Annotated in this window: 48 protein-coding genes and 1 pseudogene (1 of these 49 only partly in view); 30 read left to right on the top strand and 19 right to left on the bottom strand. The window is 68.2% G+C overall.

Annotated elements, in window-relative coordinates:
• The first annotated feature begins 223 nt into the window (after positions 1 to 223).
• Positions 224 to 835 (top strand): maleylpyruvate isomerase family mycothiol-dependent enzyme, encoded by a 612-nt coding sequence (locus tag HGB39_RS10835; protein WP_005565301.1) that lies wholly within the window; start codon positions 224 to 226, stop codon positions 833 to 835.
• Positions 836 to 841: 6 nt separating this feature from the next.
• Here the strand turns inward: HGB39_RS10835 and HGB39_RS10830 are convergent, their stop codons facing one another.
• Together HGB39_RS10830 and HGB39_RS10825 are read right to left on the bottom strand one after the other, a co-directional pair.
• Positions 842 to 1,252: a hypothetical protein gene (locus tag HGB39_RS10830; protein ID WP_043789032.1), complete on the bottom strand. Its 411-nt coding sequence runs from the start codon at positions 1,250 to 1,252 to the stop codon at positions 842 to 844.
• Between the two features lie 33 nt (positions 1,253 to 1,285).
• Positions 1,286 to 2,128 carry an SDR family NAD(P)-dependent oxidoreductase gene (locus HGB39_RS10825; protein WP_242322739.1) on the bottom strand — a complete coding sequence of 281 codons (843 nt, stop codon included), beginning with the start codon at positions 2,126 to 2,128 and terminating at the stop codon, positions 1,286 to 1,288.
• A gap of 355 nt (positions 2,129 to 2,483) precedes the next feature.
• On the opposite strand from HGB39_RS10825, the gene HGB39_RS10820 reads away from it, so the two are divergent.
• Complete coding sequence (locus tag HGB39_RS10820; RefSeq protein WP_005565290.1) at positions 2,484 to 4,280, top strand: zinc ribbon domain-containing protein; 1,797 nt, start codon at positions 2,484 to 2,486, stop codon at positions 4,278 to 4,280.
• Positions 4,281 to 4,333: 53 nt separating this feature from the next.
• On the opposite strand, the gene HGB39_RS10815 is transcribed toward HGB39_RS10820, so the two are convergent.
• Both HGB39_RS10815 and HGB39_RS10810 read right to left on the bottom strand, forming a co-directional pair.
• Positions 4,334 to 5,125: an SDR family NAD(P)-dependent oxidoreductase gene (locus tag HGB39_RS10815; protein WP_005565289.1), complete on the bottom strand. Its 792-nt coding sequence runs from the start codon at positions 5,123 to 5,125 to the stop codon at positions 4,334 to 4,336.
• Between the two features lie 35 nt (positions 5,126 to 5,160).
• Positions 5,161 to 5,937: an SDR family oxidoreductase gene (locus HGB39_RS10810; protein WP_005565287.1), complete on the bottom strand. Its 777-nt coding sequence runs from the start codon at positions 5,935 to 5,937 to the stop codon at positions 5,161 to 5,163.
• Positions 5,938 to 6,163: 226 nt separating this feature from the next.
• On the opposite strand from HGB39_RS10810, the gene HGB39_RS10805 reads away from it, so the two are divergent.
• The gene (locus tag HGB39_RS10805) at positions 6,164 to 7,081 is read left to right on the top strand and encodes a tyrosine-protein phosphatase (protein ID WP_005565285.1); all 918 of its coding nucleotides are present in this window, start codon (positions 6,164 to 6,166) and stop codon (positions 7,079 to 7,081) included.
• A gap of 2 nt (positions 7,082 to 7,083) precedes the next feature.
• Here HGB39_RS10805 and HGB39_RS10800 read toward each other — a convergent pair whose 3' ends face one another.
• Positions 7,084 to 8,031, bottom strand: coding sequence for an aldo/keto reductase (locus HGB39_RS10800; protein ID WP_005565283.1), 948 nt, complete (start codon positions 8,029 to 8,031; stop codon positions 7,084 to 7,086).
• A 224-nt stretch (positions 8,032 to 8,255) separates the two neighbouring features.
• Between HGB39_RS10800 and HGB39_RS10795 the strand changes: the two genes are divergently transcribed.
• The 5 genes from HGB39_RS10795 (at position 8,256) to HGB39_RS10775 (ending at position 15,332) form a co-directional block, all read left to right on the top strand.
• Entirely contained in the window at positions 8,256 to 9,758 is a 1,503-nt protein-coding gene (locus HGB39_RS10795) for an aldehyde dehydrogenase family protein (protein WP_005565281.1), read from the top strand.
• Positions 9,759 to 9,785: 27 nt separating this feature from the next.
• Positions 9,786 to 11,345, top strand: a complete 1,560-nt coding sequence (locus HGB39_RS10790; protein ID WP_052023959.1) for an APC family permease — start codon at positions 9,786 to 9,788, stop codon at positions 11,343 to 11,345.
• Positions 11,342 to 12,898 (top strand): GMC family oxidoreductase, encoded by a 1,557-nt coding sequence (locus tag HGB39_RS10785; RefSeq protein WP_064080178.1) that lies wholly within the window; start codon positions 11,342 to 11,344, stop codon positions 12,896 to 12,898. The genes HGB39_RS10790 and HGB39_RS10785 overlap by 4 nt, the downstream gene beginning before the upstream one ends.
• Before the next feature lie 92 nt (positions 12,899 to 12,990).
• Positions 12,991 to 14,172, top strand: coding sequence for a thiolase family protein (locus HGB39_RS10780; RefSeq protein ID WP_005560545.1), 1,182 nt, complete (start codon positions 12,991 to 12,993; stop codon positions 14,170 to 14,172).
• A 14-nt stretch (positions 14,173 to 14,186) separates the two neighbouring features.
• Positions 14,187 to 15,332: an acyl-CoA dehydrogenase family protein gene (locus HGB39_RS10775; protein WP_005560546.1), complete on the top strand. Its 1,146-nt coding sequence runs from the start codon at positions 14,187 to 14,189 to the stop codon at positions 15,330 to 15,332.
• Here HGB39_RS10775 and HGB39_RS10770 read toward each other — a convergent pair.
• Positions 15,313 to 16,794 carry a flavin-containing monooxygenase gene (locus tag HGB39_RS10770; RefSeq protein ID WP_005560547.1) on the bottom strand — a complete coding sequence of 494 codons (1,482 nt, stop codon included), beginning with the start codon at positions 16,792 to 16,794 and terminating at the stop codon, positions 15,313 to 15,315. The two genes, HGB39_RS10775 and HGB39_RS10770, sit on opposite strands and share 20 nt — an antisense overlap.
• The gene (locus tag HGB39_RS10765) at positions 16,791 to 17,726 is read right to left on the bottom strand and encodes a patatin-like phospholipase family protein (protein ID WP_005560548.1); all 936 of its coding nucleotides are present in this window, start codon (positions 17,724 to 17,726) and stop codon (positions 16,791 to 16,793) included. The genes HGB39_RS10770 and HGB39_RS10765 overlap by 4 nt, the downstream gene beginning before the upstream one ends.
• An 82-nt stretch (positions 17,727 to 17,808) precedes the next feature.
• Here HGB39_RS10765 and HGB39_RS10760 point away from each other — a divergent pair, with 82 nt between their 5' ends.
• Positions 17,809 to 18,432 carry a TetR/AcrR family transcriptional regulator gene (locus HGB39_RS10760; protein ID WP_005560549.1) on the top strand — a complete coding sequence of 208 codons (624 nt, stop codon included), beginning with the start codon at positions 17,809 to 17,811 and terminating at the stop codon, positions 18,430 to 18,432.
• Positions 18,433 to 18,483: 51 nt separating this feature from the next.
• Complete coding sequence (locus HGB39_RS10755) at positions 18,484 to 20,061, top strand: FMN-binding glutamate synthase family protein (RefSeq protein ID WP_210752634.1); 1,578 nt, start codon at positions 18,484 to 18,486, stop codon at positions 20,059 to 20,061.
• A gap of 17 nt (positions 20,062 to 20,078) precedes the next feature.
• Here HGB39_RS10755 and HGB39_RS10750 read toward each other — a convergent pair whose 3' ends face one another.
• From HGB39_RS10750 to HGB39_RS10740, 3 genes are all read right to left on the bottom strand, one after another.
• The gene (locus HGB39_RS10750; RefSeq protein ID WP_005560552.1) at positions 20,079 to 21,101 is read right to left on the bottom strand and encodes a magnesium transporter CorA family protein; all 1,023 of its coding nucleotides are present in this window, start codon (positions 21,099 to 21,101) and stop codon (positions 20,079 to 20,081) included.
• Positions 21,102 to 21,138: 37 nt separating this feature from the next.
• Complete coding sequence (locus tag HGB39_RS10745) at positions 21,139 to 22,338, bottom strand: FAD-dependent monooxygenase (RefSeq protein WP_005560554.1); 1,200 nt, start codon at positions 22,336 to 22,338, stop codon at positions 21,139 to 21,141.
• Positions 22,339 to 22,406: 68 nt separating this feature from the next.
• Positions 22,407 to 23,636 carry an MFS transporter gene (locus tag HGB39_RS10740; RefSeq protein WP_005560557.1) on the bottom strand — a complete coding sequence of 410 codons (1,230 nt, stop codon included), beginning with the start codon at positions 23,634 to 23,636 and terminating at the stop codon, positions 22,407 to 22,409.
• 48 nt (positions 23,637 to 23,684) lie between these two features.
• Here HGB39_RS10740 and HGB39_RS10735 point away from each other — a divergent pair, with 48 nt between their 5' ends.
• The 4 genes from HGB39_RS10735 to HGB39_RS10720 all read left to right on the top strand — a co-directional run bounded on the left by HGB39_RS10735 (position 23,685) and on the right by HGB39_RS10720 (position 27,199).
• The gene (locus HGB39_RS10735) at positions 23,685 to 24,491 is read left to right on the top strand and encodes an IclR family transcriptional regulator (protein ID WP_168442925.1); all 807 of its coding nucleotides are present in this window, start codon (positions 23,685 to 23,687) and stop codon (positions 24,489 to 24,491) included.
• 63 nt (positions 24,492 to 24,554) lie between these two features.
• Positions 24,555 to 25,631: a cupin domain-containing protein gene (locus tag HGB39_RS10730; protein ID WP_168442924.1), complete on the top strand. Its 1,077-nt coding sequence runs from the start codon at positions 24,555 to 24,557 to the stop codon at positions 25,629 to 25,631.
• 7 nt (positions 25,632 to 25,638) lie between these two features.
• Complete coding sequence (locus HGB39_RS10725) at positions 25,639 to 26,466, top strand: fumarylacetoacetate hydrolase family protein (protein ID WP_005560561.1); 828 nt, start codon at positions 25,639 to 25,641, stop codon at positions 26,464 to 26,466.
• 13 nt (positions 26,467 to 26,479) lie between these two features.
• Positions 26,480 to 27,199, top strand: a complete 720-nt coding sequence (locus tag HGB39_RS10720; protein ID WP_043786853.1) for a maleylpyruvate isomerase family mycothiol-dependent enzyme — start codon at positions 26,480 to 26,482, stop codon at positions 27,197 to 27,199.
• A gap of 14 nt (positions 27,200 to 27,213) precedes the next feature.
• Here the strand turns inward: HGB39_RS10720 and HGB39_RS10715 are convergent, their stop codons facing one another.
• The 3 genes from HGB39_RS10715 to HGB39_RS10705 form a co-directional block, all read right to left on the bottom strand.
• Positions 27,214 to 27,876 (bottom strand): GntR family transcriptional regulator, encoded by a 663-nt coding sequence (locus HGB39_RS10715; RefSeq protein WP_043786848.1) that lies wholly within the window; start codon positions 27,874 to 27,876, stop codon positions 27,214 to 27,216.
• Positions 27,877 to 28,003: 127 nt separating this feature from the next.
• Positions 28,004 to 29,383, bottom strand: coding sequence for an MFS transporter (locus HGB39_RS10710; protein ID WP_054248013.1), 1,380 nt, complete (start codon positions 29,381 to 29,383; stop codon positions 28,004 to 28,006).
• 318 nt (positions 29,384 to 29,701) lie between these two features.
• Complete coding sequence (locus HGB39_RS10705; protein WP_005560570.1) at positions 29,702 to 30,583, bottom strand: NAD(P)-dependent oxidoreductase; 882 nt, start codon at positions 30,581 to 30,583, stop codon at positions 29,702 to 29,704.
• Between the two features lie 352 nt (positions 30,584 to 30,935).
• Between HGB39_RS10705 and HGB39_RS10700 the strand changes: the two genes are divergently transcribed.
• Complete coding sequence (locus HGB39_RS10700; RefSeq protein WP_043786856.1) at positions 30,936 to 31,583, top strand: 4-carboxy-4-hydroxy-2-oxoadipate aldolase/oxaloacetate decarboxylase; 648 nt, start codon at positions 30,936 to 30,938, stop codon at positions 31,581 to 31,583.
• Between the two features lie 90 nt (positions 31,584 to 31,673).
• Positions 31,674 to 32,033, top strand: a complete 360-nt coding sequence (locus tag HGB39_RS10695; RefSeq protein ID WP_081276556.1) for a WhiB family transcriptional regulator — start codon at positions 31,674 to 31,676, stop codon at positions 32,031 to 32,033.
• A 94-nt stretch (positions 32,034 to 32,127) separates the two neighbouring features.
• Here HGB39_RS10695 and HGB39_RS10690 read toward each other — a convergent pair whose 3' ends face one another.
• From HGB39_RS10690 to HGB39_RS10665, 6 genes are all read right to left on the bottom strand, one after another.
• Entirely contained in the window at positions 32,128 to 32,892 is a 765-nt protein-coding gene (locus HGB39_RS10690) for an IclR family transcriptional regulator (RefSeq protein WP_005560574.1), read from the bottom strand.
• 56 nt (positions 32,893 to 32,948) lie between these two features.
• Positions 32,949 to 33,932 carry a cyclase family protein gene (locus tag HGB39_RS10685; RefSeq protein WP_043786859.1) on the bottom strand — a complete coding sequence of 328 codons (984 nt, stop codon included), beginning with the start codon at positions 33,930 to 33,932 and terminating at the stop codon, positions 32,949 to 32,951.
• Positions 33,933 to 33,940: 8 nt separating this feature from the next.
• Entirely contained in the window at positions 33,941 to 34,216 is a 276-nt protein-coding gene (locus HGB39_RS10680; RefSeq protein ID WP_005560578.1) for a hypothetical protein, read from the bottom strand.
• Positions 34,217 to 34,235: 19 nt separating this feature from the next.
• Positions 34,236 to 35,573 carry a TRAP transporter large permease subunit gene (locus HGB39_RS10675; RefSeq protein ID WP_005560580.1) on the bottom strand — a complete coding sequence of 446 codons (1,338 nt, stop codon included), beginning with the start codon at positions 35,571 to 35,573 and terminating at the stop codon, positions 34,236 to 34,238.
• The gene (locus HGB39_RS10670; RefSeq protein WP_005560582.1) at positions 35,570 to 36,931 is read right to left on the bottom strand and encodes an RraA family protein; all 1,362 of its coding nucleotides are present in this window, start codon (positions 36,929 to 36,931) and stop codon (positions 35,570 to 35,572) included. Before HGB39_RS10670 ends, HGB39_RS10675 begins: the two co-directional genes overlap by 4 nt.
• Positions 36,932 to 37,476: 545 nt before the next feature.
• A complete protein-coding gene (locus HGB39_RS10665; protein WP_005560586.1) occupies positions 37,477 to 38,169 on the bottom strand; it encodes an SDR family NAD(P)-dependent oxidoreductase in 693 nt (230 codons plus the stop codon).
• 134 nt (positions 38,170 to 38,303) lie between these two features.
• Here HGB39_RS10665 and HGB39_RS10660 point away from each other — a divergent pair, with 134 nt between their 5' ends.
• The 14 genes and pseudogenes from HGB39_RS10660 to HGB39_RS10595 all read left to right on the top strand — a co-directional run.
• Positions 38,304 to 39,197 carry a LysR family transcriptional regulator gene (locus HGB39_RS10660; protein WP_005252314.1) on the top strand — a complete coding sequence of 298 codons (894 nt, stop codon included), beginning with the start codon at positions 38,304 to 38,306 and terminating at the stop codon, positions 39,195 to 39,197.
• Positions 39,198 to 39,348: 151 nt separating this feature from the next.
• Positions 39,349 to 40,713, top strand: coding sequence for an MFS transporter (locus HGB39_RS10655; protein WP_005560587.1), 1,365 nt, complete (start codon positions 39,349 to 39,351; stop codon positions 40,711 to 40,713).
• Between the two features lie 34 nt (positions 40,714 to 40,747).
• A complete protein-coding gene (locus HGB39_RS10650) occupies positions 40,748 to 41,650 on the top strand; it encodes a shikimate dehydrogenase (RefSeq protein WP_005253934.1) in 903 nt (300 codons plus the stop codon).
• The gene (locus HGB39_RS10645) at positions 41,647 to 43,596 is read left to right on the top strand and encodes an oxidoreductase (RefSeq protein ID WP_064080488.1); all 1,950 of its coding nucleotides are present in this window, start codon (positions 41,647 to 41,649) and stop codon (positions 43,594 to 43,596) included. The genes HGB39_RS10650 and HGB39_RS10645 overlap by 4 nt, the downstream gene beginning before the upstream one ends.
• The gene (locus HGB39_RS10640; protein WP_005569921.1) at positions 43,593 to 44,390 is read left to right on the top strand and encodes an aldo/keto reductase; all 798 of its coding nucleotides are present in this window, start codon (positions 43,593 to 43,595) and stop codon (positions 44,388 to 44,390) included. The genes HGB39_RS10645 and HGB39_RS10640 overlap by 4 nt, the downstream gene beginning before the upstream one ends.
• Positions 44,390 to 45,487: a Gfo/Idh/MocA family protein gene (locus HGB39_RS10635; RefSeq protein ID WP_005569922.1), complete on the top strand. Its 1,098-nt coding sequence runs from the start codon at positions 44,390 to 44,392 to the stop codon at positions 45,485 to 45,487. The genes HGB39_RS10640 and HGB39_RS10635 overlap by 1 nt, the downstream gene beginning before the upstream one ends.
• Positions 45,484 to 47,208 (top strand): FAD-dependent oxidoreductase, encoded by a 1,725-nt coding sequence (locus HGB39_RS10630; RefSeq protein ID WP_064080487.1) that lies wholly within the window; start codon positions 45,484 to 45,486, stop codon positions 47,206 to 47,208. Before HGB39_RS10635 ends, HGB39_RS10630 begins: the two co-directional genes overlap by 4 nt.
• The gene (locus tag HGB39_RS10625) at positions 47,205 to 48,032 is read left to right on the top strand and encodes a sugar phosphate isomerase/epimerase family protein (protein WP_005569923.1); all 828 of its coding nucleotides are present in this window, start codon (positions 47,205 to 47,207) and stop codon (positions 48,030 to 48,032) included. Before HGB39_RS10630 ends, HGB39_RS10625 begins: the two co-directional genes overlap by 4 nt.
• Before the next feature lie 23 nt (positions 48,033 to 48,055).
• Positions 48,056 to 48,967, top strand: a complete 912-nt coding sequence (locus HGB39_RS10620) for a LysR substrate-binding domain-containing protein (RefSeq protein WP_005253940.1) — start codon at positions 48,056 to 48,058, stop codon at positions 48,965 to 48,967.
• A 136-nt stretch (positions 48,968 to 49,103) separates the two neighbouring features.
• The gene (locus HGB39_RS10615) at positions 49,104 to 50,417 is read left to right on the top strand and encodes an MFS transporter (protein ID WP_005569926.1); all 1,314 of its coding nucleotides are present in this window, start codon (positions 49,104 to 49,106) and stop codon (positions 50,415 to 50,417) included.
• Position 50,418: 1 nt separating this feature from the next.
• On the top strand, positions 50,419 to 52,371 hold the full coding sequence (locus HGB39_RS10610; RefSeq protein ID WP_005569928.1) for an FAD-dependent monooxygenase: 1,953 nt from the start codon (positions 50,419 to 50,421) through the stop codon (positions 52,369 to 52,371).
• A gap of 9 nt (positions 52,372 to 52,380) precedes the next feature.
• On the top strand, positions 52,381 to 54,114 hold the full coding sequence (gene dhaL / locus HGB39_RS10605) for a dihydroxyacetone kinase subunit DhaL (protein WP_064080486.1): 1,734 nt from the start codon (positions 52,381 to 52,383) through the stop codon (positions 54,112 to 54,114).
• Between the two features lie 125 nt (positions 54,115 to 54,239).
• Entirely contained in the window at positions 54,240 to 55,037 is a 798-nt protein-coding gene (locus HGB39_RS10600) for a hypothetical protein (RefSeq protein WP_064080485.1), read from the top strand.
• 120 nt (positions 55,038 to 55,157) lie between these two features.
• Position 55,158 (top strand): annotated as a pseudogene (locus HGB39_RS10595) (hypothetical protein); its annotated part runs 122 nt beyond the window's last position; the annotation flags it as partial.

Here is a 55,158-nt window from a genome sequence, read left to right as displayed (position 1 = left end):
CCCGAAACCTAGAGGTGCTGCGCGTGCGCGTCCCTCATATCATCGGTGAAACGCCGAACAGTGCGGCCAACAACACAACCCACCCTGAGCAGCAGAAATGGCGCCCACATAAACCCGAGGAGCGCCATGTATGTTCGACTTTATCAATCAGGTTCGACCAAGGCAATACCCGGATACGGTGGTGTGGGAACTCTCGTCGAGAAAGATGTAGGGGCTGGGTGCGATGACCGATGACGCCGATCTGCAGCGGGCGGTTGCGAACGAGTTCTCGGCACTGGCCGATCTGCTCGACGGGATCTCGGATGCGGAATGGGACACGCCGTCGCTGTGCGAGGGCTGGCGGATTCGGGAAGTGGTCGCGCATTTCACCATGGCAGCGCGCTACTCCGAGGAGCAGTTCATGGCGCGCTTGCGTGAGTGCGAGTTCGATTTCACCCGGCTCTCCAACGAGATCGCCCGTAGCGACGCCGAATTGGCACCGGCGGAACTCGTCGCCAACCTGCGCTCGGATGTCATGCGCCAGTGGATCCCGCCGGGCGGCGGCTATCACGGCGCGCTCAACCATGTGGTGATCCACGGTCTCGACGCCACCGTGCCGCTCGGCGTGCCACGACACGTACCGGAGGAGACGATGCGCGTCGTCCTCAACGATCTCACGGCGGGTGGTGGGCACTCGAATTTCGGCATCGACATCGAGGGACGCGGCCTGCGGGCCACGGACCTCGACTGGTCGTACGGGTCGGGCGCCGAATTACGCGGAACGGGCGAGGATCTGGCGCTGATGATCTGCGGCCGTACGCTGCCGGCCGGACGGGTCGAGGGCGACCCGTTGTAGCCCGGTTCAGATACCCGGGATGAAGCCCGGGTAGACGAAGTGCCCGGGACCTCCGCCGGGGAGGGTGGCGCCGAGGGATCCGGGGAAGTTCATGGACAACTTGACGAGTTTGTGTGGTTGGCCGTTCTGGTCGGCTTGCCAGCAGTCGAGCAGTACGCCGTGGAATCCGGTGCAGACGATGCGGTTGGCGGTTCCGAACGGTGACGTGAGCCGATTCGCGCTGACGAACGGATTCCAATAGTCGAGGTCGGTGGGGGTGAGGAAGTTCTGGGTGTCGAACGGCGCGACCGGACTGGGCTCGGTGGGTACCGGCGGCCATTCGTCGGCCGCGGCCATACCGGCGCTCCAGAGAAGGGCGGCGGCGACGACGGCCACGGTCGCGGTGAGCTGTGCGAATCGGCGAGTAGCGGTAGTCATCTCCACCACGCCACAGTAAACCGGCGGCAGTTTCTACGTCCGCAAACCGGGATGGCGGTTGGCCAGGACGGGGACGAGGAGCTTGTTCGGCGCGAGGTGGGCGAACACGGACGCCGCCCGGTTCGCGAGGCCGGGGATGGCGATCATGTGCCCCTTGTCGAGGCCGTCGATTCCGGTCCTGGCCACGGATTCTGGGCTTTCCCACATGAAGCTGGGCAGTGCGGCTTCGGCGTCTTCCTTCGCGAAGCCGGCTGTCTCACCGAAACCGGTGTCCACGGGCCCGGGGCAGAGGGCGGTCGCGGTGACGCCAGTGCCCTTCAGTTCGCCGGTGAGGCTCTCGGTGTAGGACAGGACGAATGCCTTTCCGGCGGCGTAGGCAGCCTGTCCGGGCAGCGGCTGGAACGCGGCCGTGGAGGCGACGTTGAGGACCGCTCCTCGGCGTCGTTGCACCATGCCGGGCAGGGCGCGGCTGCAGAGGTCGGCGACGGCCATGACGTCGACCTCGATCATGTTCATCTCGGCGTCCGGGTCGGACGCGGCCACCGGGCCGAGCGTGGACAGGCCGGCATTGTTGACGAGGATGTCGAGGGTGAGCCCGAGCCCGCCGACCCGGTCGAGCAACGTCGCGCGGGCCGAGCGGTCGGAGAGATCGGCACCCAGCACATGCGCCCGACCACCTGCGGCTCGTAGCTCGGTGGCCAGCTCCTCCAACTTCTCGGCTCGGCGGGCGACGAGCACCACCTGGTGACCGCGGCGGCTGAGTTCACGGCTGAGGGCCGCGCCGATCCCCGACGACGCTCCGGTGACGAGCGCGGTGCGGTCGGCGGCAGGGGTGGGCAGGCTCTCAACTGTCGACTTAATGTCTAATACTGGCACCGTGTACCGGGTCTACACCGATCGTGGTTCAGGTCTGCGGGAGAGACTCGAGCGGGACTGAATCGGATGCTCGACGACGCAGCCAAGGGTCACTTCACGGTGGTGCGAATGGTGTGGCGGGACCGGTTGGCGCGGTTCGCCGGTGGCGTGGATCGAACGTTACTTGTCGGTGGTCGGCGTTAAGGTCGAGGTCCTACGGGAGCATGGGGACACGTCGCTGGTAGAGGAGCTGATGGATGACTTCATGGCAGTGCTCGCTTCATTGTCCGGCCGCTTCCACCCATTGCGGTCGAAGCAGAATCAACGTCGACTTCTTCCGGGCGATGCGGCAGCACGGTTGGAGATGGACTAACTGATGGCCGATACCGGATTCACTGCGCTGCGGCAGTTCTCGTTCACCACCCGCCCCTACCTGGCTGTCGATGACGAGACCGGTGCGCCGATCGGGCTTGACGACCTCGACGTGCGTGTCGGGTGGCTGCTCGACCTGATCTCGGGCGCCGAAGCGCAACTGTTGTCGCGGCTGTGGCAACCGGCCACCTTCGATGTCCTGGCCGCCGGATGTGACCGCCAGGGCCGGAAACTGCCGATGCAAGGTCATGTCGCTGCTGCGCGTCTGGGCTGGACCCCGCATTACCCGGACGGTGTCTACGTCCCGTCGCGTGTCACGCGGGTGGTGACCGCGCAGGCAGTCGGCACTTTGCGGGCGCTGGCCTACCGAGACACCGCGATCATCGCACTGTCGGCCCGGTTCGACCCGGCCACCGGCCGGATCGCCGCACCTACTACTGCTGCGGAGTACGTCCCGTCCGGATTCGCCCGGGGCGTGGTGCGGCAGTTCGCGGCGCACGCGCGCGGCGCGGCAGACGCGCGCCTGCGGATCACCGACGTGCAGGGACCGCCACAGACGAGCGCGATGGCCCGGCTCTCGGCCGCCGATCGACAACTCGCACAGCTTGCCGTCACCGGTCACGAGCTGGTGTTGACGGTGAAGCTGCCCACCTGCCCCGCCCCGGCGGGGCGGGCGCAGTGGCGCAGTGTCCGGCTGAGCGCGACCATCCCCGAGCACCTGCACGGCCGGGCGGTCACCGATTGGCATCTGCCGACCCTGGTCCTCGACCGCCGGGGACTGCTCTGGCGGTGCGCCGCGACCGAGATCGTCCCAGCAGCCGACCTGGAATCGGCCTCCGTCGCGGTCGGGGTGGACTGGTCCCCGACCACTCTGGGTGCCGCCGCCATCACCGCCGAAAACCCCGACGGGTTGTCCTCGGATTACCGGGGTTGGACCTACGACGACCGCGGGCTCGGGATCAAACTGGCCCGCCTGCAGGCTGAGGGGCAGCTACTCCATGGCAAGGCGGCCCGGTTGACACGACTGGCCGCCACCGCCCCGCCCGAGGTCCGCGCTCAGCTGGAGGAGAAGATCGCCGTCCTCGACGAACACCGCACCGCGGTGGGTATCAAGAGGGGGAAGATCAACCGGGAAATGGCCTTCGACTTCGCCCGTCAGGTCACCGACTACGCCACCGACGCCCAAGCGCAGCTGATTGCGGTGGAAGATCTCACAACCCTCGAGAGCCGTGGGCACGGGCGGGTGAACAACAATCGGGCCGCGCAATCGGCCCGCCGCAAGGCCGTCGACGCGCTCACCCACACCGCCGCCGGTGTCGGTGTGACGGTGGTGTCCGTACCGGCCCGCGGATCTTCCGCGTGGTGTCCGGGCTGCAACGAACCACTCTCTCGCCCCGGCGGTTACCACCGGGCATGGTGTGAGCAGTGCAAAATTGGCGGCAACCGGGACCACGTCGCCGGGGTGAACCTGGCCAAACGCGCGCTGCTCGGCAGAAACAAGACCACCCGGCGGCGCGGAGGACTACCGGCGGTCCGGGTGACCGAACATGCGCCGGTACGGCAATCGCGCGACAAACACGCTCCTACCCCGAGCAGGCCGCGGCATCGCCGGGTCCGCCGCAGCCTGCCCACCGTGACACCGCGGTTGGGGGTGACTCCGAATCAGCATGTTCCTGCATCACAAGCGTCGGTGTGGGACACGGTCAAACCCACACCGCCGCACGGTGATGCGGGTAGCCGTGACACACGTCCATCTCCCACGCCCGCCACGCAAGTGGCAGATAGTATGAGATCTACGTAGACGCTCATGTGTCCAACCTACGTGCCGCCGTCGCACGCGCAAGGGTTCACCGGTCAGGCGTGGGTTCCGCCGTCGATGCGGATCTCGGTTCCGGTGACGAACGCGCCGTCGTCGGAGGCGAGCATGGCGACGACTCCGGCGACCTGCTCGGGTCCGCCCATGGCCGCGCCGCCCGATTCCAGGGTGGTGGGCAGGATGGGTGAGAGCTTGGCGAACAGGCTCCAATCGGCATCGGACGGAACGTATCCGGATGTGGCGTCGGTGATGCCGGTCTTGATGCTGCCGGGGGCGACACCGACGGCGCGCAGACCCTGCTTGCCGTATTCGAGGGCCAGCGCATGGGTGAACGACTGGATGCCGCCCTTGCTCGCGGCGTACGCGGCCATGTAGGGGTGCGCGAACGCGGCGGACGTGGAACTGAAGTTCACGACCACGCTGCGTTCGTTGCGCAGCAGCGCGGGCAGGCATTCGCGGACCATGAGGAACGTGCCGGTGAGGTTGATCCCGATCACCTGATTCCACAGGTCCAGCGACGTCCCGTGGGTGTGCGAGGCGCGGAGGATGCCCGCGGCGTTCACGAGTACGTCCAGTCCGCCGAGCTTCTCGACGCTGCGGCTCACGCCGTCGGTGACGGACTTCTCGTCGCCGATGTCGATTGCGGCGACGCTGAGGCGTCCCGCCGTGCCTGCCGCGTCGGCCAGTTCCGCCGTCCGCGCGAGGCCGTCCTCGGAGACGTCGGCTGCCACGACGGTGCCGCCTTCCTCGAGCAGGCGGAGGGCGGTGGCCTGTCCGATCCCCGACGCGGCTCCGGTCACCAGGATCCTCCGGTTGTCGAATCGATTCATCGTGTGTGCTCCTCGTGTGGCTTGCGAATTCGATCTCATTGGCCCATGACGTATTTGACGGTCGGCCCGGCGGTCCATCCGCCGTCGACGGCCAGTTCCGCTCCGGTGACGTACGTGGACGCATCCGACAGCAGGAACCCGACGGCACCGGCGATCTCCTCGGGCACGCCGACCCGGGCCATGGGAGTGTTCGGGTAGTTGCCGTCGCCCTGCTGGATTCCGAGGCCCGCGGTCATCGGGGTATACGTCATCCCGGGGTGGACGGAATTGACGCGGATCCGGTCGGTGCCCAGTTCCACGGCGGCGATCTTCGTGAGCCCGCGCACGCCCCACTTGGACGCGCCGTAACCGGCGGTCAGCGCGAGTCCCATCAGACCGGCGGCCGACGAGATGTTGACGATCGATCCGCCGCCGGCGGCGCGCATCGGGGCGATCACGGCCTGCAGGCCGTTGAACACACCGGTCAGGTTGATGTCGAGGACCGTCCGGAAGTGTTCGAGCGGTTCGTGCTCGATGTATTGGCCGGTGGAGATACCGGCGTTGTTGACGAGGCCGTCGACGCGTCCGAATTCGCTCGTCGCCACGTCGACTGCCGCCTGCCACTGCTGCGGGTCCGTGACGTCGAGGTGGCTGTACCGCGCCCGGTCGCCCAGCTGGTCGACGGTCGCGCGGCCGTCGTCGTCGAGAACGTCGCCGACCACGACGCTGCCGCCCTCGTCGACGATGCGCTGGGCGAATGCTGCGCCGAGCCCCCGCGCCGCCCCGGTCACGATCACCACCTTCTCCGCCAGTTGCTGTGCGGTCTCGGTCATCTCAGCTCACATCCTCGTCGTCAAAGAGTCACGTTCGTCGGGCACGTCGGCTGCCGACGGCCCGAGTCTGCTGTGGGCGCCGCCGGCGGGAAACGGGTTCTCCCGGTGATCGGAACAACTCGTAGCCACGGGAAACGTCCGACCACTGTGATGTGGGTTACCCGCTGACACTCCGGACATGCCGGACGAGCGGATCTCCCCGACAGCTCATCGAAAGGCTTCCCCTATGTCTCGACGCGTCACCTCCACCGCCGTGGTGCTGATCACCGGCAGCGTCCTGTTCGCGGGTTTCGGCACGCCTGCGCTCGCTTCGGCGGACCCGCTGTCGCTGCCCGGAATCAGCCTCCCGGGATTCGGTTCGTCCGACTTCGGGAGCGCGGGCCCGGTCGTCGAGACACCGCGACTGGCGTCGGTCGACAACTTCCGCGACGTCGGGGGATCGGGTAGGGGGTACGCCACCACCCACGGAGGACACGTCACGAGGGGGCTGTTCTACCGTTCGAACGCTCTGGTTCCGAACGATCAGGATCTCGCTGTCCTCACCGGGCTCGGACTGACGGCGGTGTACGACGTGCGGACCGTCGAAGAGGTGGCGGCGAAACCCGACCGGCTCCCGGCCGGGCCGCGCTACCTCGGCATCCCCATCCTGTCGGGAGACCTGGGTGCCGCAGTCGCGCAATTGAAGTCGCCCGCCGACGCCGTCGTGTTCATGCAGCAGATGAACCGCAGCTTCGTCGACGACGCGGCGACCCGGGCCGGGTTCGCGCAACTCCTGACGGCATTGGCCGACACCGAGGGGCCGCAGATCTTCCACTGCACGGCGGGCAAGGACCGCACCGGCTGGGCGTCCGCGCTGCTGCTCTCCATCGCGGGCGTCCCGCAGGACACCATCTTCGACGACTACCTGCTCACCAACGAGTACACCGCCGCGTCGATGAAGGTCACGTACGACCAGATCGCCGCCAGCCGCGGCGAGGCGGTGGCGCAGATCTACCAGCCGTTGCTGGGCGTCGACCGGAGCTACCTCGAGGCCGGGCTCGGCCGGCTCACCGAGCAGTACGGCACGGTCGACCGCTATCTCACCGAAGGGCTCGGTCTGAGCGCGGCGACCGTCGACCGGCTCCGGGGCAAGCTGCTGAGCTGAGGTCAGGCGCTGATCGCGTCCGAGAGAGTCGTGAGCCGGCTGATCTCGGATGCGGTCAGGGTCACGGTCGGGGCGTCGAGCAGCGCGGGAAGTTGTTCGAGGCGGCTCGCGCTCGCGATCGGCGCGGTGATGCCGGGCCGGGTGAGGAGCCACGCGAGCGCGATGGTCGAGATTTCCGCCGAGTGGGTGTCGGCGATCTCGGCCAGGGCCTCGACGACGGCGAGACCGGACTCGGAGAAGTAGCGGGTCGCCATCCGCTGGCGCGGCTGACCGTCCAGGTCGGCCTGGGTGCGGTACTTGCCCGCGAGGAAGCCTGCGGCGAGCGAGTAGTACGGGAAGACGCCCAGGCCGTTCTCGGTGGCGATCGCGGCCACCTCGGGCTCGTAGTCGTGGCGGTGCACCAGGTTGTAGTGCGGCTGCAGCGCGATCGGGGCCGCGAAGCCGTTCTCGGCCGTCAGCGACAGCCACTCGCGGATGCGCTCGGGCGAGTAGTTGGAGATGGCGACGTGGCGGACGAGTCCGTCGCGGACCAGTTCGTCGAAGGCGCCGAGTGTGTCGACGAGGGGAGTGTCGGCGTCGTCGAAGTGGGCATAGTACACGTCGATGTGGTCGGTCTGCAGCCGCTTCAGGGATGCCTCCGCCGCCGCGCGGACGTTGGCGGGGGCCAGGCCCTTGAACTCCGGGTGCTGGCTGACCTTGGTGGCGATCACCATGTGGTCGCGGTTGCCGCGGGACGCCATCCAGTTACCGAGGACGGTCTCGGACTCGCCGCCGGAGTTGCCCTCGGCGAACGCCGAGTACGAGTCCGCCGTGTCGACGAAGTTGCCGCCGCCTGCGGCGAAGGCGTCGAGGATCTCGAACGACGTCGGTTCGTCACTGGTCCAGCCGAAGGTGTTACCACCGAGGGCCAGGGGAAAGATGTCCAGATCCGAGTTGCCGATCGCGACCACGGGTGCTCCGTTTCTAGGTGTGTCCTGTCCGGGAATGTGCGAAGAGTTCGCCTGACGACGCTATCGCAGCCGCTAGGCGCACGTGCGTCCGGCTACCGGACACAGTCTTCTCGGTAACGTATACCGTCGTGAATCGGACATGTGTGCGCGATCCCCGCCCACCGCGACTCCGACGGCATACCGTAAAGGGGGGCGTTCGTTCCGGCGAGACACGGAGTTGAGTGATGCAGGACCAGTCGATCGATGACCACTTGAACACGGGCCTGTTCGTCGACGGGCAGTGGATCCGCTCCAGCTCCGGTGAGACCCGGGACTGCATCAATCCGGCCGACGGATCGGTGGTCGCCACCGTCGACGAGGCCTCCCCGGAGGACGCGACCCGCGCAGTCGCCGCGGCCCGCGCGGCGTTCGACGAGGGAACCTGGCCCCACACACCCGTCGCCGAGCGCACGGCGTTGGTCGCGAGGATCGCCGATCTCCTCGAGCGAGACAAGGAGACCCTGGCGCGCATCGAGACGCTCGACACCGGAAAAACTCTGGAGGAGAGCAGGATCGACATAGACGACGTGGTGTCGGTGTTCCGGTACTACGCGCAACTCGCCGCGGTCGAAGCCGACAATCTGGTCGATGTCGGGCGCCCCGAGGTGATCAGCCGGGTGGTGCGTGAGCCGATCGGTGTGTGCGTGCTCATCGCACCGTGGAACTACCCGCTGCTGCAGATCTCCTGGAAGGTGGCGCCCGCGCTGGCCGCCGGGTGCACCATGGTCCTCAAACCGAGCGAGGTGACCCCGCTCAGCACCATTGCGTTCACCGCGCTGATCGCCGAAGCGGGTGCCCCCGCCGGGGTGGTGAACCTCGTGCAGGGCAGCGGCGCCGTCCTGGGCGCCGCGCTCACGGGCACCCCCGACGTCGACTTCATCTCGTTCACCGGCGGGCTGGCCACCGGACGCGTCATCCTCGAGACCGCGGCGAAGAACGTCACCAAGGTGGCGGTGGAACTCGGTGGCAAGAATCCGCACATCGTCTTCGCCGACGCCGACGGAGACGATTCGGTGGACCAGGTGCTCACCGGGGTGTTCCTGCACTCCGGGCAGGTGTGCTCGGCGGGAACCCGCCTGATCATCGAGGAGTCCATCGCCGACCGGTTCGTCGCCGCACTGGCCGCGCGGGCGGAGAAGATCCGGATGGGCAACGGTCTCGATCCCGCGAGCCGAACCGGCCCGCTGGTATCCGAGGCCCACCGGGAGAAGGTCGAACGGTACGTGGCGCTCGGCCTCTCCGAGGGCGCCCGGTTGGTGACCGGGGGCGCCCGGCCCTCCGATCCCGCGCTGGCGGACGGGAGCTACTACCTGCCCACCATCTTCGACCACTGCGACCGCACCATGCGCGTCGTGCAGGAGGAGACGTTCGGACCGATCCTCACGGTCGAGCGCTTCAGCACGGAGGAGGAGGCGCTGCGACTGGGCAACGACACCGAATACGGCCTCGCCGCCGGCGTCCGGACCGCCGACAGTGCGCGGGGCGAGCGGATGGTGCGCGGTCTGCGCCACGGAACGGTGTGGCTCAACGACTTCGGCTACTACACCGCGGCCGCCGAGTGGGGCGGCTTCAAGATGTCGGGGAACGGGCGCGAACTCGGTCCCACCGGTCTGGCGGAATACCAGGAGACGAAACATATCTGGCACAACACCTCGCCCACGGCGGCGGGGTGGTTCGACAACGGCTAGGTCGGCGCACGGAGAGGCGAGAGAACCATGGCTACTCGGCACGGAGCAGTGGGTGACGGAGGTGCGCCGGGGGACAGTGGACTCGGCGAACTGGGGTACAAACAGGAATTGGACCGCAGCCTCGGTAAATTCGCCAGTTTCGCGGCGGGGGTCAGCTACATCTCGATTCTCACCGGCACGTTCCAGTTGTTCTACTTCGGGTTCGGCACCGCGGGGCCGGCGTACCTGTGGTCCTGGCCGATGGTGTTCGTCGGGCAGATGGCCGTCGCCCTGTGTTTCATGGAGCTCGCCGCCAAGTACCCCGTCGCCGGCTCGGTCTACAACTGGGCCAAGCTGCTCGGCAGCAGGATCGTGGGATGGTCGTCGGGCTGGCTGATGCTCACCGCGTCGATCGTGACCCTCTCCGCGGTCGTGCTCGCGCTGCAACTCAACCTTCCGCGGCTGTGGAGCGGGTTCCAGATCATCGGTGACGGCAGCGGTGAATACGACTTCGCCACCAACGCCGTGATTCTCGGCACCATCATGATCGCGTTCACCACGGCCGTCAACGCGTTCGGCGTCAAGCTGATGGCCCTCATCAACAGTTCGGGTGTCTTCATCGAATTGATCGCGGCCGTGCTCATCGCCGTCATCCTCGCCGCCAACATCACTCGCGGTCCGGACGTGTTCTTCTCCACCCACGGTTACGGCGCCGGAGAGAGCGGCGGCTATCTGACCGTCTTCCTCGTGGCGTCACTCGCGTCGGGCTACGTGATGTACGGATTCGACACCGCGAGTTCGCTCGGCGAGGAGACCGTCGACCCCCGGCGGACGGCGCCCAAGGCGATCCTGCGGGCGATCCTCGCCTCGTTCGTGATCGGCGGGGCGATCCTGGTGTTCGCCGTCATGTCGGCCCCCGACCTCGAGGATCCGCTGATCGGCAGCAGCGAGGGCGGCCTGCAGTACATCGTCGAGCAGGTGATGTGGGGGCCGCTCGGCAAGATCTTCCTGGTCTGCATCGTCGTCGCGGTCACGGTGTGTTCGCTCGCGGTGCACGCCGCGGCCATCCGGCTCACGTTCGCGATGGCCCGCGACAACGCGCTGCCCTTCGGGGAGCGGCTGGCCCACGTCAACCCGAAGCATCAGACGCCCGTGGTCCCCGCCATCGTGATCGGTGTGCTCGCGGCGTTCATCCTCGTCATCAACATCGGTCAGCCGCAGATCTTCACGGTGCTGACGTCGATCGCGATCATCATGATCTACCTGGCGTACCTCATGGTCACCGGGCCGCTGCTGAAGAAACGCCTGCAGGGGCAGTGGCCGCCGAAGGAACTCGCGGAGAGCGGCTACTTCACGATGGGCCGGTGGGGGCTTCCGGTGAACATCTTCGCCGTGCTGTGGGGAGTGGGGATGGCGCTCAATCTCGCGTGGCCGCGCCCCGAGGTGTACGGCACTCCCTGGTACAACACGTGGGGTGCGTTCGTCTACATCGGCATCATTCTCGGGCTCGGTCTCCTCTGGTATGCGGTGAAGGGCCGCAACCACATCGGATGTCTCGCCTCGCACGCGGCGTCGTCGAAGGACGAGGCGGAGAGTGAACTGCCATGACGGACACCGTGTTCGACTACGTCATCGCAGGCGGGGGAACGGCCGGATGTGTGCTCGCCGCGCGGCTCAGCGAGGACCCCTCGGTGACCGTCTGCCTCGTGGAGGCCGGGCCGTCCGACGTCGGTGACCGCAACGTCCTCGAGCTGTCGCAATGGATGCATCTGCTGGACTCAGGCTACGACTGGGACTATCCGGTCGAGCCGCAGGAGAAGGGCAACAGCTTCATGCGGCACGCCCGCGCCAAGGTGCTCGGCGGATGCTCCTCCCACAATTCGTGCATCGCGTTCTGGCCACCCGCCGAGACACTCGACGACTGGGCGGCGGCGGGCGCCACCGGCTGGGGCGCGAAGGACGTCCTGCCGCTCGTGGCGCGGGTGGAGAACAACGACGCCCCCGGCGAGCAGCACGGCCGCAGCGGTCCGGTGCGGTTGCGTGACGTCCCGCCGAACGACCCGTGCGGCGTGGCCCTGCTCGAGGCCGCGGCGAAGGTCGGGTTGCCCACCGTGCAGTTCAACCGGGGCACGACGGTGCTCGACGGGGCGGGGTGGTTCCAGATCAACGCGTCCGAGGACGGCACGCGCATGTCGACGTCGCACGCCTACCTGCATCCGATTCTCGGGTCCCGCCCCAACCTCGACGTGCGCACCGACTGCCGGGTCAGCGAGATCGTCATCGACGACGCGCTGGCGGCGACCGGCGTGCGGTACCAGCGCCCCGATCTCATCGGATACGACACCGTGTCCGCGCGCCGCGAGGTGATCGTCACCGCCGGGGCCATCGACACACCGAAACTTTTGATGCTCTCGGGTATCGGGCCGACGGTGCACCTGCGCGAGATGGGTGTGCGGGTTCGGGTCGACGCCCCCGGGGTCGGGCAGAACCTCGACGATCACGTCGAGGCGCTGGTGTTCTGGGAGGCGTCCCGGCCGATGGTCGAGACGTCCACCCAGTGGTGGGAGATCGGTCTGTTCGCCGCCACCGAGGAGGGGTTGAACCATCCGGACCTGATGATGCACTACGGCAGCGTGCCGTTCGACATGAACACACTCCGGTGGGGATACCCGACCACGGACAACGGCTTCTGTCTCACCCCGAACGTCACGCAGGGACTCTCTCGCGGAACGGTGCGGCTGCGGTCCCGCGACTTCCGGGATCGTCCGCGAGTGGATCCCCGGTATTTCACCGACCCCGACGGCCACGACGAGGCGGTGATGCTCGCCGGAATCCGGCTGGCACGTCGCATCGCCGAGCAGGAACCTCTCCGCGGCTGGATCACGAGGGAACTGGCTCCCGGGCCGGAGGCGGTCACCGACGACGAACTGATCGACTACGCGCACCGGACGCACAACACGGTGTACCACCCCGCCGGGACCGCCAGGATGGGTGCGGCCACCGACCCGATGGCCGTCCTCGATCCGGAACTGCGGGTGAAGGGCGTCCGCGATCTGCGGGTGGTCGACGCGTCCGCGATGCCGAAACTGCCCTACGTCAATCCCAATATCACGGTCATGACGATGGCCGAGAAGTGCGCCGATCTGATCCGCGGAACCTGACCCGACGAGGTGCCGGAGGCCCTGCGTGAACCGCTGGGTACTTTGAAGTCCTACTATCTCTCCATACTGGTAGAGAGACGGAAGGACACGTCATGAATTCTCCTGAACCGATCGTGGTAGTCGACGGCGCGAGGACCCCGATCGGCAGCTTCGGTGGCGCGTTCAAGGACGTGCCCGCCCACGAACTGGGTGCCACCGCCGCCAAGGCCGCGCTGGACCGTGCCGGGGTGCCGGGTGAGGACATCGACGAGGTGGTGATGGGCTGCATCGGTCAGGTCGGACCGGACGCCTACAACGCCCGCCGCGTCGCCCTCGCCGCCGGACTTCCCGAGAAGACCCCCGCGTACACCGTCAACCGGCTGTGCGGGTCCGGTCTGCAGGCCGTGTGGTCGGCGGCGCAGCAGATGCGCTGGGGTGGGGTGGACTTCGCCCTCGCCGGCGGCGACGAAAGCATGTCGCGGATGCCGTTCTACGACTTCTCCGCCCGCTCCGGCTACAAACTCGGCGACCGCACGCTCGTCGACGGCACGGTCGCGATTCTGACCGACCCGTTCGGTGGCGTGCACATGGGCCGCACCGCCGAGGCCGTCGCCCGCAAGTACGACGTCAGCCGGCAGCAGCAGGACGAGTTCGCCGTCGAATCCCAGCGCCGTGCCGCCTCCGAGGCCGCGAAGGCCGCGTTCGCCGAGGAGATCACCCCGGTCGAGATCGGGGGCCGCCGCCCGAAGACGATCGACGTCGACGAGCACCCCAAGCCCGACACCACCCTCGAGACCCTGGCGAAGCTGCGGCCTGCGTTCGAGGAAGGCGGCTCGGTGACCGCGGGCAACGCGTCCGGTATCAACGACGGCGCCGCGGCCCTGGTGCTGGCGACGCAGTCCGCCGCGCAGGAGAAGGGCCTGACCGGGCTGGTCACGTTGGAAGCCGTCGCGACCGCGGCGATGGACCCGGGCCTGATGGGATACGCCCCGGTGCTGGCGCTGGCGAACCTGTTCGAGCAGACCGGCACCACCCCCGGCGACATCGACGTGATCGAGCTGAACGAGGCGTTCGCGTCGCAGGCGGTCGCGGTGATCCGGGACGCGAAGCTGAACCCGGAGAAGACCAACCCGTACGGCGGTGCGATCGCGCTGGGTCACCCGGTCGGGGCGACCGGCGCGATCCTGAGCCTGCGCCTGGCGAAGGACCTCGTGCGCCGCGACCTCGAACTCGGCATCGTCACCATGTGCATCGGCGGCGGCCAGGCCCTCGCGGCACTCTTCCGGCGCGTCTAGAAACAGGGCAGGCGATGAAGAAGCACATCCCGTCGTGGCACGACGACGAGGTGAAGGCCCTGTCCGAGCTCGCGGTCGGGTTCTTCGAACGTGAGGTGGTCGCGCACAACGAGAAGTGGGACGCCCAGCACCGCATCGACCGTGCGGTGTGGCTCGCGGCCGGCAAGCTGGGGTTGCTGTGCTGCTCGATCCCGGAGGAGTACGGCGGCGGTGGGGGCACGTTCGCGCACGATCTCGCCGTGTTCGAGGCCCAGGGCTATGCCGGCGACCTCGCGCTCGGCATCTCGGTGCATTCGGGCATCGTCGCGCACTACCTCCTCGCGTACGGCACCGAGGAGCAGAAGAAGACCTGGCTGCCGGCGATGGCGACCGGGGAGATTCTCGGCGCCATCGGCATGACCGAGCCCGGCGCCGGCTCGGATCTCAAGGCGATCAAGACCACCGCCATCCGGGACGGTGACGAGTACATCGTCAACGGGTCGAAGACGTTCATCACCAACGGTGCGTCGGCCGACATGATCGTGCTGGCGGTCAAGACCGACCCGAAGGCCGGTGCCAAGGGGGTGGCGCTGCTGATCGTCGATCTGCGGGACTGCCCGGGGTTCGCTGTCGGGCGGGTGCTGGACAAGGTCGGTCAGCACGGGGCCGACACGTCGGAGTTGTCGTTCACCGATGTGCGGGTGCCGGTGTCGAATCTGCTCGGCGAGGAGGGGCAGGGTTTCGGGCAGCTGATGGCGCAGTTGGTGCAGGAGCGGTTGATCATCGGCGCGCAGGCGTCCGGTGCGATGACGCGTGCGGTGGAGGACACCGTTGCGTACACGAAGTCGCGGCAGGCGTTCGGGCACAGTCTGTTCGAGTTCCAGAACACGGCGTTCGAGCTGGCCGAGTGCCAGACCATCGCCCGCACCTGTGCGGTGTTCCTGGACCACTGCATCGAGGCGCACCTGCGTGGGGAACTGGACCCGTCCGAGGCGGCGATGGTCAAGTACTGGCTCACCGAGCAGCAGTGCGCGGTGATCGACCGGTGCGTGCAGTTGCACGGCGGTTACGGGTACATGCGCGAGTACCTGATCGCCCGGATGTACGAGGACGCCCGCGTCCAGAAGATCTACGCGGGCGCCAACGAGGTGATGAAGGGAATCATCGCGAGATCGCTGTAGCCGACGCCGGCTCACACGACACGTCGTACGCCGCCTCGTCGAACCGGCCGAGTCGCTGCCGCATGCGGTCGGTCGACCACGGCCAGTTGAAGCTGTTGCGGCCGTTGGCGTCGAGGAAGTAGCTCTGGCAGCCACCGGCGTTGTACACGGTGGTGGCCAGGGCTTCCTGGACCTGGGCGTTGAACGCGTCCTGCACTTCCCGGCGCGGTTCCATCCTGGTCCACCCGTTGCTCCGGGCACTGGTGACGGCCTGGATCAGGTAGTCGAGTTGCGCCTCGAGGATCATGAACGCCGACGTGTGGCCGGTGCCCAGCGCGGGCCCGAGGAGGACGAAGGCGTTGGGAAAACCCGCGACGGTGGTGCCGAGGTAGGCCTGCGGGCTGCCGTTCCAGTGATCGTCGAGGCTGCGACCGTCGCCGTCGAACACCGTGGCACCGATCGGCATGTCGAGGATGTGGAAGCCGGTGCCGAAGATGATGGCGTCCACTTCCCGTTCTGCGCCGTCGCTGCCGATGACGACGTTTCCGCGCACCGACTCCACGGCGTTGGCATGCACCTCGACATTCGGGCGGGTGAGTGCGGGGTAGTAGGTGTTGGACAGCAGCAGTCGCTTGCACCCGAGCGTGTAGTCGGGGGTCAATGCCGTGCGCAGCTTCGGATCCCGCACCTGCGCGCGGAGTTGTGCCTTGCCGACCGGCTGGATCACCCGCAGGATCCACGGGTGCCGGAAACCGAGTCCGAGCGATTCCATGATCGCGTACTCGACGCGTCGCAGCGCGCGGATCGCACCCGGTACCCGGCGCAGGATCGCGCGCTCGACGCCGGGCAGGGTGTGATCCGGTTTCGGTAGCACCCACTGCGCGGTGCGCTGGTAGAGATGCAGCATTTCGACCTGCGGCTGGATCGCCGGGACGAATTGCACTGCGGACGCACCGGTTCCGACGACGGCCACGCGTTTGCCGGTGAGGTCGTAGGTGTGATTCCAGCGGGAGGAATGGAACACCTCGCCGGTGAAGGTGTCGAGGCCGGGGATGGTGGGAACGAGCGGTTCGTTCCACGGTCCGGCGGCGGCGATGACGGCGTTCGCGGTGAACGTGCCCGCGGACGTGTCCACCGTCCACCGCCTGCTCTGTTCGCTCCACTGGGCACGCTGCATCTCGGTGCCGAACTTCACGTGTGCGGGCACCCCGTGTTCGGCGGCGGTGCGCTCGATGTACCCGCGGATCTCCTCCTGTCCGGCGAACAACCGCGACCACTCCCGGTTGGGTGCGAACGAGTAGGAGTACAGGGCCGAGGGGACATCGCACGCGCAGCCCGGGTAGGTGTTGTCGCGCCAGGTCCCGCCCAGCGCGTCCCCCTTCTCGAGGATGGCGAAGTTGTCGATTCCGCTCTGCTTCAGACGAATTGCGGCTCCGATGCCGGAGATCCCGGCCCCGACGATCAGAATGTCGTAATGCTTCATGCGCGTACTCCGTTCGCGAGCTGAGTGCGGGTGGTGACGAGGGAATGTTCGAGTGTGGCGAGCCGACGCCGGCCGTCCATGAAGTTCGGACCCATGACGGCGAGGTCCTCGGCGGTCGCGTCGAGGCGTATCACCCGGGTGCCGGCCGCCTCCAGCTTCGCGATCTCGGCGTCCAGCCCGGAACTCATCCAGTTCCGCAGCATCAGGCGTTCGATCCGGGCCGCCCCGCGGCCGGCGATGCGGCCCGTCGACGCCATCGGTGCCAGCACGACCACCTCATCGAGTTCGAGGGGCAGCACCAGGTCGGCGGATGCCGTGGACGCCGCGCCGCCGTCGACGAACCGGCGGCCGTCGACGGGGACCGGCGGATACCAGCCGGGTATCGCCCACGACGCCCGCAGCGCCTCGGACAGGGTGGCGGTCGGTGCACCGGGTGAGCCGAACGCGACGCGCTCTCCCGTGTCGTAGTCCATGCTCACCAGCCACGTCGCCGGGTGGCGCACCCAGCCGGAGTTGCAGACGAACCGCTGTGCGAGCCGGTCGAGCCAGGCGGCATCGCCGCGACCGTGGGGGAGGAGCCCGCTCGCGGCGGTCACGGGTGGCAGCCCGCGGCGCAACAGCCCTGGCGAACCGAGGCCCGGCCCGGGGACCGGCGGGAACCGTCCCGGTGCGGCGGCGAGATGTCCGTCGAGCGCCGGATGGGTGGGCCCACCGAGCTGCATCGCAAGCAGTTCGTCGACGCCCGCCCCGCCACCCAGCATGGTGACGAGTTCGGCGCCGGCGGACGTGCCCACGAGGACGTCGGCGTCGCGTGGGTCCCAGGCCAGCGCGTCGCTCACGGCGACCAGGGCCGCCACCGTCCAGGCCGCGCCGAGCGTGCCGCCGCAACCGATCACCAGACCGCGGCTGAGTTGTATGTCACTCGAAGTCATATCTAGAAGCTAGCAGAAGCCAGATACCGGCGGTATATGAAAATTGGAATATTCTCGCAGGGGCTTCGAAGAAAGGGTGAGCATGGCGCGATTGACCAGGTCGGAGAGTCAGGCGCGCACGCGGGCGCATCTCGTCGCGACTGCACGCGACCTCTTCCTGGCCGACGGGTACGCGGCCACGTCGCTCGAGAAGGTGGCCGACGAGGCCGGCTATTCCAAGGGGGCGGTGTACTCCAACTTCAAGAACAAGAAGGAACTGTGCCTCGAGGTGCTCGGGCTCATCCACGCCACCAAGGGGCAGGAGATCGCCGAGGCGCTCGGCGGCGGCGACACGATGGAGGAGCGACTCGAGGCGTTCCAGACCTGGGCGGAGAAGACGCTCGGCGACGTCGGATGGACCATGCTCGAGTTCGAGCTGATCGTGTTGTCCCGCCACGATCCCGAACTCCGCGACGCACTCACCGCCACTCTCGGGGTCGCGCGGGAGATCACGGTGACACTGCTGAAGTCGTTCACCGACTCACTCGGGGTCGTCCTGCCGGTGCCCGCGGAGGATGCGGCCGGCAGCATCCTCAGTCTCGGTGTCGGACTGGGTATTCAGCGCGCCATCGATCCGACCATTTCCGCTCGGGTGGTCACCGACAACTTGCGGGTGCTGCTTTCGGTGTCGCAGGAGGCTCCGACTCCGGGGTCCGTGCCGGGGTGAAATTGGCGCGAGGAGCCGATCCGAGTGGCGGCGCGCGCGTACGGTGAATTCATGAAGCGGTGGAACGTCCTGGCAATTCCGGCTGCTGCCGCGGCTGCGATCGCGTCGTACGACCTTGTTCAGCGACGCCACGCGCTGCTCCGGAATTTTCCCGTGGTCGGGCACGGACGCTATCTGCTCGAGTCGCTCGGCCCGGAACTCCGGCAGTACATTACGACCGGCAACGACGAGGAACGTCCCTTCACCCGGGACCAGCGTCGCTGGGTGTACGCGTCGTCGAAGCGGGTGACCGACACGTTCGGGTTCGGTACGGACAACGACATCGAGTTCACCGACGGCTACACCATCATCAAGCACCGGACGTTCTCGGAGATTCCTCCCTCGGCGATGCCGCATGCCGACGAACATCTCGCGATTCCGTCGGCGAAGGTGCTCGGTGCCGCCCGCGGCCGGACGCATGCCTTCCGCCCGCGCTCCATCGTGAACATCTCGGGGATGAGTTTCGGGGCGCTGTCGTCCGCGGCCGTGGTCGCTCTCAACCGTGGTGCCGCTGCCACCGATTGCCTGCACAACACCGGCGAGGGTGGAATCTCCCGATACCACCGGAACGGCGCAGACCTGATCTTCCAGATCGGGACCGCGTATTTCGGCTGCCGCGACGAGGACGGCCGGTTCGACCTGGCGCGGCTCCGGGCGCTGGTCGAGTCGGCGCCGGTGCGGGCCATCGAGATCAAACTCAGCCAGGGCGCGAAACCGGGCCTCGGGGGTCTCCTGCCCGGGGCGAAGGTGACACCGGAAATCGCCGAGATCAGAGGCGTACCGGAGGGCCGTGACTGCATCAGCCCGTCCCGGCACACGGCCTTCCGTGACGTCGACAGCATGCTCGACTGGGTGGAGCTCCTCGCCGCCGAGACGGGGCTGCCGGTCGGGATCAAGTCCGCGGTCGGCGACCCGACGTTCTGGGACCTGCTGGTCGACGCGATGAGCAACTCCGGGCGGGGTGTCGACTTCGTGACCATCGACGGGGGTGAGGGCGGTACCGGCGCGGCACCGCTGGTGTTCACCGACGCGGTCTCACTGCCGTTCCGTAGCGGCTTCGCGCGCGTGTACGCCAAGTTCGCGGAAGCCGGTCTGACCGACGGCATCACGTTCATAGGCTCGGGCAAGCTGGGCCTGCCCGACAATGCCGTGGCGGCGATGTCGCTCGGATGCGACCTGATCAATGTGGCGCGTGAGCCGATGCTCGCGGTCGGGTGCATCCAGGCGCAGAAGTGCCACACCGATCGGTGCCCGACGGGTGTTGCGACGCAAAACCCCTGGCTCGCACACGGACTCGACGCCGGCATCAAATCGATCCGGGCCGCGAACTACCTGCGGGCGTTGCGCCGGGACGTATTCAAGGTGGCCGAGGCGTGTGGTGTCGCGCACCCGGGCCTGATCACCGCGTCGGACGTCGAGGTCGCGGACGGCAACCGGCATTCGATCACGCTCGCCGACCTCTACGGTTACCGGACCGGCTGGGGGCTGCCCGGTGACGCCGACCGTGCCGAGATCACCCGCCTGATGAGCGAGGCCGCCGCCGTTCCCGCGGGCGAGACCGGGTCGCCAGGAGCGAAGACGGCGCCCTGAGGGCGTTTCCGTCCCGACTACAGCCAGTCGCGTCGGCGGAACAGGATGTAGAGCAGGGTGGCCGACGTCACGATCACGATGGTGCTGGCGATCATTCCCGACAGCTGCCCGACTCCGGGGAACAAGACGTTCTGACCGAACCACCCGGTCACCGCGGTGGGAACCGCGATGATGGCCGCCCAACCGGTGAGCTTCTTCATGACGGTGTTGAGCCGGGCATCCTGGAGCGACAGATTCGTCTCGAAGACGGTCACCACCATGTCGCGCAACGACTCCGTCCACTCCGCGGCGCGCGTCACGTGGTCGTAGAGATCGGTGTACAAGCTGTCGAGAACCGGCGACTTGTCGCGTCCTGATTCGGCGCGCCCGCGCATGACGGCGCCCACCACCTCACGCATCGGCAGCACGACGCGACGCAGTTGCACCAGTTCCTTCCGCAGCCGGTACGTGCGCTGCTGAATCTCCCGGGTCCGCGCGGACTCGTCGAACAGGCCCTCCTCGAGCGCTTCGATCGCGTCGTCGATCGTCTCGATCGTCTCGAACTGCCCGTCCACGATGGCGTCGAGCAGTCCGTGCAGGAGCGCGAGTGCGCCGGAACCCGGTGTGAGCAGTGCGGGGTCCTCCTCCCAGCGCTCCACCACCTGCGACATGTCGAATCGATCGTCCCGCCGCACCGTGATGATCCCGTTCGGCACCACGAACGCGGAGACGCGGCTGAGCCGAAGCCGGGAATCGAGGACGCCGAGAGTGCTGACGTCGTCGGTCTCGAACCAGGTGGCGTACGCGGTCACGAACGCATGGCCCGCATAGCGCGTCGCCTTCGGCCGCTCACCGCGGGCGACGGCATCCTCGATGGCGTTCGGATCGAGCGACCACTCGGCCGCCAGTTCGGTCAGGCACTCGTGGTCGGGGTCGCACAGGTCGACCCACACGAGCGCATTCTCGTCCTTCACCTGTTCGGACACGTCGGCAAGCGGAAAATCCTTGCCGACGCACTCGCCATCGCGCCACACACGGGTCTGCACCAGGTTGAGGGTCACGCTCCCAGTCTGCCGAACCATTCCGGCAGGGAAGCGGTTATGACGCGCGATCGGACGAATACCCCCACAGCCAGTCGGTGTACTTGTAGCTCGACGTGTCGCGGGTGCGGAACAGTTCGTTGCGCGCGATGCGGGCGGTGCCGTCGAGGTGCCACAGCTCGCCCCACATGCGTCCGGTGGTGAGGATGCGGTTGCAGCGCGGTGCGCGTTCGGTGTTGACCTCCTTCAGGATCTGCGGCCACGCGGAGTTTCCGCCTGCGGAGAAGTCTTCGGCGGCATAGTCGGCGAGGCACTTGGCGTCCTCGATCGCCATCACGGCTCCCGAGGCCAGGTACTGCAGTGGCGGGTGTGCTGCGTCGCCGAGCAGGATCATCCGCCCGTCCACCCAGTTCTCGATCGGCTCGCGGTCGTACATCGGCCACCACCGGTCCTTCCACAGGTAGTCGATCCCGCGGCGGACGTTCTCGTGGCAGTGCGCGTAGGCCTGTTCGAGCTCCTCGGGTCCACCCCAGTTCTCGATTCCGTTCTTGAACCCGGGCGATTCGAACACCGCGACCTGGTTGAGCATTTCGCCGCCGCGCAGCGGGTACTGGATGAAGTGGCACCGCGGTCCGATGTAGCCGACCACATCCTCGATGTCCTCGTCGAGTGCGACGTCCTGGTACGGGGTGGTGCCCCGGTAGGCGGCGTAGCCGGAGGACACGGGTTCGTCGTCCGAGATCTTCCCCCGCAGCCGGGATTTGAGGCCGTCCATGCCGAGCGCGATGTCCGCTTCGTGCCTGCAGCCGTCGTCGGTGCCGACGGTCACCTTGTCACCGTCGGTGATCACGTCGGTGACGGTGACGCCCGTGTGCAGTTCGGCGCCCGCAGCCCGCGCGGCGTCGACGAGGGTCGCGTGCAGGTCACTGCGGTGGGTGACGAAGTATGGTCCGCCGTAGCGGGCGCGGAACTCGGCGCCGAGGTCGATCCTGGTGAGCACCTCCGCGGTGATCGCGTCGCGGAACACGATGTTCTTCGGCAGGAAGGCCCGGGAGAGAACGTCGTCGAGCACGCCCCAGGAGTCGAGGATGCGGGCGCCGTGCGGTCCGACCTGCAGTCCGGCGCCGACCTCACCGAACTCGGAGGCACGTTCGAACAACGTGACGTTCGCGCCCTTCCGGGCGAGAGCCAGGGCGTTGGCCGCGCCACCGATCCCGCCTCCGGCGATGATGATGCGTGCGTCCTGCAGATTCGACATGACAGTTCCTTCGTTTCGAGCGTTCGGGGCATGTGAGTGGCAATGCGTGCCGGGGCACGCGGCGGCACTCACGTGGGGGAGGGGAAGCGGCGCCAGATCACGGTGAGCAGCAGTGCGGCGACGAGCGCGCTGACGCCGAAGAGGATGAAATTGGAATCCGCGCCGAGTCCGGCGGCCAGGAGCAAGCCACCGATCTGCGGTGCGGCGACGGCACCGATTCGGCCGACACCCAGCGCCCAGCCGAGGGCGGTGCCCCGGAGGTAGTCGGGGTAGTAGGACGCGACCGCCGCGATGATGAGGCACTGGGTTCCGTGTGTCCCGACGCCGGCGAGCACGAAGATGACGTAGATCAGCGCCACCGGTGGGCCGGTGAGCAACGTCAGCAACGCGAGACCCGCGAGGAGTGCGGCGACGATGCTCGTGGGGATCGTGCCGAACCGGACGCCGCCCCACGCGGTGACGAACGAGCCCGCCACGGCGCCGAGGTTGAGTGCGAGGGCGAACGTGAGCGCGCTGCCGAGATCGGTTCCCTCGCCCTGCATGAGTTTGGGCAGCCACGTGCCGAGGCCGTACCAGGCGAGCAGGGTGACCATGGTGGCGAGCGCGAACATGATGCTGACAGACCGGCACCGGGTACCGAGCAGTGCGCTGAAGCCGGTTGCCGGCCGCACCTCCGTCGACGTCACCGCGGCGGTGTGATCGGGCAGCGTCTTCCACGCGATCGGCACCAGCAGGATCAGCGGGACGAGCGCGAAGACGAACATCGGCTGCCAACCCCAGTTCGGGATGACGGGGATGCCGATCAGTGCCGCGATCGAACCGCCGATGGGAACACCGGACATCATCATCGTGGCCACCGCGGCGCGCCACTTCGCGGGGATCAGCTCTGCGGCAAGTGCATTGGAGGTCGGCACGAGGCCGCCCAAGCCGAGTCCGGCGATCAGACGCAATGCGCCGAACATGACCGGTCCGGTCGCCAGCGCACACAGCGCGGTGAACACGGACAGGACGATCGCGCATCCGATCACCGCGCGTTTGCGTCCCACCACGTCGGAGAGGCGTCCCGCGAGCACGGCGCCGATCATCATCCCGAGGAATGCGAGGCTGCCGAGCGTGCCCGCGGTCGCGGCGCTGATGCCCCATTCCTTCTGCAGGCTCGGGATGACGTTGCCGTAGACGATGAGGTCGTAGCCGTCGAAGACTACGAACAGCCAGCAGACGACGACGGCGATCATGGCGGTGCGGTCCAGTTCGACGCGGTTCACCGGTGGCGCCGCGGTGGTGGCAGTGAGGGGCATGAATCGAGGGTGATGCGGCGCACAGCGCACGTGCAATAAAGTTCTGCTGTGCAGAAGAAGCGAACGATCGAAAAGCCGACGTACATGTTGGAGTCCGTCGACAACGTGTTGCGCCTGCTGCAGATGCTGCGCGACGTCGGCGGGCTGCGGCTCAAGGACGCTGCGGAGGAACTCGGCATCGCGCCGTCCACCGCGCACCGTCTGCTGGCGATGCTGGTGTACCGGGGGTTCGCCGTTCAGGACGAGAGACGCATGTACCACCCCGGGTCGGCGATGGGCGCCGGCCCGGCCCGCCGCGGGTGGACGCGCGAATTCACCGACCTCTGCAGGCCGCACATGGAAGCGCTGGCCATCCTGTGCGGCGAGACCGTCAACCTCGTGATCCGCGTCGGCACCCAGGCGCGCTTCCTGTCGTCCGCCGAGTCGACCGGGATGTTGCGCGTCGGCGACCGTCAGGGGCAGGTGCTCGACGCGGAATTGACTGCGGGCGGGCGCATTCTGCTGGCAGAACTGCCGGGGGAGACCCTCGAACAGTTGTACCTGCGGCCCGCGAATCTGGCCGACGACGAATGCGAGTGGGGCGACCGCCGTCTGTCACCCGACGACTTCGAGCGGTTCCGGCGCGAACTGTCCGCCGCCCGCGCCGTCGGATTCGCCGTCAACGTGCAGCAGACCGAGGAAGGGGTCACGGCGTTCGGTGTCGCGATCCGGAACCGGGCCCGCACGGCCGTCGGGGCGCTGACGGTGGCCGTGCCGATCACCCGCTTCCGGCAGCACTCACAGGGACCGCTGGTGTCGCAGATCAAGAACGCGATCCGCGAGCTCGAGGTGGACATCGCCGACCTCGAACCCTGACAGCAATTCTGCACAGAAGAATTCTGTATCGGCCGGGACGCCGACCCTCCTAGCGTCGATGCCATGACCGCTACCGAACCGCACGTCGACGACGCTCCGCTCGCCCAGTTGTACCGGGACTTCGAGAGCGAACACCTGAATCCGTTGTGGACCCAGCTCGGTGATCTGATGCCGATGACGCCGGCGTCGCGGGCGGTGCCGTTCGTGTGGAAGTGGTCGACGTTGTATCCGCTGGCGCGGCGGGCCGGGGATCTGGTGCCGGTCGGCCGGGGTGGGGAGCGGCGGGCGATCGCCCTGGCGAACCCGGGGTTGGGTGGGGTGCCGTATGTGACGCCGACGTTGTGGGCGGCCATCCAGTATCTGGGCCCGAAGGAGGTGGCCCCCGAGCACCGGCACGCGCAGAACGCGTTCCGGTTCGTCGTCGAGGGGGAGGGGGTGTGGACGGTCGTCAACGGGGATCCGGTGGCGATGCGCCGCGGCGATTTCCTGTTGACCCCGGGTTGGCATTTCCACGGTCACCACAATGAAACCGATCAGCCGATGGCCTGGATCGACGGCCTGGACATCCCGTTCGTGCATTACACCGACACCGGGTTCTTCGAATTCGGGTCCGAGAACGTCACCGACGATTCCACCCCGGATGTGTCCCGGTCGGAGCGGTTGTGGGCGCATCCGGGGCTGCGACCGCTGGTCGGGTTGGACGCGAAGACGTCCTCGCCGATCGCGGCGTACCGGTGGGAGCACACCGACGCCGCGCTGCGCGAGCAACTGGCGCTCGAGGACGAGGGGTATGCGGCGACCACCGAACCCGGTCACGCCGCGGTCCGCTACACCAACCCGACCACCGGCGGGGACGTGATGCCCACGATCCGCGCCGAGTTCCACCGCCTGCGCGCCGGCGCCCGCACCCGGCCCCGCCGCGACGTCGGGTCCACCGTCTACCAGGTGTTCGACGGTTCCGGGCGGTTCGTCCTCGGCGGCGAGAACCGTGAGGTCGGCACGGGCGACATGATCGTCGTCCCGTCCTGGACGGAGTGGTCGATCGAGGCCGACACCGAGTTCGACCTGTTCGCGTTCTCCGACGCCCCCATCGTCGAGCGCCTGCACTTTGATCGCACGTACATCTCCGAAGGAGCCTGAAAATCCCATGAAGCTTGCCACCCTGCGCCGCGCCGGCGCCACCGTCGCCGTCCGCGTCGATTCCGACACCACCGCCACGATCATCGACGGGTACCCGGACCTGTCCGCCCTGCTGGCCGACCCGGACTGGAAAACCTTCGCGCAGAACGCGTCCGGTGCCACCGTCGACCTCGACGGGGCCGATTACGCCCCGGTGGTCCCGAACCCGGGGAAGATCATCTGCGTCGGCTTGAACTACGCGAACCACATCCAGGAGATGGGCCGGGATCTGCCCGAGTACCCGACCCTGTTCTCGAAATTCAAGGAAGCCCTCACCGGCCCGTACGACGACGTGATCGTCCCGTCGTATGCCGCCGCCCAGTTGGATTGGGAGGGGGAGTTGGCGTTCGTCGTCGGCAGGCAGGCGTATCAGGTGCCGGAGGCGGACGCCGAGCAGTACATCGCCGGGTATTCGGTGATGAACGATTACACGATGCGCGACTACCAGTACCGGACGCTGCAGTGGGATCAGGGCAAGACGTTCGAGAAGACCAGCGGTTTCGGGCCGTTCCTGACGACCACCGACTCGTACACGTTCGGCGGGACACTGGAGACGAAACTGGAAGGGCAGGTGGTGCAGTCCACCACCACCGACGATCTGGTGTTCACCCCGGCCAGGCTGGTGGAGTACATCTCGCACATCGTGACGTTGCAGCCCGGTGACGTGGTGATCACCGGCACCCCGGGCGGGGTGGGGCACGCCCGTAAGCCCGGTCTCTACATTCAGGACGGGCAGACCGTCGAGGTCACCATCGAGGGCCTGGGCACCGTCCGCAACACGACGATCGTCAAATAAGGGGGTGCACCCGGTGGGTTTCCACGACCTCGACTTGTCCGAGCGGTTGCTGATCGCGCGCCGCGGTACCGCGTACTTCGCGCAGCGCCTGGCCGAGCTGTCCGACGAGCAGCTGTCCGAGCCGACCGGGTTGGCGGGGTGGTCGCGGCGACACCTGGTGGCGCACGTCGGCTACAACGCGGCCGCGTTGTGCCGGCTGCTGGACTGGGCGGCGTCGGGCGTGGAGACCCCGATGTATGCGTCGGCGGAGCAGCGGGGCCGGGAGATCGCCGAGGGCACCACCCTGTCGGCGGCGGCGCTGCGGAACCTGTTCGACCACACCGTCGCCCGGCTCGACGAGAAATGGCGCAACCTGCCCGCCTCGGCGTGGGATGCGCAGGTCCGCACCGCGCAGGGCCGTCTGGTGCCCGTGTCGGAGACGGCGTGGATGCGCACCCGGGAGGTGTGGATCCATGCGGTGGACCTCGGCAACGGCGGCCGGTTCGGCGACTTCCCCGACGTGGTCCTCGAGTCGCTGCTCACCGACATCGTCGGGATGTGGCAGCGCAAGGACCTCGGCACACGCCTGATACTCGCGGTCGACGGAGGTGAACCGGTTGCGGTGCAGCCGGATTCACCGCCCGCGGAGAAGGTGTCCGGGCCCCTCGCCGCGGTCGTGCGGTGGGCCGCCGGACGCGGCACCGTCGGCGTGAACATCGACGGTGAAGTCGAGGAACCGCCTCGTTGGCTTTGATCGACAACGGTGTCTCAGTCGTCCGGGTGTGATTGTCCGAAACGTCCGGCGTCGAAGGCGACGTGTCCGACGCCGATGTGGGCGGACATGAGGGATTCGGCGACGGTGCGGTTCTGTGCGGCGATGGCGTCGGTGATGTCGCGGTGGAACTGGATGCTGCGGGCGATGTCGGTGTCGGAGTAGTAGAAGTAGGTTCCGAGGGTGACCGAGGTGTACGCGAGTTGTTCGGCGATCTTGTACAGGCGAGGTGACCGTGCGGCCGAGAGAACGAGCAGGTGGAACTCGCGGTTGTTGTGGTGCAGATCGTCTTTATAGGTGGACTTCTTCGCTGCGGCGATCTTCGCCATCTCGTCGACGGACTTGCGCAGCTCCGCGCACTCGTCCGCGGATCGGCGTTCGGCGGCTAGGCCCGCGCCGCGGGATTCGAGGACGCAGCGCAGTTCGAAGACCTCGTCGACGTCGGAGCGGGTCCATTGCGCGACGAACGCACCGCGGTGCGGTTCGGTCTGGATCAGTCCTTCCTCCGTGAGGCGGCGGAGTGCGGCCCTGACCGGGGTGCGGCTGACATCGAGTTCGTCGCAGAGCTGTCCCTCGGTGAGGTGCGCGCCCGGCGCGTAGTGTCCGGCCATGATTCGGCTCCGGACCAGTTCGTAGACCATGGAACTCGATTGAGCCATCGGGTGTCTCCTCTGTCTGCGTTATCCACCCACGATGAGCAAGATTGTACTTCGATCGTACTGTTCTCTTATGGGTCTGAGCGGGCTCGCCGAGGCGAGCCCGCTCAGTGCGGATTGGGAGGGTGGGTCAGGAAACGCGGACGCCGTCCACTTCGGATAACTCCCGGGCGTCGGTGGCCGCGAGTTCCCGGGCCTTGGCCTCGGCCTCGCGGACGAACCGGAGCCGGGTGACCAGGCCCGCGGCGAGGATGAGCATGGCTGCGACGATGGACAGGCCCCAGTAGATGCCGCCGGTGGCGGTTTCGAGGGCGCCGAAGCCGAAGGGTCCGACGAATCCGCCGAGGTTGGCGAGCGAATTGATCGAGGCCAGGCCGACGGCGGCGGCGGGTCCCGTCAGGAACAACGACGGCAGCGCCCAGAACGGTCCGTAGGTGGCGTAGACGGCGACGGTGATGACGACCAGCAGGATCACCGAGAACCACAGGCTGTCCTGGACGAAGACCATCGACACCAGGCCGGCGGCGGCGACGAGCAACGGAATCCCGACATGCCAGCGGCGTTCACCGCCTCGGTCCGAGTGCCGGGCCCACCAGACCATGAAGATCGCGGCGGCGGCGTACGGGAGGGCGGTGATGAACCCGACGGAGGTGTTGCTGAGTCGGTCGCCGAGTCCGGAGATGATGCTGGGGGTGAAGAAGGCGAGGACGTAGATCGCGACGGACTTGCTGTAGTAGATGAACGACAGCGACAGGGTGCGGATCCCGGCGAGGCTGCGGAGGAACGACACCTGGCCGTGGGCGGCGGCCTTGGCCCGGTTCTCGGCTTCGATGGTCTCGGTCAGCCAGTCCGCTTCGTCACGGGTGAGCCACTTGGCCTTGTGTGGGCCGTCGACCAGGACGAACAGAGTGACGAAGCCGAGCATGACAGCAGGGATGCCCTCGAGGATGAACACCCAGCGCCAGCTCTCGACGCCGAACCAGTGCACATGATCGAGGATCATCCCGGACAGTGGGCCCGCGATGAGGGTGGCCACCGGCAGGGCGATCATGAACTGGGCGACGACGCGGGCGCGTTCACGTTCGGGGAACCACAGCGTCAGGTACAGCAGCACACAGGGGAAGAAACCGGCCTCGGCGATACCGAGAACCGTTCGTGCGATGGCTAATTGGGTGAAGTCGTGCACGAAGCCGGTCAGGACGGCAACGGCGCCCCAGCTGAAGAGGATGCGGGCGATCCACTTGCGGGCGCCGACCTTGCGCATCAGCATGTTGCTCGGCACCTCGAACAGGAAGTACCCGATGGAGAACAGCCCCGCGGCGAGCCCGAACTGTGCCTTGGTGATCCCGAGGTCGGCGTTCATCTCCAGGGCGGCGTATCCGACGTTGGCGCGGTCGATGAACGCCATGATGTAGAGCACCACCAGGAATGGCAGGACCCGCATCTTGATCTTGCGGATCACCGCGCTGCGGTAGGCGCCGACCTCGGGCGCGTCCAGGTCACGTGACATCGGTGGGCTCCTTCGTACAAAGCTGCTGGGAAGTCGAGGGCGGTCATTCATCCCGTGGGATTGGACGCTGCCGTGACGGGCCGCACCAGGTTGCTGTGTTGCGCGCCACACTCGATCGGTTACGAACATACAATTTGAGAACAATATTCGCAATACTGCCATGTCAAATCAGGCACTTCAGTGTCTTTGTTTCTGAAATTGTCGTCGTCGGCGGTCGGAAGTGCTCGCCTGTCGGCGCTGGGTGCGCGTAGCGCGCCACCTGCCGACCCCGGACGCGCGGCCGGGGCCGGCAGGAAAGTGGTGGACTGCGAGTTGAGCTCAGACCGCCGCAGGGATGTCGGCCTCGGACACGCTGAGCATCCACGCGAGCGCGGAATCGATGGATGTCGCGGCGTCCGGGCCGGGCGGGTGGGCGGCCAGTGAATGCACCGAGCGCTCGTAGAGCGTGCGCGTGCCCGCGAGTACCGACGAGGGCAGATGAGCCTGGTCGAGCTGGGCGACGGCGCGTTCGACCTCGTGCGAGCGGCGCTCGGCGTGCAGGAGGTGACTGCGCACCACCGCATCGAGGAAGGTGGTGAATCCTTGGGTGTCGATGTCGCCGAGTACGCGGTAGAGCTCCTCACGCACACCCTGCTTCTCCGCCGACACCAGGCACTCGACCGCCAGCGCCTCGATCCCCTTGGTCAGCACGGTGCGCAGCAGCTTCAACGCCGCCGCATCCCCGGGCCGGGCGTTCTCCAGCGCCCGCGCCGGCGCCCCGATGGTGGCGAAGTCGGCCACCGCCGTCGCAGCCGCCTCCCCCGAAACCAGCAGGGACGTGCGCAGGCCCGTCATGCCGATGGCACCCATGATCACCGCATCCGCGTACTCGATCCCCTTGGTGTGCAGAAGCTCCGACGAGCGCAGTTTGTCCGCCGGGGTGGCGGTACTCAGATCGACGAACATTGCCCCGGGTGACACGAAGGCTCCGGACTGCTCGGCCACCGCCGCGGCGACGTCGCCGGTCACGCACGACCACACCCGGTCCACGCCGGCGAGCCAGTCGCCCAGACGCTCGTGAAGCGTCAAGCCCAGCTCGATCGCCAGATCGCGCGCCGCCGGTGACGGATACGCATCGCAGAGGACGACCTCGAAGGACTCCGCCGCGACCCGGGCATACAGGCGGCCCACTTCACCGCATCCGATGATCGCCAACTTCATGATCTTCTCCTACCTCAGAGTGAGTACAAAATATGAGCGATAGTCCGGCAACGGCCCGTCAACTACCTGTTCGGATCTCTATGGTGACAGAGATTGTTCTGATAATGTACTTTTTTGTCAGATCAGTTACCAGGTGCCACCGCACCCGGCAGCGGTGGAAGCCCTCGTCCTCCGGTTCCGGTGACCCGCGCCAACCGCGCAGCACCGGAGCGGCTCCACAAATCCGAAGCTCCACCCCGTGACCGCCGGTCCGCAGTCCGCCGGTCGCACCCCACATCTGCAGAGCCGCAACATCTTCGGCAGACCCCACCACAGTCGCGACGGCACGACCGCGCAGAAACAGGAGAACACCATGAGCACTCGACCCACCGACGAGCAACTCGCCCGCCTCCGCGAGCTGGGTGCCGCCACCATCTACGAGGCCCAGGGGCAGCGCGGCTCCATCGATGCCGTGATCAAGCCGATCGACCCGTCGATGAAGCTTGCCGGTCCCGCGCTCACAGTGGACGCCGGTCCCGCCGACAACCTCATGCTGCACGCCGCCCTGCAGCACGCCCGCCCCGGCGACATCCTCGTCGCCGACGCGCGCGGCTTCCTCGACGCCGGAGCCTGGGGTGACGTGCTCACCGCCGCAGCGCAGAAGGCAGGGATCGCCGGCCTCGTCATCCACGGCGCGGTCCGCGACGCCGAAGAGATCATCGGCATGAAGTTCCCGCTCTTCGCCAAGGGCCTGTCGATTCGGGGCACGACCAAGGCCTACAAGGGCAGCATCGGCCAACCCGTCGACATCGCGGGCACTACCGTGCACAACGGCGACGTCATCGTCGGGGACCGCGACGGCCTGGTTGTGGTCTACGCCGGCGAGGTCGAATCCGCCCTCGAGCTCGCCCAGGCCCGCGAGGACAAGGAAACCAAGTTCCGCGAACAGATCGCCGAGGGTGCCTCCACCGTCGAACTCCTCGGTCTGGCCGGGACACTGAGTAGCTACTTTCCGAACTGACCCCGAGCTGACCGGAGTGGAGCGGGACGATGCCATCACTCAGCCTGACCGTGCCTACCCCAGCCTTGTACCCAGCTCTGGGACTGGCAGATGCACGCTCGGTGCCGGGACACCGGCGCCGAGCTGTTCTTCGCCCGCGACGGCGAAGGTCGAGGCGCGCGCATCCGCCGCGAACGGCAGGCGAAAGCCGTCTGCGCCACCTGTCCCGTGCAACGCGAGTGCCACACCCACGCAATCACCGTGGGCGAACCCTACGGCGTCTGGGGTGGCACCTCCGAAGCAGACCGGCGATGGCGCGATCCCGACTCACCACCACGCGACGCAACCACACGGAACGGCCGGAAGCGGCCATTGCGGATTTCCTCGAAACACTCGGCGCCCGGGCATAACCCGGTGCGGCGAACATCGCCGAACGGCGCCCAGGTTTGGGCGAAGGCGACGATGTCTTGACTACGTGAAGGTTTGGCCATTGCTCCGATTGCTGGTTTGCCTGTCGGGGTAGCCGGTCTGAACAGGAATCGTCGGCCGGAAGCGAACTGTCCGGCTAGCCGGCGACGGGTACCCGTGTGCCGAGAGTGGTTGCGGCGCGGCGGACTTCGGGGATCAGGTGGTCGATCTGGGTGTCGGTGAGTGTGTCGGCGGGTCCGGTGACGCCGAGGACGGCGACGAGGGTGCCGTCGGCGGCACGGACGGGGGCGGTGACGGAGGCGATGCCGTAGAGGCGTTCGCTGACCGACACGGCGAAGCCGTCGCTGCGGATCTTTTCGAGTTGGGCGAACAGTTCCGCTTTCGACACGGTCGCACCGCTGGCGAGGGCCATGTCGCCGATACCGCCGAGGATCTCGTCGACCTCCGCGGTGTCGAGATGAGCGAGGATCGTCTTCCCGGCGCCGCCCAGGTAGAGCGGCAGGCGCTCACCGACGGGGAGGATGTAGTTGAGCGGATGGTCGCTTTCCACCCGCGCGATGAGCACTCGGGAGGATTCGACCTTCACATACATCGACGCGGTGAACCCCGTACTCGCGGCGAGCTGCTGCAGCATGGGCTGGGCAAGGACACTGAGCGGGTTGGTGACCATGAACGCGTGCGCGACCGCGAGCGCAGCGGGCCCGGCGGTGTAGGTGTCGCCGATGCGGGCGGCGTACCCGCGTTCGAGGAGCACGCCGAGGATCCGCTGCACGGTGGCGACGTGCAGTGATGCGTGGCGGGCGACTTCGCTGAGCCGCAGGGGCTGCTTTGCCTCTTGGAGGACGCCGAGCACGTCGAACGCGCGGTCCAGTGATCGCATGTTGTTGGTCGGCGCCGCCATGTTTCCTCCTCGATTCACCTACTTTCGATGAAACTTATCATTGTGCGATAAACCTGTCAGCGGATGGCGGTCGCGTTGCAGGGCGAACCGACCCCGCCGACGAAGTTGAGTGGTTTGACGGTGACCAGGGCGTCCCAGGTGTGAGTGCGGCGGCTGTCCACGGCGAGTGCGGTGAGGTTCCACAGTTCGCCGAGGGGGACGCCGAGTTTGCCGATCAGTTCCTGGTGCATCATTCCGGCATCCTCGGGAGCGGACTCCGTGAACGGGCTGTCGGGGAGGACGGGGAGAACTTCGACGGCGAAGGTGTCGGTGCCGAAGAGCGCGATCTTGTTGTTCCACAACCACTGTGCGAGGTAGCGGCTCTGTGCGAAGCCGGTGGAGCGGCGACCGGAGCGGACCTCGTTGCGTTGGTCGTCGGTGGCGGTGAGGTACCAGTGTGCCCAGCCGGTGTGGACGAGAATCAGGTCACCGCCGCGGATCTCGCAGCCTTGGCGCTGCGCGGCGGCGTCCAGGTCGGCAGGGTCGAGCGCCGGACCCTGGGCGTGGTCGAGCGGATGCCCGCGCTCGGCGTGAAGCGCTTCGAGGTCGAGGAGCAAGCCGCGGCCGACGATCGGGTCCTGCGACCAGGCCTGGATCCCGAGCGCCGGGGACCCTTCGGTGACCTGGTCGTCGGGAATACCCCCGTAGAAGCCTTGCCCGGACACCCGTCGGTGGCGCAATCCGTCGAGGTGACTGCTGGCTTGCAGGTAGAAACCGTCGAGGAGGTCGTCGCGGGATTCGGCGTGCGCGGAGACGATTGTGTGCTTCGGCGCCGTGCGCGACCGGGCCATCGGTGGGTCGAACGCGCCGAGCGGATAGTCGAGGGCGAACACCGCACCCCGGGTGACCAGGGTGGCGGCGTCGCGGACCTGCCCGGGGCCGGCGAAGTTCGCCGTCCCCCGGTCCCGGTTGTCGAAGACTCCCCAACTCGACCCGGCCGGGGCGCCGTCGGTGCGGGCGCACAGGTCGGCGTAGGTGGAGTCGGCACCGATCGTGCTCATCGACCTGGTCATCCGACGTGTTCGGCGGTGCGGGCGGGAGAGTCCTCGTTTCCGAGGGCGTCCTCCTCTCCGCCGTGGTGGAAGTACGACAAGACGAAGGCGAGCAGTCCGGCGATGCCTGCGGCACCGTAGGCGTACGGGGCGAGCAGTTCCTCGACGTGGGTGACGACGACGCCGTCGCCGAGGATCAGTCCGACGGATTGACCGAGCACGATCGCCAGTCCGCCGAGCAGGAACGCGACGACGCTGATGCGGAAGAGGGTAGAGAAGCTTTTCTGGAACATGACGTGTCCTGTCGCGGGATCAGACGGGGAGGAGGCCGAGGGCGATCAGTACCCCGATGCCGAGGATGGGAATGCAGTAGTACTTCAGGAGCGGCATGAAAATCTTCGACGGGTCGATCCGGGCGATCCCGGAGGCGACGTAGATGGGAGCGCCCGAGGGTGGGGAGGCGCCCTCGGTGGACGCGAAGACCAAGACGGCGGCCGCGGCCACGGGGGCGGCGATACCGGTGCCGACCAGGGCGGCGACGGCGACGGGGCCGACCGAGGCCATGGTGGCAGAGGCGGTCAGCGGGATCGCGATGATGACGATGATGATCCCGACGAGGATCGCCATCAGCCAGGACGGTGCGCTGAGGCTTTCGAGCATCGCGGTCAGCTGCTGAGGCAGTTTCAGCTTGGCGAGCACCGCCGACGCGGAGAACGCGGCAACGATGGTGATACCGATGACGCCGAACTGGGGGGCGGCGTCGCCGAGGACCTTCCACCAGCCCGTGCTGGTCTTGGGCAGGTGCCGGCGCCCGAGGAAGAGCACCAGCAGGATCATCAGGACGGGGATCCAGGTGATCAGGCTCAGGGCACTCGACATCACCAGGTCGGTGTAGTGCGCGATGGGTGCGGCGACCGGACCGCGGGTGAGCAGCAGCGGGATCAGGATCGGGACGAACAGCAACAGCGAGGTCCACCCGACCCGCAGGCTCCGCTTCACCGGGATCCGGTCTTCCGGTGCGATCGGCTGCAGGCCGTTCTTGCGGACCAGGTAGTAGCTCAGCACCAGTCGGTAGCCGAGGCACCAGAGGCCGGCGATGGCGAGCGGGACGATGATGTCGTCGGCGGCCATCATCCCGGTGACGGTGCTGGACCCGACCAGGATGAACATGGTCGCGCTGAACGGGAACGTCACGCCCATGCCCGCGCAGCCGGCGACGACGGTGGCGGAGAGTTCGCCGCTGACGCCGGAGCGTTTCATCCACGGCACGGTGACTGAGCCGACCGCGGCGGTGACCGAAGCGCCGACATGCGCGATGGCACCGAACATGCCGCCGGCGACGGTGGACGTGTAGATCGGACCGCCGCGCAGGCGGCCGAGGAACGAGTTGAGGATGTCGATGAGCCGGTCCAGCACCGGGGTCCTCGCGAGGATGAAGCTCATGAAGATGAACGCCAGCCCGGCGAACGTCACTTCCTCCTGCATCGAATTGACGAAGCCCTCCCACATGTACTTCGGAGCGTCACGGCCGGCGAACGCACCGACGACGACGAACCCGACGATCATCGCCTCACCGATGTTGCGTTTGAGCACCGCATTCCAGAAGACGATGGACGCTATGAACGCCAGCAACGCCCAGATGGCAATCATGCCGCGACCTTACGGGCGGCGATGATCGCGGCCCGACGCTGCGCCTCGTCGGCTTCGACCGCCCGGCCACCCGCCAGGCTGGTGAACGCTTCGGCCGCCGGGATGATGATGACGCCGTCGTCGTCCGCGACGACGAGGTCGCCGGGGGCGCAGACGACACCGCCGACCGCGACCGGGACGTCGATCTTGCCGGGGCCGTCCTTGTAGGGGCCCGAGGGGTTCACCGCACGGGCCCACACGCCGAACCCGATCTCCTGCAGGACATCGATGTCGCGGGCGGCGCCGTCGATGATCATGCCGACGCAGCCGCGGGAGCGGGCGCGTTCGGCGATCAACTCACCCATCAAGGCCCGATTCTGGTCGCCCTGTCCGTTGATGACAATCACCTCACCAGCCTGCACCTTCGCCAGCGCTTCATGCAGCGCCTTGTTGTCGCCGGCCCGGGTCCACACCGTGCGGGCACGGCCGACGATCCGTGCGCCCTTCCACATGGCATGGATACCCGAATCGACCATGCCCATGCGCTGGCGGGCGTCGCCGATGTTGGCGACCGGGAGCCCGGCGTAGGCCTCGAGCAACTCGTCGGTGGCGCGTCCATTCGCATCGGCGAGGGTGCGGTGCACCTCGGTCGTCGCGGACGCGAGGACCGGGCGGACACCAAGGGTGTCGAGGAGCTCGACCGAGGCGGCCGCCTCCACCGAGCGTCGGGCGGCGTGCTTGCGGGTGCCGTCCCGCAGCCGGTCCAGGGCCGAGAAGCTGCCGGACAGCTCACCGGCGATCTGCGCACGCACCCACTGCTCGGCGTCGGCAGCGATCCCGGCATCGACCGATTCGACGATCAACGCGCCGAGGCCCTTCATGAACGCGCTGCGCAGCAGCTTGCGGTTCGACGCGTCCCCGGGCGCACCGGAGATGTCCTCGACCGTGGCGCCGAGTGCCTCGAAATACGCGGCCGCCGCGGTCGATCCGTCGCCACTGACCACCAGGGCGGTACGCGCCCCGTGGGCGGGGACGGACCCGACCACCGCGACATCGGCGAACGCAGCGCCGGCCGCGCCGACCACGTCGGCGACCTGCGCCTTGATCTCGGCTGGCGCGGCATTCATGTCCGCATAGCAAATGCCGTCCGACAGATGCGGTGCGGCGTCGGTCGCCGCCCGCACCGCCACCTTCGCGCTGGCCAGGCTCAGCACCAGATCCGCACCTCGCACGGTGTCGGCGACGTCGTCGAAGCGCAGCACTCCCGCGGGGGTGGCGGTGTCGGCCGGGTCGAACCCGGTCACCTCCCAGCCCTTCGCGAGGAATCCCGACGAGTAGAGACTTCCGGCTTCGCCCAAGCCGAGGATCGCAACCTTCATAATTTCCTCTCATAGTGTGATAACCTCTATCACATGATGCGGTAATGGTGGTCACACTGCATCGCCGTTGTCAAGGCATCGAGAGTTGAGAGGGATTGATCGCGAAAGTGACCACCGCACGCGGGGACAGCGCAGGATCCCGCGCTATTCGGCGTGCTGACGTGCAGGTTCGCAACTACCGTCGAGTGGGGTTCGCGAGTCGTACAGCAACGAGGATTTGCGTGGGCCGGTGCTCGAGAATCGAGGCTGACCGGGGAATCGTGCGCGGAGATGGCAGGGGAGGACCGAGAATCCGGGAACCCGCGCACTTGTGAATGTGGGTGACCACGCCAAGGTGCATGCCGGCGCCGCCTCGGAGTTCATCATTAGCGAGCATCGGCGGCGCCGGCGGCGGCCACCGAAGGAGTAGTACGCGGTGGGGACGCGGATGGGGACGTCGATGCCGACCATGCCGACCTCGGCCTCGTTCTGGAACTGTCGGGCGGCGCCGCCGTCGCTGGTGACCAAGGCGGTCCATTGCCGAACTTGCTGGAGCGAGTGTCCCGCTAGTACGACGCCCGGCCACCGCTGGCGTCGTAGACGGCGCCGGTCGAGAAGCTGAGCGCCTCCGAGCACAGCCATGCGACGAGTTCGGCGATCTCCTCGGGCCGACCCATCCGGGCCATCGGGGTCAGGCTCTGTGACCGCGCGAGGGTCGCCGGGTCGGTGCCGGCATTCATCGGGCTCTCCACCGCGGCGGGGGCCACCACGTTGGCCAGGACACCGGTTTGCGCGACCTCCTTGCCGAGCGATTTCGTCAGCGCGACCACGGCCGCCTTCGACGCCGAGTAGGCGCTCTGGTTGGGATTTCCATCCTTCGCCGCGATGCTCGCCAGATTCACGACCCGCCCCCAGCCTGCGTCGGCCATGGCCGGCACGAACGCGCGGCAGAGGAGGAACGTCCCGTCGACGTTGATGCGGAACGTGCGGCGCCAGTCCTCGAGGTCGACGGCCACCAGGGGAGCGGACGGTCCCACGACACCGGCGCTGTTGACGAGGATGTCGACGCTGCCGAGCCGGGCGGCGAGCTTCTCGACGGCGTCGGCGTCGGTGACGTCGAGTTGCTCGTCGGCCCCGGCGGCGACGTCGGCGGTGACGACGCGGACCCCGGCGCCGGCGAGGCGTTTCGCGCACGCCGCACCGATTCCGCTCGCTCCGCCGGTGACGAGCGCGGTCGCGCCCTCGGGATACGTGGCCATGGTGGTCTCTCCTCGCGACTGTGTGCGCATTAGTCTTGTTCTATGTGCGAAATCAGAATGATCGGTTTCACACTGTGTGCGAATTGGAATATATGGGCTGAGCCACACTCGTCAAACTCGCCGAAGGGAATCCGATGGAGATTCGCTGGCTGCAAGCGTTCGTCGCCGTCGCCGAAGAACTGCATTTCGGCAGGGCCGCCGCGCGGCTCCAGATGGCCCAGTCGCCGCTGAGTCAGACGGTGCGCAAACTCGAGAAGGACATCGGCGTGCCGTTGTTCGAGCGGAGCACCCGCAGTGTGGCCCTGACGTCGGCCGGCCACACGTTCCTGCCGCACGCCTACCGCATTCTCGAGAGTGTCGACATCGCGCGGCAGGCCACCCGCGCGTCCGCCGGGGGCGTGTACGGCCGCATCAAGATCGGCTTCACGGGCGTGCTCAATCACCTGTCGCTGCCCCCGCTCACCCGTGCACTCCGGCAGCGCTACCCCGACATCGAACTCACCCTCGTCGGACGCATCATGACCCGCGACGCCATCACTCAACTGGACAGTGGCGCACTCGATCTCGCGTTCGTCGGACTTCCCGTGGAGACCGCCTCGGTGTCCACCCGGTTGATCCGCCGCGAGCCGTTCGGGGCGGTGCTCCCGGCGGACCACCCGCTCGCGTCGGAGCCGGAGATCGACTTGCGCGACCTCGCCGAAGACGGGTTCGTCACGACACCGCTGTCGGCAGGCTCGGCATTGCAGGAGGTCGCGATGCGGGCCTGTGTCGATGCGGGATTCCGTCCCCGCGTGGTGCAGGAGATCACCGACCCGTACATGATCCTGATGCTGGTGGCGACGGGTGTCGGCGTGGCGCTCATGACGTCGGGCATTGCCGCGCTCACGCCCCCGGGCACGGTGTTCGTGCCGCTCACCGGTGAGCCGATCTACATGAACCACGGACTCGCCTGGTCCCCGCGTCGGGTCTCCGACGCGCTCCGGGTGGCCCTCGCGGTATCGGAGGACATTCTCCCGACTCCCGATTAGGACATTTTCGGTCTATATCTAAGACTTTTTTTGCGCTGGACTGCGCATAGTCCGCCATGACACGCTCGTCACGGTCCGGAACTTCGTGTGAGGTGGGTCACCTCCGAAGAAGCCTTGCGGCGCACCGGATCCCTGGGACGAAAGGAACACCATGGCAAGCACGTCTACTCGCGACACCGGGGGACAACCGAACGAGAACGCCCGCCGGGCCGCCGTCTCGGGATTCCTCGGCAGCACGCTCGAGTACTACGACTTCTTCATCTACGGGTCCGCGGCAGCGCTGGTCTTCCCGCGGATCTTCTTCCCGGGCGGAGGAGCCACGGCGACCCTGCTGTCGATCGGCACGCTCGGTGTGGCGTACATCGCGCGTCCACTCGGCGCAGTGCTGTGGGGACATCTCGGGGATCGATACGGGCGCAAGAATTCGCTGCTGGCGTGCCTCCTGCTCATGGGTATCGCGACCGTGGTCGTCGGCTGCCTGCCCACGTACGACCAGATCGGTATCGCCGCGCCCATCATCCTGGTGCTCCTGCGATTGCTGCAGGGCCTGTCGGCCGGCGGCGAATCGCCCGGGTCCTCCGCGTTGACTCTCGAACACGCACCGGACAACCGTCGCTCGTTCTACACCTCGTTCACCATGAGCGGCATCATGTTCGGCATCGTCATCTCGAGCCTGGTGTTCATTCCCGTGGCCGCGCTGCCCGACGACGCGCTCTACTCGTGGGGCTGGCGTGTGCCCTTCCTGCTCAGCATCGTCGTGACGGGTGTTGCGGTCTGGCTGCGTCGCAAGCTCGACGAGCCGGAGGTCTTCGAAGAGCTGAAGGAACACGACGACACGGCGGGCATCCCCGTCGTCGAGATGTTCCGCTCGCACTGGCGCACCGTGATCCGCATCAGCCTCAGCGCGACGTTCGCGATGATCAACACCATCGTCAACGTCTTCGCGCTGGCGTACGCCGTGCAGGTCGCCGGGCTCGAACGCTCCACGATGCTGTGGGCCATCGCCGTCGCCAACTTCGTGGCGGTCCTCACCCAGCCGCTGTTCGGAATGCTCGCCGACCGGATCGGCCGCAAACCGGTGTTCGTGACGGGCGCCGTCGGTGCCGCCGGCATGGTGTTCGTGTTCTTCCACGCGATCGGAACGGGCAGCGCGCCGATGGTGTTCGCGGCCGGCATCGTCCTGATCGGCCTGTTCTACGCGATGCCCAACGGCGTGTACCCGGCGTACTTCCCCGAGCAGTTCCCCGCCAAGGTCCGGTACACGGGAATGGCCGTGAGCCTCATGCTGGGACTGTTGGTCGCCGGCTTCACCCCGGCCATCGCGCAGTGGCTGTCGGCGGGCGACACCGCGAACTGGACCCCGGTCGCCTGGATGTGCCTGGGCTTCGCGCTGCTGTCGTCGGTCGCCGCGCTCACCGGCCCCGAGACGTACCGCACACCCACCGAGCAGCTCGGCGAACCCGGCACGACGACGGTCGGCACCCGGCACCAGGCGCTCGTCCGCACCGAGGCCTGACCTGACCGGACCTTCACCACTGCAGGAGATCTTCATGCACCCCGTATCCACCCGGCACCGGATCCGCCTCGTCGGGGCAGGGATCGCCACGTCCCTGTCGCCGGCGCTGCACGAACACGAGGCCGCCGCCCTCGGCCTGACCGACTACCGCTACGACCTGCTCGACGTCGCGGCGGAGGGCATCCCCGTCGACCGTTCCGGCGACACGCTGCGGCAGGCCGTCGCAGCGGGTTGCACCGGACTCAACGTCACCCACCCGTGCAAGCAGGTGGTCGTCGACTCCCTCGACGAATTATCCGACAACGCGCGACTTCTCGGTGCCGTCAACACCGTCGTCGTCCGTGACGGGCGACTGATCGGTCACAACACCGACCACAGCGGATTCCTCGCGGCGCTGCGCCGGGGACTGCCCGATGCCACGCTCGGCCGCGTCGTCCTCGCCGGTGCGGGCGGTGCCGGTTCGGCCGTCGCCTACGCGCTCGCCGCCGCCGGAGTGACGGACCTGCGGGTCGCCGACCTCGACCCGGCCCGCGCGGCGGACGTCTGCACGCGCCTCGCGGCGGCCTTCCCGCAGACGCGGGTCACGGCCATCCCCCTCGACGCGATCGAAGCGAACCTGGAACGCTGCGACGGCGTCGTCAACGCCTCCCCGATCGGCATGGTCGGACATCCTGGAACGCCGTTCGACACCGGCGCGCTCCATCCCGGACTGTGGGTCGCCGACATCGTCTACCGCCCCCTGCGGACCGAACTCGTCGCGGCAGCAAGCGCTCTCGGCTGCGCCGTGCTCGACGGCGGTCAGATGCTCGTCGCTCAGGCGGCCGACACGTTCGTCCTCCTCACCGGGGTCACGCCCGACCCCGACCGCATGCGACGTCACCTCGGCGAACTGCTCGCCGATCAGTGCGCCCCGACCGTTCTCGAGGAGTCCCGATGACCGCGCGTCCGTTCGCCGCACCACTCGACCTGGGTAACGTGCGACTGCGCAACCGCTTCGTGTCGGCGCCGATGGAGCGCAACTACTGCGAGGTCGACGGCACGATGACCGACGAGTACATCGCATACCTCGAGCGCCGTGCGGCGGGCGGCGCAGCACTCGTCTTCACCGAGGCCAGCTACGTGCGGGCCGACGGCAAGGGCCGTGTCCGGCAGATGGGAGTGGACGTCGACGAACGCATCCCGCGCATCGCGAAGATGGCCGAGGCGATTCATGCGCAGGGTGCCCTCGTCGGCGTCGAACTCAATCACGGCGGCCGCACCGCGCAGGGTTCCGTCAGCGGATTCGTCCCTGTCGCACCGTCACCGATCCCGTGCGCGGTGGTCGGCGGCGAAATGCCCGAGCAACTCGACGGCGACGACATCGAGCACATCATCGAATGCTTGGGTGAGGCCGCCGCGCGCTGTCAGCAGGCCGGGGTCGACGTGATCTCGCTGCACGGCGGTCACGGCTATCTCATCCACCAGTTTCTCTCGCCGGCGTACAACCACCGCGACGACGAGTGGGCCGATCCGGCACTGTTCGTCAACAAGGTGATCGACGCCGTGCGCGCGATGGCACCGGGTATCGCTCTCGGACTGCGGTTCTCGGCGTTCGAGGCCGTCGACGGCGGTCTCGACGCGGAGACGACCCGCGCCCGGATCGACGCGATCGCCACCGACCGGCTCGACTTCCTCGACGTCTCCGCCGGTAACTACGAATCCGGGCAGTGGATCATCCAACCCGGCGAGTGGCCGCGCGGGCTCCTCGCCCCGTTCTCCGAGCAGTACACGCGGGACTTCGACCTCCCCGTCGGAGTCGCAGGCCGGATCAGCTCACCCGAGGTCGCGGCGCAGATCATCGAATCCGGGCAGGCCGACTTCGTCAGCATGGCCCGCACCCTGCACGCCGACCCGGACTTCCCGAACCGCGCGCTGGACGGCGGCCGGTACCGGCCTTGCATCGCCTGCAACTACTGCATCGACAGCCTCGCCGCCGGACCCGTTCCGTGCTCGGTCAATCCGTGGGTGGGCCGCGAACTCGAGCAGCCGTCGAAGCCGGCGGACGTGGCGGTGCGTGTCGCCGTCGTCGGCGGCGGGCCGTCGGGCATGGCGGCCGCCCGCGACCTCGCGCTCGCCGGGCACCGCGTCGACCTGTACGACGAACGCGGCAGTCTCGGTGGCGATTTCGCGCTGGCCTCGCGACTGCACGAGTACCCCGAGTACGCACGGATCGTCGACTGGTACCTCGCCGAGATCGCCGACCTCGACATCGCTTGCCACACCGGCACGCGGGTCGACGCCGCCGCACTGGCGGAACTCGACTTTGAGGCCGTCGTGCTCGCGACGGGCGGCCGCGGACCCGAGGTCGACCTCCCCGGGGCCGACACCCGGAGGGTCCGCGACGTTCGCGAGTTCCTGGAATGCGGAGACCCTGCACCCGAGGCGATCACGATCTTCGGCGCCGACCGGGAAGCGGCCGCGGTCGCCGACGACCTGCTCCAGCACGGCACGAAGGTGGTCATGATCGGCCCGCAGGAGACGATCGCCCACGATGTCGGCCGACGCGGCAAGATCGTGCTGCTGCCGCGGCTCGCGGCGAGTGCGAACCTCACCACCCATCTGTCGTCGATCGTGACGCGGATCGAGGAAGACCGGGTGGTGATCTCGACCGCCGGGGACGAGCGGGTGGTGGACGCTCCCGGTGAACTGCTGATCTCGCACGGCGTCGAGCCGCGCACCGACCTGCTCGCCGCAGTGCGGTCGCTGGCACCGCGACTCGGCGTCCACACGGTCGGTGACGCGAGTGGCGACGGCGGCTCCATCCACGCCGCTCTCGTCACCGCAGCCGACGTCGCCGCGAAGATCACCGCGGCCGCCGAAGCTCGCGAGGAGGTCAGCGCATGATGGACATCCCGCCCCTCGGTCTCGGGACCTGGCCACTGACCGGCTCGGACGCCACCCGGGCCGTGCTGTCCGGTATCGAGGCCGGCTACCGGCTCGTCGACACCGCCACGATCTATGACAACGAGGACGCTGTGGGTGTGGCGCTCGCGGAGTGCGGACTGCCCCGCGAGGAGCTGTTCGTCACCACGAAACTGCGGGGGAGCGATCACGTGTCGGGTGACATCCGAGGCGCGGTCGTGCGCAGCCTGAAGAATCTGGGACTCGATCGGCTCGACCTGTTCCTCATCCACTGGCCGCTGCCCCGCCACGACAGGTACGTGGCGGCGTTCGAGGCGATGCTCGCATGCCGCGACGCCGGCCTCGTCCGCTACGTCGGCGTTTCCAATTTCCTGGAGACGCACCTGCGTCGCGTCGTCACCGAAACCGGAGAAGCGCCGGCAGTCAACCAGATCCAGATGGACCCGTCACTCGCCCGGCTGCCCGTCCGGCGCGCGAACGACGAACTCGGCGTGTTCACGCAGTCGTGGAGCCCGCTGGGCCGCGGCGAGGTGCTCGACTCACCCGTGGTCACCGACATCGCCCGGCGCCTCGACCGCACCCCCGCGCAGGTGGTCCTGGCCTGGCACTTCGCGCAGGGTGTCGTGCCGGTCGCGAGATCCGCGAATCCCGCGCGCCAGGCCGAGAACCTGGCCGCCCTCGACGTGCGGCTCACCGGCGCGGACGTCGACGCCCTGAACCGTCTCGACCGCGGCGAGTCCGCGGCCAGGGACGTCGAAACCGAGGAACACTACTGATGGCACTACGTATCGGCATCGTCGGCTGCGGAAAGATCGCCGGCAACCACGCACGGGCCCTGCAGCAGGTGACCGGCGTCGAGGTGGTCGGCTGCTGCGACCCTGACGTCGACCGCGCCCGCGAGTTCGCATCCGCGCACGGCATCGCGCGGGCCGTCGGTTCGGTGGAGGAATTGATCGCCCTCGGCCTCGATGCGTGCACCGTCTGCACCCCGCATCCGGTGCACGAGCAGGTGGTCGTCGCGGCCGCCGAGGCCGGGATCCACGTGCTGTGCGAGAAGCCGATCGCGGTCGACGTCGCCGCGGCCGACCGGATGATCGCGGCCGCCGACCACGCGGGCATCACGTTCGGTGTGCTGTTCCAGCGCCGGTTCTGGCCGGCCGCGAGGCGGATCAGGACGGCCATCGACGACGGCCGGATCGGCATTCCGGTGCTCGGTGAGGCGTCGGTGCTTCTCCACCGCCCGTCGTCCTACTACTCCGCCGACGAGTGGCGCGGACGGTGGGACACCGACGGCGGCGGTGTCCTGATGACGCAGGCCGTCCACCAGATCGACATGCTCCAGTGGTTCATGGGTGAGGCCGTGTCGGTGAGCGGCTTCATCCGCACCCACACACACGGCGACCACGTCGAGACCGAGGACAGCGCGTCCGCCGTCGTCTCGTTCGCGTCGGGCGGCACGGCTACCGTCACCGCGACCACCGGCGCCAACCACAACCTCGGCAACCGGGTCACCGTGATCGGGCAGACCGGTGTGATTGCGAGCGTCCTCGAGTTCCCGGAGGGCCGGGAGGGCGTCAACGAGATCTGGACGGTCCCCGGCGAAGTGGAGTTCCGTGCCCCGTTCCCAGCCGACGTCCGCGCCAATCTCGACGTCACCGAAGTCAACGCCGGACTCGCCGACTTCCACACACTCCAGGTGCAGGACTTCGCGGACTCCGTCCTGACCGGTCGCGATCCTGCCGTCACCGGACGTGACGCGCGCGCCTCGCTGGCGATCATCGCGGCGATCTACGAGTCTTCGCGCACCGGCCGGGTCGTCGACCTCACGCCCGCACCGACTTTCGCAATGACATCCGCTCAGGAGACGCTATGACCCCCGAACACACCATCGCCACCTACGACGTCGTCGTCATCGGCTCCGGAGCGGGCGGTCTGTCCGCCGCCGTCGCCGCAGCCGACGGGGGAGCCTCCGTCCTCGTCGTCGAGAAGGCGGACACGTGCGGCGGCGCGACGGCGTGGTCCGGCGGCTGGATGTGGACGCCGCGGAACCTGTTCGCGCAGGCCGACGGCGTGAACGAGGATCGCTCGCTGCCGCGCACCTATCTCGAGCACCGACTCGGCGAGAACTTCGACGCCGCCAAGGTCGATGCCCTGCTCGACGGCGCACCCGAGATGGTCGAGTTCTTCGAGAAGAAGACGGCGCTGCAATTCGTTCCGGGCGCGAAGATCGCCGACATCCACGGCGACACACCGGGTGCGGGCACGGGACACCGCTCCGTCGGGCCGAAGCCGGTGAGCCTCCGGAAGCTCGGCCCCGACGTCGCGGCGCTGCTCCGGCGGCAGCTCTACGAGACGTCGTTCCTCGGTATGGGCATCATGGCCGGCCCGGACCTCCAGGCTTTCCTGCACTCGACGCGTTCGGCGAAGGCATTCGTGCACTGCGCCCGCAGGGTGTCCACGCACCTGCTCGACCTCGCCATCACACGCCGCGGCCAGCAGCTCGTCAACGGCACCGCGCTCGTCGGCCGGCTGCTGCGGTCGGCGCTCGACGCCGGCGTCGAGATCCGCGTGAGCACGGCGGCCACCGCGCTGACCACCGACTCCGCGGGCACCGTCACCGGTGTCCGGCTGGAGGGCCCGGACGGGGCCTACTCCGTGTCCGCCCGCCGCGGAGTCGTCCTCGCGACGGGCGGCTTCAGTCGCGACGTCGACCGGCGCCGCGAACTCTTCCCCCGCACACCCACGGGCCGTGAACACTGGACCCTCACCCCGTCCACGACCACCGGCGACGGCATCACCCTCGGCGAGTCGGTCGGCGGCCGACTCGACCGCTCGGTCGCATCGCCGGTGGCGTACTGCCCGGTGTCGATCATCCGATACCGCAACGGCAAGGAGGGCGTGTTCCCGCACATCCTCGACCGCGGAAAGCCCGGCGCCATCGGCGTTCTCGCCGACGGTCGCCGCTTCGTCAACGAGGCCCTCGGCTACCACGACTACACTCTGGCGATGGTCGAACAGGTCCCCGACGGCGACGAGGTCTGCTCCTGGTTGATCGCCGACCAACAGTACCTGCGGTACTTCCCGCTCGGCATGGCCAAGCCGCTGCCGATCCCCACGTGGCCTTACCTGAAGTCCGGCTACCTCACCCGCGGCCGCACGGTGCGCGAGCTGGCCGAGAAGATCGGCGTCGACCCCGATGGCCTGGAGAAGACGGTCGCAGCGTTCAACGAAGGCGCCCGCGACGGCGTCGACCCCGAGTTCGGTCGTGGCACCACCCCGTTCACCGTCGGGTCCGGGGACGCCGACAATCCGTGGCCCAACGCCTCCCTCGCACCGCTCGAAGAAGGCCCGTTCTACGCGGTCAAGGTGGTGCCCGGCAGCTTCGGCACGTTCGCCGGTCTGGTCACCGACAGGGCGTCGCGGGTGCTCAACGACGACGACCAGCCGATCGACGGGTTGTTCGCCGTCGGGGTCGACCAGTCCAGCGTCATGGGCGGCCACTACCCGTCCGGCGGCATCAACCTCGGCCCGGCCATGACTTTCGGCTACCTCACCGGTCGCCGCCTCGCCTCGACGACAGGAGATCTGCGATGACCGCCCCACTCGGCCTTGCCGCACTCACCGTGCTCGACACCGCGCCGCTGCAGCAGGTGGACCTCGCCGAGAAGCACGGCTTCGACACCATCGGCATCCGGCTGCTGCCCGCCGCGCCCGGCACCACCGCCTACCCGCTGCACGAGGACGACGCCGCCCTCGACGCGCTGATCCGTCGTCTCGACGATTCGCCGATCGAGGTGTTCGACCTCGAAATCATCCGGCTGGGAGCCGATTTCGACCCGAAGTCGTACGTTCCGCTGCTCGAGGCGGGCGCCCGGCTCGGTGCGAAGGCCGTGCTCGTCGGCGGCGACGACCGCGACCGTTCCCGGCTCACCGACTCCTACGCCCGGCTCGCGGAACTGTGCGCGCAGTACGGCATCGTCGCGAGCCTCGAGTTCATGCCGTGGACGGCCGTGCCCGACGCGACCACCGCGGTCGAGATCGTGTCGCAGGCCGACGGGCCGGCGCGCAGCGTGCTGGTGGACGGGCTGCACGTCGGACGGTCGAGCACCACGCTCGACGACCTGGCGGCGATCCCGCGGGAGTGGCTGCACTACGCCCAGATGTGCGACGGCTCGGTGCCTGCGCCCACGGACGACGCCGAACTGATCCGTCAGGCGCGCGAAGAGCGGCTGGTGCCGGGGTCGGGCGGCATCCCGCTCGCCGACATCTGGGCGACGTTGCCGGCGGGCCTGCCGGTGAGCATCGAACTCCCCAACGAACCGCTCCGGCAGGTCGTCGGCACGGACGCGTGGCTCGCGCGGCTGGTCGCCGCCACCCGGGAGGTGCTCGCGCAGGTCCCGGCGGCCACCGGACGCTGAATTGTCCGCGCTACCGTTCTTGCATGCCCCGCCCCGACAACGTCCCCGTGTACACGATGCGCCAGCTGGCGGCGTTCGTGGCGGTGGCGGAGACCGGGACGATCAGTGGTGCGGCCGAGCGGATGCACCTGTCGCAGTCGGCGTTGTCCGCGGCGGTGACGGACCTGGAGAAGGCACTGAAGGCGCAGTTGTGTGTGCGCCGGCGGGCCCGCGGTGTGCAGCTGACCCCGACGGGGGAGGCGGTGCTGTCGCGGGCGCGTGCCCTGTTGCAGCAGGCGGGGGAGTTGCAGGCCGACGCATCCGGGGAGGGCGGTGTCGTGGCGGGGCCGATCGCCGTCGGCTGCTACCCGGCGCTCGGCCCGACGATCCTGCCGTCGATGTTGTACGCGTTCACCGCGGAGTACCCGCGGGCGTCCGTGGAGTTCCGGGAAGACACCCAGAACCGGTTGCGGACGCAGCTCGAGGGCGGCGAACTGGACGTCGCCATCGTCTACGACCTCGACCTCTCCCCGGAGTGGCAGACCGTGCCGCTCATGACCCGCGAGCCGATGGTGGTGCTCGGGGCGGAGCATCCGCTGGCGGGTGTCGACGGGCCGGTGCGCCTCGCGGATCTGGCCGAGCACCCGATGGTGCTGCTGGACGCGCCACCGAGCACCAACCATGCGATGGACGTCTGCCGGGAGGCCGGATTCGCGCCCCGGGTGGCGTACCGGACCGCGAACTTCGAGACGGCGCGGGCCTTCGTCGGACGCGGCCTGGGGTGGACGCTGCTGCTGCAGCGACCCCGGGTGGATGTCACGTACGAGGGGCTGCCCGTCGTGGTGAAACCGATCGCCGACCCGAAACCGGCGTCGGTGGCCGTGGTGGTGGCGTGGCATCAGGAGGCGACGCTGAGCCGGGTCGCGCGGGCATTCATCCGGTTCGTCACACCCTGAGCTGCGCATTCACGCCTTCCACGGTTTTTCTGCAATTCATGTGGGGATAGTCCCGCTTTTCAGATGTATGTGAGTCGGGTCATTGTTTTCCGGTAGCGCGATGAGTGCGCGCGCAGCAGAACCGGGAAGGCAGACGATGACGGCAATCACCGAGGCGACACCGCCGGTGTCTCACAAGGAAGCACGCAGGGCAGTCCTGTCGAGCTTCGTCGGTACCGCGATCGAGTGGTACGACTTCTTCATCTACGGCACCGCCGCAGCCCTGGTGATCGGACCGCAGTTCTTCCCCGGCGCGTCGACGTTCGCCGGAACCCTCGCCGCATTCGCCACGTTCGCGGTCGGCTTCATCGCCCGCCCGATCGGCGGTGTCGTCATGGGGCACTTCGGTGACCGCATCGGACGCAAGTCGATGCTGGTGCTGTCGCTGACCATGATGGGCGCCGCGACCGTCGGCATCGGCCTGCTCCCGAACTTCGAGGCCATCGGGGTGGCCGCACCCATCCTGCTGGTGTCGTTGCGGTTCGTCCAGGGCATCGGCGTCGGCGGCGAATGGGGCGGCGCGGTGCTCATGGCCACCGAACACGCCCCGGAAGGCAAGCGCGGCCTGTACGGCGCGGCACCGCAGATGGGCGTTCCGGCCGGAGTGATCATGGCGAACGTCGTGTTCCTCGCCGTCACCCAGTTGCTGTCCGACGACGCGTTCCAGACGTGGGGCTGGCGGGTGCCGTTCCTGATGAGCGCCGTGCTCGTCGGCGTCGCGATGTGGATTCGCCTCGGCGTCTTCGAGTCCCCGGCGTTCGCGGAGGCCAAGGAGAGCAACACGATCGTGAAGATGCCGATCGTCGAGGTGCTGACCCGCAACTGGCGGACGGTGCTGCTCGCGGCCGGCACGTTCATCGCGACCAACGGCATCGCCTACGTGTTCATGGTGTACGTCCTCACGTACGGCACCAAGGAACTCGGATACAGCCGCGCCACCATGCTCACACTGCTGATCGTCGCGTGCCCGGTCTGGATGGCGGGCATGGCCGTGTCGGCCTGGAAGTCGGACGTGCTCGGCCGGCGCCGCGTGTACACGTGGAGTTCGATCGCGCTCGTGATCGTGGCCGCGGTGTTCTTCCCGCTCATCGACACGGCGTCGATCCCCGTCATGCTGCTCGCGATGATCGTGATGGCGGCGGTCCTCGGCACCACCGCGGGGCCGCAGTCGGCACTGTTCGCGGAACTCTTCCCCGCCCACATCCGCTACAGCGGTGCGTCTCTCGGCTACCAGATCGGCGCCATCCTCGGCGGCGGGCTCGCACCGTTCATGGCGACGTGGCTGTTCGAAGCGTTCGGCACTTCGACGGCCGTCACCGCCTACTTCGTGGTGATCGCCGTGGTCAGTCTCGTCTCGATCCTGCTGTTGCCGGAAACCACCACCAAGCGCCGGGAAGCGGAGGCCGCCTGACATGTCCACCTACTTTCAGCCACAGAAGTACCCGGCGACGGAGTTCGCGTCGACCGGTGCAACCGACGAGGCCCTGCCCGTCGTCGTCGTCGGCGCGGGACCGGTCGGCATGGGCGTCGCACTCGGCCTCGCGCAGCGCGGCATCCCCGTCACCGTGCTCGAGGCCGCCGACCAGGTGTCGTTCGGCAGCCGCGCCATTTGTATCTCCCGGCACAGCCTCGAGGTGGCCGCCCGGCTCGGCTTCGGGCCGGAACTCGAGAAGATCGTGCTCCCCTGGGTGGGTGGGCGCAGCTTCTACCGCGACGAACAGGTGCTGCACTTCGAGATGGCGCACGGCGACCACGACGTCCGCGGGCCCATGGTCAACGTGTCGCAGTCCGAGATCGAGCAGATCATGACCGACACACTGCTCGCGCACCCACTGATCACGTTCCACTGGTCGTCGAGCGTCGCCGGGGTGCTGCGGTCGGACGAGGACGTGACGCTCGACGTCGACACCGCGTTCGGTGCGCGCCGCCTGCGTGCGCGCTGGGTGGTGGCCGCCGACGGCGGTCGCAGCCGGATGCGCGAACTCGCCGGAATCCGGTTGCAGGGAAACAGCTATCAGGGTAATTACGTCATCGCCGACATCCACTGGGAATCGACGCTGCCCGCCGAGCGGATGGTGTGGTTCGACCCGCCGAGCAACCCCGGCTCGACGATCATCATGCATCAGCAGCCCCGCGACATCTGGCGCATCGACTACCAACTCGACAGCGCCGACGACGCCGAACTCGAGACACAGGAAGACCGCATCCGCGACCGCATCACCCGGCACCTCGACTGGCTCGAGAACGACGTGCCGTGGACCCTCGAATGGCACGGCTTCTACCGCGCGCACGCGCTCGCGCTGGACGACTTCACGCACGGTCGCATCCTGTTCGCCGGGGACGCCGCCCACCTGGTGCCGATCTTCGGAGTCCGCGGGCTGAACTCCGGCATGGAGGACGCCGAGACCCTGGCCTGGACCCTGGCCGCCGTCGTCCACGGGACCGCGGATGAGTCTCTCCTGCAGTCGTATTCGGCCGAACGGCGCGCCGCCTGGCAGCAGAACGTCGACAACGCGGGCAAGTCGACGCTCATCATGTCGCCCGGCAGCCACGGCTACCGCACCACCCGCGACGCGGTGCTGGCGCTGGCCACGACCCGTCCGGAGTTCGGTCACCTCGTCAACCCGCGGCAGTCGAGTGCGACGCACGCGCACCTGTCGCCGCTCACGTGGCCGGTGGCCGAGGGGACGACCGGCGTGCTGCCCGGGGATCCGATGGAGGACCGGCGCGTCCGCGTCGCCACCGCCGACGGGTCGGTGCAGTCTTCGCTGAACCGTGTCCGGGGAACGGGTTTCGCGGTGCTCGGTGTCGGAGTCGACCCGGCCGGTGCTCGGATGATCGCCGCGCACGCGTCCGCGCTCGCAATGGCGCTGTCGCCGGAATCGGTGCGGGCGGTCGTCGTCCCGGCACCGGGGGCGGCGGTGGCGGTGGCCGGGGCGGCCGACCTGACGGTCCTCGACGACTCCGACGGCGCGTTGGCGCAGGCCCTCGGCGCGTCCGCGGGTGAGTGCTTCGTGATCCGCCCGGACGGACTCGTCCTGTGTCGGGTTCGGGACCTGTCGCTGCTCGGCGACGTCCGCGACCACCTGAAAACGGCAACCGCCCCCGCGCTGGGCGTCGTCCCCACGCACACGGAGACGACGGCGACGCCGGACGAACTGCTGCGCGAGAACGTGTGGATGGGACTGTCCGAGGCGCTCGACCAGTCGGACGAATCGGACCACGAGGGATTCCTGACCCGGCTCGCGCTGCTGCTCGGATCGCAATCGGGCCTGCGGGAGTTCGAGGAAGCGCTGGCGGCCGCCTCCCACGTGAGTGGCAAAGTGTGCTCCGGCACTCCGCGGCACTCACATGCGGACGCTTAGCCTGGGAGCATGGCGCATCCACAGTTCCTGAACTCGCCCAAGTCCTTCGTCGTCGACGCGCTCCGCGGGGCCGTCGCCACCACCGACGACCTCGAATGGCATCCGGAACCGGGATATCTCACACGGCGGGAACCGTTGCCGGCCGGGCAGGTCGCGTTGCTGTCGGGCGGCGGGTCCGGGCACGAACCGTTGCACGCAGGGTTCGTCGGCCGGGGCATGCTCACCGGAGCCTGTCCCGGCCTCATCTTCAGTTCACCCAACGCACTGCAGGTGCGGGCCGCCACCCGGGCCGTGGACGCGGGCGGCGGCGTCGTGCACATCGTGAAGAACTACACCGGCGACGTCCTCAACTTCCGCATCGCCGGCGAACTGGCGGCGGAGGACGGCATCACGGTCGAGCACGTGCTCGTCGACGACGACGTCGCCTCCGAACGGGAGGACGGGCCCGGACGTCGCGGCACCGCTGCCACGATCGCGGTCGAGAAGATCTGCGGCGCTTCGGCCGAGCGCGGAGACGACCTCGCCACCGTCGCGGAGTTCGGGCGACGCACCGCCCGGAATTCCCGCAGCATGGCGGTCGCGTTGAGAGCGTGCACGGTCCCGGGGGCCGACTCGCCGTCGTTCGACCTCCCCGACGGGCAGATCGAACTCGGGATCGGCATCCACGGCGAACGCGGAACCGAACGGGTCGACGCGATGGGCGCGGCCGAACTGGTCCGCCGGCTCGCCGACCCCGTGCTCGCCTCGCTCGGCGTGGAGCGGGGCGAGCCGGTGATCGCGATCGTCAACGGGCTCGGCGCGGCGCATCCGCTGGAGCTGCAACTGCTGTTCGGTGAACTTGCCGACCACCTCGCGGAGCGGGGTGTGGTGATCCGGCGCTCGCTGGTCGGCAGCTTCGTCACCGCCCTCGACATGGACGGCGCGTCCATCACACTGGTGCGCTGCGACGACCAGCTCCTCGACCTGTGGGACGCACCGACCGCCGCACCGGGATGGCCCAACGCCCCGGCCGGTGAATTCCGCGGCATCGCAGACGAATCCGAGGTGCGGTTCCGGTCGAACGTCGCCTCCCGTGAGGACGAGCCGGAGGTGTCCGGCACCGCCGACACGCTGGGCCGTGCGGCGGTGGGCGCGTGGATCGGCGCGTTCGTGGAGAAGGTGCTCGCCGAGGAGGCAAACCTCACCGACCTCGACCGCCGCGCAGGCGACGGGGACTTCGGCACCAACATGGCGGCTGCACTCGACCACGTCGACGTTCCCAGGATCCGCGACAGCTACTCCCCGCCGACGGTGTTCGAGTCACTGTCCGACGCCTATCTCGGTCACGCGGGCGGCACGTCGGGCGCGCTGTTCGGTGTCTGGTTCCGGCAGTTCTACCGGGTGGCCGCCGACGCACCGCACGGTGTTGACCTGAAGGCGATCGCCGCCGCGGCACGGGCGGGCCTCGATACGATCCAGGAACTCGGCGGGGCGCAGCCCGGAGACAAGACGATGATCGACGCCATCGACCCGGCCGTCGCCGCCCTCGAATCGGCCGCCCCGGCCGGGAAGAGTCCGGCCGACGGTCTGGCCGAGGCCGCGGACGCCGCCGCACGTGGCGCCGAGGCGACCGCGGACATCACCGCGCGGCGCGGCCGGGCCAGCTACATCGGGGAGGCGGCGCGCGGCGTCGTGGACCCCGGTGCCCTGGTGCTGTCGTGGTTCTTCGCCGAGGCGGCGGAAGCGGCCCGCGCGGTCGGGTAGTCACCGCGCGCCGGGCTCGGCACGTAAGGTGAGGGGAAGAACGCCGAGTCGTGCTGCGCAAACCCGTCGCCACACCTCTCTCCACCTGCGTACGGGACGCAGAATCAGGGACGGACACGTAGACAGTGGAAGACACCGCCAGCCGGGGAATCCAGGCTTTCATCGCCGATGTCGTGGAACGGGGCGGCAAGGCAGTCCGGCTCACCCACTCGCGACGTAACCCCGTCCAGGTCTGGGGCGACGACGGCACGAGCTGCATCGTGCGGGTGCGCTCCAAGCTCAGCGGTGACTGGCAGGCCCGCAAACAGGACGAATCGCTCGACGACGACGACACCGGCTCGCGGTTCTGGGTGTTCGTGGATCTCGCGAGTTCGCCGGAGGAGTTCTTCGTCGTGCCCTCGTCCGAGGTGGCCGACGACATCCGCGCCGAGGTGGATCTGTGGATGATGGACACCCCGGGCCGCACGCGGACCGGACATCACGCGATTCCGCTGAGCCGGGTCGCGCACGGTCGCGGGCGCTGGGATCTTCTCGGGCTGGCGGGGGAGAAAGACCCCAGCCGCTACAGCGACGCGCAACGCGCCACGACGGCGGCCACGTTGCGCGCAGACGCCGCAGCCCGCGCATCCGCCCGGAAGAAGCCGGCGAAAGCGACCGCGGCGTTGGAGGAACTGATCGATACCCGCCTCGAGGTCGTGGCCGACTTCGAGGGTTATCGGCTGGTCGGACGGTTCGACCCCGACACGCAGACTCTGGAGATCATGCGCGGTCCGATGCAGGGCCGCCGGTTTCCCGACCCCACGACGGCGGCGACCGCCGTTGCCAGTCACATCAGCGGAGACATCGAAACCCACGACGGCTGGGAATTCTGGCGCACCGAACAAGGTGATCGAATTCCCATGGGACAGAACAGCATCCGATAGTCGCTGAGAGTTCCCTGAAACTGTTCCGGCGCGCGGCGGTTGAGAATACCCTGAGGTGGGTACCGCAGACATGATCCGCCGCGCATCGGCGGTAGTGGCCACGGCCGATGGGAGCTCGTCA

It is taken from the genome of Rhodococcus opacus (genome assembly GCF_012396235.1).
Lineage (GTDB): Bacteria > Actinomycetota > Actinomycetes > Mycobacteriales > Mycobacteriaceae > Rhodococcus_F > Rhodococcus_F opacus.
Note: the sequence above shows the minus strand (reverse complement) of the source record. Positions and strands in the feature narration are given on the sequence as shown.

Bases quoted from the DNA above. Each gene is read 5' to 3' on its own strand.
- HGB39_RS10835 (WP_005565301.1), top strand. From the start codon at position 224: ATGACCGATGACGCCGATCTGCAGCGGGCGGTTGCGAACGAGTTCTCG.
- HGB39_RS10830 (WP_043789032.1), bottom strand. From the start codon at position 1,252: ATGACTACCGCTACTCGCCGATTCGCACAGCTCACCGCGACCGTGGCC.
- HGB39_RS10820 (WP_005565290.1), top strand. From the start codon at position 2,484: ATGGCCGATACCGGATTCACTGCGCTGCGGCAGTTCTCGTTCACCACC.
- HGB39_RS10815 (WP_005565289.1), bottom strand. From the start codon at position 5,125: ATGAATCGATTCGACAACCGGAGGATCCTGGTGACCGGAGCCGCGTCG.
- HGB39_RS10810 (WP_005565287.1), bottom strand. From the start codon at position 5,937: ATGACCGAGACCGCACAGCAACTGGCGGAGAAGGTGGTGATCGTGACC.
- HGB39_RS10805 (WP_005565285.1), top strand. From the start codon at position 6,164: ATGTCTCGACGCGTCACCTCCACCGCCGTGGTGCTGATCACCGGCAGC.
- HGB39_RS10795 (WP_005565281.1), top strand. From the start codon at position 8,256: ATGCAGGACCAGTCGATCGATGACCACTTGAACACGGGCCTGTTCGTC.
- HGB39_RS10790 (WP_052023959.1), top strand. From the start codon at position 9,786: ATGGCTACTCGGCACGGAGCAGTGGGTGACGGAGGTGCGCCGGGGGAC.
- HGB39_RS10785 (WP_064080178.1), top strand. From the start codon at position 11,342: ATGACGGACACCGTGTTCGACTACGTCATCGCAGGCGGGGGAACGGCC.
- HGB39_RS10780 (WP_005560545.1), top strand. From the start codon at position 12,991: ATGAATTCTCCTGAACCGATCGTGGTAGTCGACGGCGCGAGGACCCCG.
- HGB39_RS10775 (WP_005560546.1), top strand. From the start codon at position 14,187: ATGAAGAAGCACATCCCGTCGTGGCACGACGACGAGGTGAAGGCCCTG.
- HGB39_RS10770 (WP_005560547.1), bottom strand. From the start codon at position 16,794: ATGAAGCATTACGACATTCTGATCGTCGGGGCCGGGATCTCCGGCATC.
- HGB39_RS10765 (WP_005560548.1), bottom strand. From the start codon at position 17,726: ATGACTTCGAGTGACATACAACTCAGCCGCGGTCTGGTGATCGGTTGC.
- HGB39_RS10760 (WP_005560549.1), top strand. From the start codon at position 17,809: ATGGCGCGATTGACCAGGTCGGAGAGTCAGGCGCGCACGCGGGCGCAT.
- HGB39_RS10755 (WP_210752634.1), top strand. From the start codon at position 18,484: ATGAAGCGGTGGAACGTCCTGGCAATTCCGGCTGCTGCCGCGGCTGCG.
- HGB39_RS10745 (WP_005560554.1), bottom strand. From the start codon at position 22,338: ATGTCGAATCTGCAGGACGCACGCATCATCATCGCCGGAGGCGGGATC.
- HGB39_RS10740 (WP_005560557.1), bottom strand. From the start codon at position 23,636: ATGCCCCTCACTGCCACCACCGCGGCGCCACCGGTGAACCGCGTCGAA.
- HGB39_RS10730 (WP_168442924.1), top strand. From the start codon at position 24,555: ATGACCGCTACCGAACCGCACGTCGACGACGCTCCGCTCGCCCAGTTG.
- HGB39_RS10725 (WP_005560561.1), top strand. From the start codon at position 25,639: ATGAAGCTTGCCACCCTGCGCCGCGCCGGCGCCACCGTCGCCGTCCGC.
- HGB39_RS10715 (WP_043786848.1), bottom strand. From the start codon at position 27,876: ATGGCTCAATCGAGTTCCATGGTCTACGAACTGGTCCGGAGCCGAATC.
- HGB39_RS10710 (WP_054248013.1), bottom strand. From the start codon at position 29,383: ATGTCACGTGACCTGGACGCGCCCGAGGTCGGCGCCTACCGCAGCGCG.
- HGB39_RS10705 (WP_005560570.1), bottom strand. From the start codon at position 30,583: ATGAAGTTGGCGATCATCGGATGCGGTGAAGTGGGCCGCCTGTATGCC.
- HGB39_RS10700 (WP_043786856.1), top strand. From the start codon at position 30,936: ATGAGCACTCGACCCACCGACGAGCAACTCGCCCGCCTCCGCGAGCTG.
- HGB39_RS10695 (WP_081276556.1), top strand. From the start codon at position 31,674: ATGCACGCTCGGTGCCGGGACACCGGCGCCGAGCTGTTCTTCGCCCGC.
- HGB39_RS10690 (WP_005560574.1), bottom strand. From the start codon at position 32,892: ATGGCGGCGCCGACCAACAACATGCGATCACTGGACCGCGCGTTCGAC.
- HGB39_RS10685 (WP_043786859.1), bottom strand. From the start codon at position 33,932: ATGAGCACGATCGGTGCCGACTCCACCTACGCCGACCTGTGCGCCCGC.
- HGB39_RS10680 (WP_005560578.1), bottom strand. From the start codon at position 34,216: ATGTTCCAGAAAAGCTTCTCTACCCTCTTCCGCATCAGCGTCGTCGCG.
- HGB39_RS10675 (WP_005560580.1), bottom strand. From the start codon at position 35,573: ATGATTGCCATCTGGGCGTTGCTGGCGTTCATAGCGTCCATCGTCTTC.
- HGB39_RS10670 (WP_005560582.1), bottom strand. From the start codon at position 36,931: ATGAAGGTTGCGATCCTCGGCTTGGGCGAAGCCGGAAGTCTCTACTCG.
- HGB39_RS10665 (WP_005560586.1), bottom strand. From the start codon at position 38,169: ATGGCCACGTATCCCGAGGGCGCGACCGCGCTCGTCACCGGCGGAGCG.
- HGB39_RS10660 (WP_005252314.1), top strand. From the start codon at position 38,304: ATGGAGATTCGCTGGCTGCAAGCGTTCGTCGCCGTCGCCGAAGAACTG.
- HGB39_RS10655 (WP_005560587.1), top strand. From the start codon at position 39,349: ATGGCAAGCACGTCTACTCGCGACACCGGGGGACAACCGAACGAGAAC.
- HGB39_RS10650 (WP_005253934.1), top strand. From the start codon at position 40,748: ATGCACCCCGTATCCACCCGGCACCGGATCCGCCTCGTCGGGGCAGGG.
- HGB39_RS10645 (WP_064080488.1), top strand. From the start codon at position 41,647: ATGACCGCGCGTCCGTTCGCCGCACCACTCGACCTGGGTAACGTGCGA.
- HGB39_RS10640 (WP_005569921.1), top strand. From the start codon at position 43,593: ATGATGGACATCCCGCCCCTCGGTCTCGGGACCTGGCCACTGACCGGC.
- HGB39_RS10635 (WP_005569922.1), top strand. From the start codon at position 44,390: ATGGCACTACGTATCGGCATCGTCGGCTGCGGAAAGATCGCCGGCAAC.
- HGB39_RS10630 (WP_064080487.1), top strand. From the start codon at position 45,484: ATGACCCCCGAACACACCATCGCCACCTACGACGTCGTCGTCATCGGC.
- HGB39_RS10625 (WP_005569923.1), top strand. From the start codon at position 47,205: ATGACCGCCCCACTCGGCCTTGCCGCACTCACCGTGCTCGACACCGCG.
- HGB39_RS10620 (WP_005253940.1), top strand. From the start codon at position 48,056: ATGCCCCGCCCCGACAACGTCCCCGTGTACACGATGCGCCAGCTGGCG.
- HGB39_RS10615 (WP_005569926.1), top strand. From the start codon at position 49,104: ATGACGGCAATCACCGAGGCGACACCGCCGGTGTCTCACAAGGAAGCA.
- HGB39_RS10610 (WP_005569928.1), top strand. From the start codon at position 50,419: ATGTCCACCTACTTTCAGCCACAGAAGTACCCGGCGACGGAGTTCGCG.
- dhaL (WP_064080486.1), top strand. From the start codon at position 52,381: ATGGCGCATCCACAGTTCCTGAACTCGCCCAAGTCCTTCGTCGTCGAC.